General features: G+C 44.6%; 51 protein-coding genes and 1 pseudogene (2 of these 52 running past the window's edge). 8 read left to right on the forward strand and 44 right to left on the reverse strand.

The window, feature by feature from the left end:
• From MKY01_RS31330 to MKY01_RS31360, 7 genes are all read right to left on the reverse strand, one after another.
• Positions 1–527, reverse strand: partial view of an SMI1/KNR4 family protein gene (locus MKY01_RS31330; RefSeq protein WP_339284864.1) — the 5' portion only. Its footprint begins 424 nt before the window's first position; 527 of the gene's 951 nt are visible here — the first part of the coding sequence; its start codon is at positions 525–527; the stop codon falls past the left edge of the window.
• Between the two features lie 211 nt (positions 528–738).
• Complete coding sequence (locus tag MKY01_RS31335) at positions 739–1,248, reverse strand: hypothetical protein (protein ID WP_339284866.1); 510 nt, start codon at positions 1,246–1,248, stop codon at positions 739–741.
• Between the two features lie 32 nt (positions 1,249–1,280).
• Positions 1,281–2,906: a rhamnogalacturonan lyase B N-terminal domain-containing protein gene (locus tag MKY01_RS31340; RefSeq protein WP_339284867.1), complete on the reverse strand. Its 1,626-nt coding sequence runs from the start codon at positions 2,904–2,906 to the stop codon at positions 1,281–1,283.
• 352 nt (positions 2,907–3,258) lie between these two features.
• Positions 3,259–4,131, reverse strand: coding sequence for an AraC family transcriptional regulator (locus MKY01_RS31345; RefSeq protein WP_282319828.1), 873 nt, complete (start codon positions 4,129–4,131; stop codon positions 3,259–3,261).
• A gap of 179 nt (positions 4,132–4,310) precedes the next feature.
• On the reverse strand, positions 4,311–6,419 hold the full coding sequence (locus MKY01_RS31350; protein WP_339284868.1) for a TerD family protein: 2,109 nt from the start codon (positions 6,417–6,419) through the stop codon (positions 4,311–4,313).
• Positions 6,420–6,758: 339 nt separating this feature from the next.
• Positions 6,759–11,012 (reverse strand): S-layer homology domain-containing protein, encoded by a 4,254-nt coding sequence (locus MKY01_RS31355; RefSeq protein WP_339284870.1) that lies wholly within the window; start codon positions 11,010–11,012, stop codon positions 6,759–6,761.
• Between the two features lie 178 nt (positions 11,013–11,190).
• A complete protein-coding gene (locus tag MKY01_RS31360) occupies positions 11,191–12,327 on the reverse strand; it encodes a response regulator (protein ID WP_339284871.1) in 1,137 nt (378 codons plus the stop codon).
• 135 nt (positions 12,328–12,462) lie between these two features.
• Here MKY01_RS31360 and MKY01_RS31365 point away from each other — a divergent pair, with 135 nt between their 5' ends.
• Positions 12,463–15,585, forward strand: a complete 3,123-nt coding sequence (locus MKY01_RS31365; protein WP_339284873.1) for an ATP-binding protein — start codon at positions 12,463–12,465, stop codon at positions 15,583–15,585.
• 240 nt (positions 15,586–15,825) lie between these two features.
• On the opposite strand, the gene MKY01_RS31370 is transcribed toward MKY01_RS31365, so the two are convergent.
• The 18 genes from MKY01_RS31370 to MKY01_RS31455 all read right to left on the reverse strand — a co-directional run bounded on the left by MKY01_RS31370 (position 15,826) and on the right by MKY01_RS31455 (position 30,939).
• Complete coding sequence (locus MKY01_RS31370) at positions 15,826–17,331, reverse strand: malate:quinone oxidoreductase (protein WP_076252082.1); 1,506 nt, start codon at positions 17,329–17,331, stop codon at positions 15,826–15,828.
• Positions 17,332–17,710: 379 nt separating this feature from the next.
• On the reverse strand, positions 17,711–18,679 hold the full coding sequence (locus MKY01_RS31375) for a dipeptide/oligopeptide/nickel ABC transporter ATP-binding protein (RefSeq protein ID WP_339284875.1): 969 nt from the start codon (positions 18,677–18,679) through the stop codon (positions 17,711–17,713).
• Positions 18,676–19,476 (reverse strand): ABC transporter ATP-binding protein, encoded by an 801-nt coding sequence (locus MKY01_RS31380; protein WP_036671813.1) that lies wholly within the window; start codon positions 19,474–19,476, stop codon positions 18,676–18,678. The genes MKY01_RS31375 and MKY01_RS31380 overlap by 4 nt, the downstream gene beginning before the upstream one ends.
• The gene (gene nikC, locus MKY01_RS31385; RefSeq protein WP_036671814.1) at positions 19,473–20,327 is read right to left on the reverse strand and encodes a nickel transporter permease; all 855 of its coding nucleotides are present in this window, start codon (positions 20,325–20,327) and stop codon (positions 19,473–19,475) included. The genes MKY01_RS31380 and nikC overlap by 4 nt, the downstream gene beginning before the upstream one ends.
• Positions 20,324–21,271, reverse strand: a complete 948-nt coding sequence (gene nikB, locus MKY01_RS31390; protein ID WP_282319823.1) for a nickel ABC transporter permease — start codon at positions 21,269–21,271, stop codon at positions 20,324–20,326. The genes nikC and nikB overlap by 4 nt, the downstream gene beginning before the upstream one ends.
• On the reverse strand, positions 21,271–22,821 hold the full coding sequence (gene nikA, locus MKY01_RS31395; RefSeq protein WP_339284877.1) for a nickel ABC transporter substrate-binding protein: 1,551 nt from the start codon (positions 22,819–22,821) through the stop codon (positions 21,271–21,273). The genes nikB and nikA overlap by 1 nt, the downstream gene beginning before the upstream one ends.
• 235 nt (positions 22,822–23,056) lie before the next feature.
• Positions 23,057–23,578, reverse strand: coding sequence for an SUKH-4 family immunity protein (locus MKY01_RS31400; protein ID WP_282319820.1), 522 nt, complete (start codon positions 23,576–23,578; stop codon positions 23,057–23,059).
• A gap of 434 nt (positions 23,579–24,012) precedes the next feature.
• Entirely contained in the window at positions 24,013–24,489 is a 477-nt protein-coding gene (locus MKY01_RS31405) for a hypothetical protein (RefSeq protein WP_282319818.1), read from the reverse strand.
• 118 nt (positions 24,490–24,607) lie between these two features.
• Positions 24,608–25,012: a hypothetical protein gene (locus MKY01_RS31410; protein WP_282319817.1), complete on the reverse strand. Its 405-nt coding sequence runs from the start codon at positions 25,010–25,012 to the stop codon at positions 24,608–24,610.
• Between the two features lie 83 nt (positions 25,013–25,095).
• Complete coding sequence (locus MKY01_RS31415) at positions 25,096–25,506, reverse strand: hypothetical protein (protein WP_282319816.1); 411 nt, start codon at positions 25,504–25,506, stop codon at positions 25,096–25,098.
• Between the two features lie 65 nt (positions 25,507–25,571).
• The gene (locus MKY01_RS31420) at positions 25,572–25,871 is read right to left on the reverse strand and encodes a hypothetical protein (protein ID WP_282319815.1); all 300 of its coding nucleotides are present in this window, start codon (positions 25,869–25,871) and stop codon (positions 25,572–25,574) included.
• A 579-nt stretch (positions 25,872–26,450) separates the two neighbouring features.
• Positions 26,451–27,047, reverse strand: a complete 597-nt coding sequence (locus MKY01_RS31425) for a pentapeptide repeat-containing protein (RefSeq protein ID WP_282319814.1) — start codon at positions 27,045–27,047, stop codon at positions 26,451–26,453.
• The gene (locus MKY01_RS31430; protein ID WP_282319813.1) at positions 27,044–27,445 is read right to left on the reverse strand and encodes an Imm7 family immunity protein; all 402 of its coding nucleotides are present in this window, start codon (positions 27,443–27,445) and stop codon (positions 27,044–27,046) included. Before MKY01_RS31430 ends, MKY01_RS31425 begins: the two co-directional genes overlap by 4 nt.
• 60 nt (positions 27,446–27,505) lie before the next feature.
• A complete protein-coding gene (locus MKY01_RS31435) occupies positions 27,506–27,916 on the reverse strand; it encodes a hypothetical protein (protein ID WP_282322253.1) in 411 nt (136 codons plus the stop codon).
• 247 nt (positions 27,917–28,163) lie between these two features.
• A complete protein-coding gene (locus MKY01_RS31440) occupies positions 28,164–28,568 on the reverse strand; it encodes a hypothetical protein (RefSeq protein ID WP_282319812.1) in 405 nt (134 codons plus the stop codon).
• A 476-nt stretch (positions 28,569–29,044) separates the two neighbouring features.
• Entirely contained in the window at positions 29,045–29,512 is a 468-nt protein-coding gene (locus MKY01_RS31445; RefSeq protein WP_282319811.1) for a hypothetical protein, read from the reverse strand.
• Between the two features lie 22 nt (positions 29,513–29,534).
• Positions 29,535–30,023 (reverse strand): hypothetical protein, encoded by a 489-nt coding sequence (locus tag MKY01_RS31450; protein ID WP_282319810.1) that lies wholly within the window; start codon positions 30,021–30,023, stop codon positions 29,535–29,537.
• Positions 30,024–30,039: 16 nt separating this feature from the next.
• The gene (locus tag MKY01_RS31455) at positions 30,040–30,939 is read right to left on the reverse strand and encodes a hypothetical protein (protein WP_339284881.1); all 900 of its coding nucleotides are present in this window, start codon (positions 30,937–30,939) and stop codon (positions 30,040–30,042) included.
• A gap of 280 nt (positions 30,940–31,219) precedes the next feature.
• On the opposite strand from MKY01_RS31455, the gene MKY01_RS31460 reads away from it, so the two are divergent.
• Complete coding sequence (locus MKY01_RS31460; RefSeq protein WP_282319808.1) at positions 31,220–31,645, forward strand: hypothetical protein; 426 nt, start codon at positions 31,220–31,222, stop codon at positions 31,643–31,645.
• Positions 31,646–31,703: 58 nt separating this feature from the next.
• Here MKY01_RS31460 and MKY01_RS31465 read toward each other — a convergent pair whose 3' ends face one another.
• A complete protein-coding gene (locus tag MKY01_RS31465; protein ID WP_282319807.1) occupies positions 31,704–32,249 on the reverse strand; it encodes a hypothetical protein in 546 nt (181 codons plus the stop codon).
• Positions 32,250–32,703: 454 nt separating this feature from the next.
• Between MKY01_RS31465 and MKY01_RS31470 the strand changes: the two genes are divergently transcribed.
• On the forward strand, positions 32,704–33,135 hold the full coding sequence (locus MKY01_RS31470) for an SMI1/KNR4 family protein (protein WP_282319806.1): 432 nt from the start codon (positions 32,704–32,706) through the stop codon (positions 33,133–33,135).
• A gap of 143 nt (positions 33,136–33,278) precedes the next feature.
• Entirely contained in the window at positions 33,279–33,935 is a 657-nt protein-coding gene (locus MKY01_RS31475) for a DUF1871 family protein (protein ID WP_282319805.1), read from the forward strand.
• A gap of 99 nt (positions 33,936–34,034) precedes the next feature.
• Here MKY01_RS31475 and MKY01_RS31480 read toward each other — a convergent pair whose 3' ends face one another.
• The gene (locus MKY01_RS31480) at positions 34,035–34,850 is read right to left on the reverse strand and encodes a DNA-binding protein (RefSeq protein ID WP_339284883.1); all 816 of its coding nucleotides are present in this window, start codon (positions 34,848–34,850) and stop codon (positions 34,035–34,037) included.
• A gap of 164 nt (positions 34,851–35,014) precedes the next feature.
• Between MKY01_RS31480 and MKY01_RS31485 the strand changes: the two genes are divergently transcribed.
• On the forward strand, positions 35,015–35,362 hold the full coding sequence (locus MKY01_RS31485) for a helix-turn-helix transcriptional regulator (RefSeq protein WP_339284885.1): 348 nt from the start codon (positions 35,015–35,017) through the stop codon (positions 35,360–35,362).
• 77 nt (positions 35,363–35,439) lie between these two features.
• Here MKY01_RS31485 and MKY01_RS31490 read toward each other — a convergent pair whose 3' ends face one another.
• The 5 genes from MKY01_RS31490 to MKY01_RS31510 all read right to left on the reverse strand — a co-directional run bounded on the left by MKY01_RS31490 (position 35,440) and on the right by MKY01_RS31510 (position 42,404).
• Positions 35,440–37,134 carry a diguanylate cyclase gene (locus tag MKY01_RS31490; protein WP_339284887.1) on the reverse strand — a complete coding sequence of 565 codons (1,695 nt, stop codon included), beginning with the start codon at positions 37,132–37,134 and terminating at the stop codon, positions 35,440–35,442.
• Positions 37,135–37,468: 334 nt separating this feature from the next.
• On the reverse strand, positions 37,469–38,239 hold the full coding sequence (locus MKY01_RS31495; RefSeq protein ID WP_127547456.1) for an AAC(3) family N-acetyltransferase: 771 nt from the start codon (positions 38,237–38,239) through the stop codon (positions 37,469–37,471).
• A 159-nt stretch (positions 38,240–38,398) separates the two neighbouring features.
• Entirely contained in the window at positions 38,399–39,817 is a 1,419-nt protein-coding gene (gene araA, locus MKY01_RS31500) for an L-arabinose isomerase (protein ID WP_017691494.1), read from the reverse strand.
• A gap of 273 nt (positions 39,818–40,090) precedes the next feature.
• Positions 40,091–40,786 (reverse strand): L-ribulose-5-phosphate 4-epimerase, encoded by a 696-nt coding sequence (locus MKY01_RS31505; RefSeq protein WP_036611813.1) that lies wholly within the window; start codon positions 40,784–40,786, stop codon positions 40,091–40,093.
• A gap of 1 nt (position 40,787) precedes the next feature.
• Entirely contained in the window at positions 40,788–42,404 is a 1,617-nt protein-coding gene (locus tag MKY01_RS31510; RefSeq protein WP_339284889.1) for an FGGY-family carbohydrate kinase, read from the reverse strand.
• 441 nt (positions 42,405–42,845) lie between these two features.
• Here MKY01_RS31510 and MKY01_RS31515 point away from each other — a divergent pair, with 441 nt between their 5' ends.
• A complete protein-coding gene (locus MKY01_RS31515; protein ID WP_339287306.1) occupies positions 42,846–43,937 on the forward strand; it encodes a GntR family transcriptional regulator in 1,092 nt (363 codons plus the stop codon).
• 157 nt (positions 43,938–44,094) lie between these two features.
• On the opposite strand, the gene MKY01_RS31520 is transcribed toward MKY01_RS31515, so the two are convergent.
• Positions 44,095–44,865, reverse strand: coding sequence for a leucine-rich repeat domain-containing protein (locus MKY01_RS31520; protein ID WP_339284891.1), 771 nt, complete (start codon positions 44,863–44,865; stop codon positions 44,095–44,097).
• Positions 44,866–45,043: 178 nt separating this feature from the next.
• Between MKY01_RS31520 and MKY01_RS31525 the strand changes: the two are divergent.
• Positions 45,044–45,190: pseudogene (locus tag MKY01_RS31525) on the forward strand (ABC transporter ATP-binding protein); the annotation flags it as partial.
• A 278-nt stretch (positions 45,191–45,468) separates the two neighbouring features.
• On the opposite strand, the gene MKY01_RS31530 reads toward MKY01_RS31525, so the two are convergent.
• The 4 genes from MKY01_RS31530 to MKY01_RS31545 all read right to left on the reverse strand — a co-directional run bounded on the left by MKY01_RS31530 (position 45,469) and on the right by MKY01_RS31545 (position 52,051).
• Positions 45,469–46,608 carry a 5-methyltetrahydropteroyltriglutamate--homocysteine S-methyltransferase gene (locus MKY01_RS31530; protein WP_036671834.1) on the reverse strand — a complete coding sequence of 380 codons (1,140 nt, stop codon included), beginning with the start codon at positions 46,606–46,608 and terminating at the stop codon, positions 45,469–45,471.
• 192 nt (positions 46,609–46,800) lie between these two features.
• Complete coding sequence (locus tag MKY01_RS31535) at positions 46,801–48,654, reverse strand: hypothetical protein (RefSeq protein ID WP_339284892.1); 1,854 nt, start codon at positions 48,652–48,654, stop codon at positions 46,801–46,803.
• 11 nt (positions 48,655–48,665) lie between these two features.
• Complete coding sequence (locus MKY01_RS31540; RefSeq protein WP_339284893.1) at positions 48,666–50,957, reverse strand: glycosyltransferase family 2 protein; 2,292 nt, start codon at positions 50,955–50,957, stop codon at positions 48,666–48,668.
• Positions 50,957–52,051, reverse strand: a complete 1,095-nt coding sequence (locus tag MKY01_RS31545) for a bifunctional glycosyltransferase family 2/GtrA family protein (RefSeq protein WP_339284895.1) — start codon at positions 52,049–52,051, stop codon at positions 50,957–50,959. The genes MKY01_RS31540 and MKY01_RS31545 overlap by 1 nt, the downstream gene beginning before the upstream one ends.
• A 455-nt stretch (positions 52,052–52,506) precedes the next feature.
• Between MKY01_RS31545 and MKY01_RS31550 the strand changes: the two genes are divergently transcribed.
• The gene (locus tag MKY01_RS31550; RefSeq protein ID WP_127547470.1) at positions 52,507–53,229 is read left to right on the forward strand and encodes a YheC/YheD family protein; all 723 of its coding nucleotides are present in this window, start codon (positions 52,507–52,509) and stop codon (positions 53,227–53,229) included.
• Between the two features lie 85 nt (positions 53,230–53,314).
• On the opposite strand, the gene MKY01_RS31555 is transcribed toward MKY01_RS31550, so the two are convergent.
• The 7 genes from MKY01_RS31555 to MKY01_RS31585 all read right to left on the reverse strand — a co-directional run.
• A complete protein-coding gene (locus MKY01_RS31555; RefSeq protein ID WP_047841001.1) occupies positions 53,315–53,656 on the reverse strand; it encodes a hypothetical protein in 342 nt (113 codons plus the stop codon).
• A gap of 269 nt (positions 53,657–53,925) precedes the next feature.
• Positions 53,926–54,477: a DUF4303 domain-containing protein gene (locus tag MKY01_RS31560; RefSeq protein WP_255319795.1), complete on the reverse strand. Its 552-nt coding sequence runs from the start codon at positions 54,475–54,477 to the stop codon at positions 53,926–53,928.
• Between the two features lie 37 nt (positions 54,478–54,514).
• Positions 54,515–54,793: a hypothetical protein gene (locus MKY01_RS31565; RefSeq protein WP_100526859.1), complete on the reverse strand. Its 279-nt coding sequence runs from the start codon at positions 54,791–54,793 to the stop codon at positions 54,515–54,517.
• Between the two features lie 12 nt (positions 54,794–54,805).
• Positions 54,806–55,423 (reverse strand): hypothetical protein, encoded by a 618-nt coding sequence (locus MKY01_RS31570; protein ID WP_339284898.1) that lies wholly within the window; start codon positions 55,421–55,423, stop codon positions 54,806–54,808.
• A 336-nt stretch (positions 55,424–55,759) separates the two neighbouring features.
• Positions 55,760–56,305 (reverse strand): 50S ribosomal protein L25, encoded by a 546-nt coding sequence (locus MKY01_RS31575; RefSeq protein WP_127547476.1) that lies wholly within the window; start codon positions 56,303–56,305, stop codon positions 55,760–55,762.
• Positions 56,306–56,807: 502 nt separating this feature from the next.
• On the reverse strand, positions 56,808–57,584 hold the full coding sequence (srtB, locus tag MKY01_RS31580; protein ID WP_127547478.1) for a class B sortase: 777 nt from the start codon (positions 57,582–57,584) through the stop codon (positions 56,808–56,810).
• 23 nt (positions 57,585–57,607) lie between these two features.
• Positions 57,608–57,671 carry the end of a carboxypeptidase regulatory-like domain-containing protein gene (locus MKY01_RS31585; protein ID WP_339284901.1) on the reverse strand. It continues 6,035 nt past the right edge of the window, so the window shows 64 of its 6,099 coding nt (coding positions 6,036–6,099); its start codon lies beyond the right edge, outside the window — the gene reads right to left on this strand; the stop codon is at positions 57,608–57,610.

The following is a 57,671-nucleotide window of genomic DNA, read 5'->3' on the forward strand; positions in this document are numbered from 1 at the left end:
CCATCACTTGGCGGATTGGACACATAATGCTCCAGTGCCTGCTCACTATCGTTCCAGAATTTGCCTGATTCCGGTCTGGGAACCGTTGGAAGGGTCGCTGCAACGTCAACGGGTACACGGAATTCTTCACTAGCCTCTGGATCCGTTTCAACTTCAGATTCAGATTCGGATGGCTCCTCCATTTTGCTTCGAATCCATTCCAGAAACTCCAGCGTATCTTCATCCTCAGGCTCCAATTGATCCGCTCTTTCGAACGCTTGCTGGGCATGCGCATATTGCTCCAGATAATAATAAGCCAGTCCAATCCGATAATGCCAAAGTGGGTCGCCTGTGCCCTCTTTAGCAACCGTCAGGAATTGTTCAACCGCTTCTTCATACCTTTCCAGGTTATTTAGCGCTCTTCCCAAATGGTTAACCAGCTCATAATCCCTTTCTTCCACAGGAATTGCTTGAATTGCATCTACAATTTCCTGAAACTCATCTTCTTCATGCCACTCTTGCAATTGAACCAACAGATCGTCTCTCATTCTCTTTTCCTCCCCGTTCATTCACTCATGATTACGTATTGAAAATTATACCACTATCCGGATCACCATCTCCAGCAATGGACTGCCTGCAAATTTAAATCAAATAGGTGTCATCCAAGTTCATTCAGACGACTTGGATGACACCCACTATGTTTGATCATGCAACTCGGACTACTTTACCTAAGAATCATTGGCAGAAAATTAATAATATTTATGTGTCGTCCTCGTTGTTCGGGACTGAATAAGGCCTACTTTCTGGATCACCTGCTGTCTGGACGTACCATTCCGTATACTCTGCTGCACCTGTGTCGGAATCTGATTCCGTCGGTTTACACGTAAACTGATAGGCTGTCACATCATTACCACGAACGGTAATTGTAATCGCCAGTTCCGGATCGCCCCAACTCGGATTTTCGTCCTTATACTCTCCATTGACTACTTCATTTTGAAATGATGGGCTGGTCATGAAATCTCGGGTCTGAACAAACAGACGTCCTACCTCATTTTCTCCCAACTGCTTTTTCACAATGTAGGCAAATTCCACCCGTGGAGTGGAATAACGAATCTTCGTCTCTCGAATTTTCGGAAACTCCTGCTTGATGTTTTGCTTATACGCCTTAATTGAAGCAGATGAAACATTAGAATAGGAAGTACATCCCATCAAGAAAATAATCAACCCTATGAAGACCGGTACCATCCAATATGTTTTATTACGGATCATATCTTCACCTGCTCTTACATTGCATTCGCAATTTAATTCAACAACTCAACACAATCGTAGACCCAACCTGCACTTAACCAGTTACCCAAGTCACTGGAACCACTGATCGGCGTAATCGTGATAGTGTTGGAACCATTGACGAAGTAGGATGCTGGAACATTCCAGCTAAAGGTTGTGTTGTTCCCACGATACGTACCAATGGTGAAGCTACGAGATTTGGGCTGTGAAGATGCAGCAGGATTGGTTAAAGCATGTCCATTAACCGTTACACTCGGTCTGCCATTATTGTAAGCTGCCGTAATACCGATGTTGAGCGTATGAGAAGATGCCGCTTGAGATGCATTCAAATTAAACGTTATTGTGGTTGGAGAATTCTGACCACGGAACTGGATTGCCGGGAATCGATTGGTCGCGCTGCCGGTGGCATAGGTGACAGGTCCCCAGCTTGGGTTGCGACTATCGGAAGGGTGACGGATCGGAATCGTCTGTCCATTCAGCAACTCCCGTGGTGTACCATCCCAGTTGCCGATTCGCCAGATGTTAGAGGCTTTACTTGGGTCATTGTTGATCGTACGTGTATTCAGTGTCGTCGTTTGCCCTGTCGTGACATTAACCGTTTCCGTATATACGGCCAGTTCTCCCTTATAAGCTGTCATAGTGTACGTGCCCGGGATCATGCTGTATTTGGCGGCCGCCCCACTTGAAGACGTCCCCACCCAATACTGGGCATTGCTATTAGCGAACCCAATTGTGTAAGCATATCCTGTATCCATCCCGGAGAGGCCATTAAGCACTACGTTCCCCCGACTGGATACCCAACCCTGCAGATTCAGACCAGACATCCAGCTGAAATCGGGTACACTTGGCGTACCTCCGGTTGTAAAGATCAAAGCGTACGGCCCATGTAGACCCAGGCGCCAATTCTCCGTCTGTGCATGTCCCGAGTTCATATAGTTATATACTTCCGTCTCTGTTCCACTTTGGAACTGGATGTCGCGGAAGAATGGACCACCAGAGCTTTTTTCCCGATTGCCGTAGGCCATAAATACACCGACGCCATTCCCCGTAACTCCACGAACGGATAAATCTTTGGCCTGATCATTACCATAATATTTGGAGGCCGACTGTCCATTGGCAAACCCGAACACATCCTGACTTTCAATCGCTCCGGTGTTACCCCTGTTGTTTGAATTCGCCGGAACACCTGTCAAAACACTACCATTACCACGGAAAATGTATCGCAGCTCCCCGATCGAAGGTTGAGCCGTGATATGCGTGGCCATGTATATGATATTCTCCCCACCACGTGAAGCATAATAGTGAGTTAGTGTGCTTGTGGATACCGTAATTAACACGGTTGATCCTGAAGGAGAGGTATTCCACGTCACATTGGCAGAGGAGCCCAAACCTGAGCCGATATGTGATCCTTTGTTGCTGTTCAGCTCTGTACCGTTCATTTTGGCCGATATAATATCCCCATTGGTTTTGTTCACCACATAGACTAATCCTGATCCGGTGTTTACTTCAATTCTGGAGCCGTTATCGGTCACATTAATGGTTGCCGCGTGTCCAGTAGATGCAGGGTATACAACAGCTGTTGCGATCATAACGATGATTAAAAACAAACCAAGCGCCTTTCTCACTATACTTTTGGTCATGAGTAATTCCCTCCTTGGAACTCATTTAATAAAGCGCTTACATAATAATGTATAATAACTGACACTTCCGTCTCATATCGATATGTCTGCTATGTGAGCCCGTCCATAATCAATGGAATGTTTATGTCTGCGTGCGTATAGAATAGAGTCATCACTTCATGTAAACCTGATCTCGCCACCCCCTTTTTAAATCACTCTTCTACATCCAAGTATTCTTACAATTCCAATAAAATAATACCATTATATTACATATATTTGCAATGAAAACGGCTCGTACATCCGATAGCAAATTCTGAAAACAAAAACGCAGCTTCAAAAAGCTGCGCCCGCAGATACTAAGCTAGAGACAGTATCATCTCTTCCGAATAGGTATCCATATCTCACTTCTATATTGCTCTACAGTAACATCCTTGTGCTCATTCCATAACATTTCCGGGCCCTCACTCAGCTCATAGTCCGATGAAGGAAACCATTCCGCGTAGATCCGGCCCCACACCTCCTGAAGCGTACCAGGAAACGGACCCACCACGGTAAATACAGCCCACGTCGAAGCAGGAACCTCCAGGTGTTCCAGTCCTTCAGGCGTCTCTTTTGTCGTAGCTGCACCAATGTAATGATCCAGTTCTCCCTGTTCGGCCATCCGTCCCTCACTGAAATGGGCTGAAGCACTGATTAAGCCCAGAGGTTGGACGTTTGATGCCCCCTTGATCGTATCAATCAATTCCGGTGTAAGACTCTGGTACATCGCCGCAATCTCCGGATTTACTCCGTGAAATACAATCGGCACCCTTTTACGAATACCCACGATTCGAAACGCCTCTTTATCTTCAATGCGGTAGTTCATTTCGCTTCCTCCTTGAATAGTCAGTTGAAATGTCATCCGTGGGAAGGCTTTAAGAGATGGACCATGGTTTCGCGCTTCGGAGGGCGTAGTGCCATGCATGCTTTGAAAAGCACGCGAGAAAGAATCCGGCGATGTATACCCGTATTTTAGTGCAATATCAATGATTTTGCTGTCACTGTGGCTTAACTCCATGGCTGCAAGTGTCAAGCGGCGACGTCGAATATATTCCGAGAGTGTTACACCACTAAGAAAAGAGAACATGCGTGTAAAATGATACTCCGAGCAACAGGCAATCCGGGAAATCTCCTTCATGTCCACGACATCCATCAGATGCTCCTCAATATAATTCAAGGCTTCATTTAACCGCCTCAGCGTATCCATATCATCCCTCCCACGTTAATTTAAGCTTAGCAAAGTCATTCTCTTTGCATCCGACATTACCTGCACCATTCTGTAGGCTCTTTGCATCTAAACAGAAAAAAGAGCAGCATCAGCTACTCTTTTCTAACCTTGATATTCACATAGATATTCACATATCGTCAGTAGTCAAGTCAAACAATTCAAACCAGATACTCCGCCATAATCTGCTCGATATCATACGGCGTAACGCCTTGATTCACCGAATAGATTGTATCCGCCTGATCTATTGTATCCACCAGTTCTCCTCTAGCTTTGGCATGTAGCATGAACAAGTCATGCAGATCGGGTTTGCGTAAATTCGTTAGTGCTTTGCCCATCAGGACCATACCTTTTTGATTGCCTTCCACATTATTATAGTAATCCGGATGGCTTGTCAGCGCCAGGTCTGTCCAGATGACGGTACGTTCGACCAGGTCCATAATCACAGGAATCGCAATCTGCGTATCCGCGGTAATATCGATTTTGTTCGCTACGGTAGACGGTTCGAAAATCTCGCCAGACCCCGGCTTCTTCCGCATCATCCACCCTACAAAACATTCCGGCAGATCACAATACGGATGACTGGTGAACGAAAGCAGTGTTGCCACCACATATCGTCCACCATAAGCCACGATGGATGGAATATGCAGATCAATAAACTCACTTGCTCCGTTAGGTGCAGTCACGATATCTCCGCTATGGACAGCCTTATAGTTAGAGGATCGCAGATTCGTATAGGAAATATGCTCCACATAGTTCCAGTCCTTATCGTACATCACCGCAGACAAGTCAATGTCCACGCGCCCTGTAGACTTTCCATCCACGTCCCCCTCTTTCCACCAGTTGAAGAAACGAATGGTATCACCCTCTGCCATCGGCACACGGCTTCCACGAACGATAGTATGCAAAGCCTTGCTCGCCGATCTCTGGGAAAAGGGTACCAGATAATCATGAAGCTGCGGATCGACATAAGTCTTCCCGAGCGGGGCAAGGGCAGCGAAGCGCTCTACCAATGCCTGTTCGCACAATTGCACGACATTCTGACACGTGGCTTCATTGATCTCTGGCAGCTCATTCGGAACAGCAAAAGCTTTGGCTACATTGCCTTTCGGGAAAAAGACACGCAAATCCTGCGGTTCATTACGGTGGGCAAAATGCTGTCTTACCTGCAATAACACCGGGGTAGATACTTGCTCCAGTACCTCACCAAATGCCAGCAGTACATACGCTTCATCTTCGGTCATCCGCAGCAAGTGATCCAGTCTTCTCGCGAATTCACCTGGACGCTGTGACAACAGATCAATCAGACTCCATACATTCCGATATTGGAAGGCAAGCTCCACACTTCCGTTGAAGGTCGAATAAGGCTTATTATTACGCAAAATATCAAAGGCTTCTTCGCATCGTGGATACCGAAGCTTATATTCCGAAGGATGCAGAATTTCGCCAAGGCGAATCCAGCGATCCTTATATCGCAGCATATCCTCCGTCATGGAGCCACACTGCTCCAATAATCCGAGCAAAAGGCGTCTCTCTCGGCGTTTGAATTTCCGGAAGGGAGAAGCCGCAGCCAGGCTGACATCACCATCGGACCAGGCAACAGCCAGACGCAGGACATCACTTGCCGTTTTGAAATACGGACCGATCCGGTCGATGTTCGCTTTTTCATGCTTCAACAGCGAGGCGACCACAAAGCCCACATTTTCTTTGAACGGAATCTCAGTGGGTAATAGTGCATCCACGTCTTCCGGGTCTGCATGCTCCAATACCGTGTCGATATCGGCCTTGTCTGTTTCCGAGATGGAACCTTTTGCTTCAATGATCTGACGGATGAGTGTCTGGAATGCTTGCTGGTTTCCCAGTCCAATGACTTTCAAGTCCGTCTTCTCCAGCAAAGGCATTCGCTCCACAGATGGTTGATCCGGATAGACCACAGTCAGGTTGGTCAGATAATGAATAATCGCATTAAGGTATAACTCCGCTTCATCTGTTTGCATCACCTGCATCGGGAATCCTGCATACATCGGTGTGTACCTCACATGTGCGCCGACCATGACTCTCAGATCAGCCACCAGTTGATGATATACTGCTTCAAATTGTTCCTTGGACAGTTGCCGCATCGCCTGCATTAACTCATCCGAGAATGTGTATCCGAGTGCTTCAATATTTTTGAGGACAGTCGCCAGGTGTGTCTTCGGCAACTGTTGTTTCCCTTCACTTGATTCAATAATGAGTTTATTCGCTCTGCGCAAATAGATCGTATTGTTCATGATAAAAGAGTCCAGGAAAGCCACATCCCTATATAACGTGAAAGGTTAGGGTTAGAAGGAAGGAATGTGATAGCCTGGACGCCTCCTCTCTGAAATAAAATCTTCAGGAGAGCTGCGACCCTATGATCTCCAATGATTGTAGAAGGAAGGATCGCAATAGCCTGAAGGCCAGCAGTTCAAAGTTTGTCACCCGAACCTCTGGTGAACCCATCATCTCAGATTCCACGATCTGCCAACAGGGCGAAAGTATTACGACATGAATTTAAGAATTTAATAAAAATAGAAAAAAGCCTTTGCCGACCCCCAATGTCAGCAAAGGCTTTTCATTTTAGATTGTGTTTATTGATCAATCAAGTTGGTTACCTTCAACATTCTTGCAATCAATGCAGTGACCTCAGCACGGGTCATCGTGGTCTTCGGACTCAGCACTTCTGGCCCATTACCTTGGATGATCCCCGCTGTAATCAACTGGGCTACATCTTCCTTGGCCCAATTCGATACATCGGCTGCATCACTGTAACGTTCCAGTTCAGAGTTCATCTGATCCGGGCTAATTGCCGCTTCCGGCTCAATCAGACGGTAGGCACGAGCAACCATAGCAAATCCTTGCTCACGTGTGATCTCCTGATTACCGTTGAAGTTCCCATTATCGTAACCGCGAACGATACCGAATTCATTTGCAAGGGCTACCGCAGAGCGGAACCATGCGGAATCGTTAACGTCAGGGAATAGATTCTGCGGTGCATCCTGACGCATTAAGCCCAGTCCAAGCACAACAATCTCGGCAAACTCAGAACGAGTAACCTGACGGTTCGGTGAGAATGTGTTATCTCCGTTACCTTGCAGATCTAATCTCGCAGCGATGTTGTTCACATCAGTTTTGCCCCAATGGGATCTGGCATCTTCAAAATCCTGCGGGTTCCAGATAACCGAGTAACTTCCGCTGCTACGCAAGTCATTAATGAGTGCGTAGTAACGACTACTGATCTTAGTGACAACCGTTGGTACATGGAAGATGCTACCGTCCGGATTAATGATTACGCCTGTAGTAATCCGGTTCGGATCGATACCTTCCGGAAGTGCAATATACTTCGGTGCATAACCGTTCAGCTGGCCGGATCGCACGCTCTGTCCATCTTTCGTGAACGTCAGATCCAGATCAACCGGTGTGACAAGTAGCTCGTATCCTTGGGATGCGGCTCTTGTCTCGGCGCTGTCAATCAAAGCATCCGAGGAACGTGCGATATCAACATGGACATCAATATCATTCAACGCTGCATTACCAAGCTTTCTGGACACACCATTCGCGTCCATTTTACCACCAGGTACCGGATAGATTGCCAGCGGATTGCTAATGTTTAGTTTGGAACCTTGATCCACCAATTGTTTCAGTGTTTCCAGGGTTAAACCGTTCACCTTCATATCCCCATCATTCGGTGAATGAATGGCGAACTGCTGGCCTGTGCCTTGTGACATGGCAACATTCAGCTTGGCTGGATCAACTTGAACCAATGTTTCTTTGTTGTCAGATGGTTTGGATGTAGCAAATGGTTGATGGTTACCATCCCGAGTTGTTTCCAAATTATCCTTCACGGGTACCGGAGTTGGCGTTGGTACTGGCGCAGGTGTAGGTGCTGGTGCTGGTGTACTTCCGCCGTTACCTCCCGTATTTCCACCACCGCCATTGTTGCCTCCACCATTGTTACCATTGTCACTGGATGCTCTAGTCACGTTGATTTTATACGCCGTAACATTTCCAAGTGAATCGGTTACTCTAACAACGATCTTATTTCCACCGACTTGGAGCGGTAGATTCTCACTTACAGTACCACTTGAAACCTCGTTCCATTCTCCATCTCCAACAGCTATTTCAATCTTCGCAAGTGGATCAAGTGCCGTTGGCGTGAGCTGGAATTGATATACGCTATTCGGCACAGAGATGGTGTGCGTGTCTTTCGCCGGATCAAAAGCCGGAGACAATCTTCCCACGGAAGGGACCAGTGTTTGCAACGTAGACTCATCTGTACCAATTACTTTGGTAAGTCCCGTTCTTGCATCTGTCAGATCCAAAAGTGCCTTGTCTACCTGCGCTTGAGTCGCTGTCAGATCATTAAGCACTCGATTTGCTTCATTCATCGCATCTTTGAGTGCTTCCCAGCTCGCTGGTGTGTACGCTGACTCTTCCAGGCTTTCACCTGTAATTTCAGTTACTTTCGCTTGCAAAACTGATTTATCTACAACGGGTACAGATGTTGTAGGGATTAGGCCCGTTCTTGCATCTGTCAGATCCTGAAGTGCCTTATCTACCTGCGCTTGAGTCGCTGTCGGTTCATTCAACACTCGCTCTGCTTCATTCATCGCATCTTTGAGTGTTACCCAGCTCGCTGGTGTGTACGCTGACTCTTCCAGGCTTTCACCTGTAATTTCAGTTACTTTCGCTTGCAAAACTGATTTATCTACAACGGGTACAGATGTTGTAGGGATTAGGCCCGTTCTTGCATCTGTCAGATCCTGAAGTGCCTTATCTACCTGCGCTTGAGTCGCTGTCGGTTCATTCAACACTCGCTCTGCTTCATTCATTGCATCTTTGAGTGTTACCCAGCTCGCTGGCGTGTAAGCTGATTCTTCCAGGCTTTCACCTGTAATCTCAGTTACTTTCGCTTGCAAAACTGATTTATCTACAACGGGTACAGATGTTGTAGGGATTAGGCCCGTTCTTGCATCTGTCAGATCCAAAAGCGCCTTGTCTACCTGCGCTTGAGTCGCTGTCGGTTCATTCAACACTCGCTCTGCTTCATTCATCGCATTATCCAGTGCTGTCCAGCTCGCTGGTGTGTACTCCTCTTTGTCCAGTTCGCCTGATTCGATCTTACCGTTAATTTCATCGATTTTGGCTTTCAACTTCGCCTTATCAATAGCAACAACATAATTTATCGAATTCGACTCTTCTGAATCTGAATAGGCTGGATTGTTCGTCTTCGCTGTTACTGTCACTTTGTAGGTGCCAACTTCTAGCGATGGTACCAATTGCGACAGGTTAAGCGCCATTCCGGTTACTTCCACCGTTCGCTTCGTGCCGTCTTCCAGTTCAATCGTTACTTTATATTTATCTGCATGCGCAACTGCTTCCCACGTCAACTCATCGTCGGTCAGTGTGACGTCCGGTACCGTCAAAGGAGTAGCAGCAGTTGCAATGGTAAAGTATGAGTTCGGACCAAAACTAGAGGTATTCAGGGTTAATTGGCCATTCTCAATTAAATGTAATGAGTTTGGATTACCAAATTGAGTATCATCGCTGATCACAACATACCGAGGCAACGCCGGGTTACCTCCCGTTTCGTCTACCTGAAGTGTAATCTGTGATTCAGTCCAATTTGCTTTCTGTACCTTGAAGACACGCTCCATCCCAAGTAGTTTTTTCCCATCTTTCGTAATTGGTGTTTTGAATTCAGTACTTGCTCCATTGTCACCAAACGTAAAGAAAGAAGAATCCTTTAAGAATTCATTTTTATTTGCAGAATTGGTATCCTCAACACTGTTGCCCAATGCAATCGTCAACGTAGATCCCAGTTCCTGCGCTTTGGCTTGTTTCTGCATCAATCCGCTCTGATCATCTCGACCGATGCTTGTAATGCGATGGGTATAGACTGCGTTCTCCTGGGCATCCCAGATCGTAGCCATGTTTGAATCGACATATGAATTTGCTGTCGTCTGATCCATCGTGTAGCCATATTTGATCGCCAGATATGTGCTGACTTTTTGGCGTTCTGCGTCCGTAAGAGCATGGTCAAATACGATAATTTCTTCAATCGTACCCTGCCAATGTTCAATGCCCGTAGCTGCTGGGATCAGCTTACCGACTACTGCTCCGCCAGAGTTACCAGTATCCCATAGCTTAACATTATCTTTTCCCCAGTCATTTAGTTGCTGTACCTGCTTCATTTTACTGTACAATCTAGCTTGGTTTATACCAGTATCTCCGCCTGTCCAAGTAACAAATTGCTCGTTCGGGAAAGTCGTGCCCAAGAATCCTTCAGGGGTGTATAATGTTTGGTTCCTATCACTGTTAAATGTCGTCAAGCCGCCCCTTGTATTATTCTGAAGCATCCCCATACCCGTATAAACATTCGGTGTTTGTACTCCCCATGAAATAATATAATTGAGGCCTCCCGTTTTATTGGTTTTGCTAACGGTAATGATCGATCTGGGGCTCTTCCCTTGAGGAAGCTTACTTACATCCAGATTCATAAAACTACTCGTGCCGTTATATTCCAATACCGGATTGAAATTGATATTATGATTTTTATCATCCCAATAGGTCGGTTGATTAGCTTCCGTACTTTGGGTTGCGTTGTTTATTTTACTGCCTTGATCTTCCCAGATACTCACCTTTTCGCCGCTGGCAACTCCGCTTACCCGCTCTGGTCGTAGCCATAGTGAAGGGGATCCAACTCCGCCCGGACCAACAGGAGTCTGGTTAGTCGCATCCGCTTGAGCCAAACTCATGGGCAACGTTCCAATCGCCAGAATAAAGGAAAGAACTAGCATGGACATTCTTTGCCATGGTTTCTTCCGGATTTTTGCTGTGTACATAGTTTCCTCCTACTTAATATGTTATTTTTGGACTGCTTACTGACTCAAAACATCATATCTACCCTCATCTTGCTTATTCTACACATAGCCTCTTACCAAACTCTTACCAGACTCCTCGCTAACAAATACAACAAAAAAACAGCCTTGCAAATGAAGCTGCAAGGCTGTATATTTCCAATTAACTATTCGAATTTTTCCATTGTTGGTACCATAACTCAACTTCTAGGCCAGGACGTATACCTGCCTCTTGTTCTAAAGCGATAACCAACTGATTATATTGAGCGACCACAGGATCTTTATTGCCTAATCGATCGTAGGTCTTCATTAAGGCCAGTCCGACTTCCTCCAATGATGGTTCGAATTGCTGTACCCGGTAATATAGCGTTAGTGCTTCCGTATTCTGCCCTAGATCAATGTAATATTGTGCGAGTTGCATGGCATGGTTACGCCAGAGTGCATGCAAGCGCTGACGCTCCAGTTCAGCCCATACGTAATCGTCCTCACCATAATATTTGCCTTCATATTGATCTGAGGTCTGCCGATGTTCAGTTATTGTAGACGAAGATAATAGAGGCAATCGGGTAAGACGACTCTCCCATTCTTCCGCATCAATCCTAAATTCACCCGTTTCCAATAGATAACCAAACTGTTGATAACGAATGACCATCTTGTCCTCACCCATGAATTCGTTCATCATGCTGCGTAAGCGATGGATCCCACTGTGCAGATTGGATATACCTCTCCGCTCATCCAACTCTGGCCACAACAGTTCAAGTAGCGTATCCCGCTTAATCGGTTTGTTCCGATGGTGGAGCAAATAGGCGAATAACTCTCTAATCTTGGTTGTTCTGAACTTCATATGTTTTGGCGGCTCATTTGGGTGCACTTGGACTTGGAGCATCCCCAGACAACGGATCAACATGGATGGCCCTTCTGTTATATTCAGACTTGCTGACACCGTTCGGCGTTGATACATCTTCATCGTTTTTTCCAAACGGTCACGCGTTACAGGCTTCATAATATAGTCCAGCACTTCAAGCCCATAGGCTGTCAGTGCATGTTCGTTATATGCGGTTGTGAAAATAACTTCTGTTCCAGGAGAAACCTCATGGATACGTTCGGTCGCCTCGATCCCGTTCATCCCCGGCATTTGAACGTCCATGAAGACGATTTCCGGCAGATGAATTTCGATCTGATCTATGGCTTCCTGTGCCGTCAGAAAAGAGCCGATAACTTCGCAATCCTCTCTCTCTTGCAACAGTTTGTTCAACCTGCTCAGAGCGAGATATTCATCATCTACCAAAATCACTCTCATATGCACAACTCCTCTGGCTCACTGATCACCCTTTAATCTATAATTTTACCATAAATCCTGACGTGGGACCGCTATCATTTAAATATAGAATCTATGTTCCGGTATTCAAAAAAATGTTCATCTTTGGCAGAGGGCATGCAGGAATTTGAAGTAAACTGTCGAAAACTAAAGTCTGCCATGAAACCAATAACCTATAAAAAGATACCCCGATATGTAGTGCTGTCGATTCTATTCCTGACTATTTTGCTTGGCTTTCGCTGGATATGGTCCGAGACTTTCACTATACCCGCACATCCTGAACCCATTGAAGGCTTGTTAGACCTTCGAGGCTGGGACCTCGCCAACACTTCACCCATATCCCTGGATGGAGAATGGGAGTTTTATCCCCAGACGTTAATCTCTAATCGTGACGTGAAAATAGCGGATAACCCATCCACACCGATTCAAGTTCCCGGTGACTGGCGTGATGCATTACCACAATCCTCATCGTCGTTTGGATATGGGACATACCATCTTCGCATACTTTTAGATCCATCTGTGGAGGAAGTCTCTCTCTGGGCTCAGAAAATCCAGACATCATCGATTATCGAGATGAACGGGACCATTGTTGCCGAATTCGGCCAACCTGCCACTCATGCCGAAGCCTATCGACCAGAAAGGACTGCATTTACAACTTCCTATGTGCTTGACGGTTCTACCGAACTCAATCTTTTGGTGCAGACAGCCAATTTTGACGATCCTTATAGCGGAGGGATCACACGCTCTCTCTATTTTGGTTCTCCAGAAGCCATTGGAAGTGAACGAGGACTATCCATTGACTTGCAAAAGATTACATTCGCTATACTGCTTTTGCACAGCCTATACGCTTTTGTCATGTTTCTGTTTATCCGGAAGGAACGAGCTCTGCTGACGTTCTCGATGCTAACACTGGTAGCTGCCCTAACGGTCGCTTCCGACCATGACAATCTGTTATTAAGTTGGATTCCACTCAACTTCACTTGGATCGTTAAGGCCAAAGCGTTGTCCTATCCGTTGTTCGCATTCTTTCTTTTACAAATGGCTAAAAGTTTCTCCCATAGTCTACAATGGCGTAAACTGTTCCGCATCTATGCCAGCGTGCTTGGCGTTTACTGTTTATTTTTGCTAGTCGCACCAGTGACCCTGATCTATCATGTACTTGAGATTGGGCTCTCTGATTTCCTTTATCTGTTTGCCATCGGCTGGTCTGTGTACCTATTCTTCCGAATGGCAGCCGAGAAACGAAGGGACGCAAGCTTTTTGCTCTTTGCGGCTACTAGCAGCCTATCAAGCGTGTTATGGGGAATTGTGAACTCACATAGCGAAATTACCAACGTGTATTATCCGATCGATGTGATTGCGGCCATGTTTGGCTTCTCCGCCTATTGGTTCAGAAAATACTTCCGCAATTCAAGTGAGATCGAGAAGTTGTACGAACAGCTCAAAGAGGAGGATCGCCAGAAGGATCAGTTTCTTGTGAATACGGCTCATGAATTGCGTACACCGCTGCACGGGATCATCAATATCGCCGAGAGCATCGCGGTTCGTGAACGTCGTAAATCAGGTGGGCAGCAGGCAGAAGACATGAAGCTGTTAGTTACCATCGGCCGACGCATGTCCCAACTGGTGGATGACCTCCTTGATGTCATTCGTTTGAAAGAAAAACGTATTACGCTTCAGAAGAAACCTTTATCTCTTGCCTCGGTCATTCCAGGCGTGATCGGTATGTTCCGATTCATGGCAGAGGGCAAGCCCATCCATATGCAGGTGGATATTCCAGATTCACTGCCGTTGATTCAGGCCGATGAGAGAAGACTTGTTCAGGTGCTCTACAACCTGTTGCATAATGCGCTCAAATTTACCGATGAGGGTACCATTACCGTTTCCGTTCGGGAACATGGAGAGTACGTCTTGATTCAAGTTTCAGATACAGGTGTTGGTATGAGTGAGGAGATACAACAGCGAATATTCGAGGCGTATGAACAAGGGACCCCAGAGGCCCGTTTGAGCGGAGGAATCGGCCTCGGTCTCAATATCAGCAGGCAGCTCACCGAACTCCATGGCGGCCAACTCACCGTGCAATCCGTACCTGGGCAAGGATCGACCTTCCAGATCTCGCTTCCACGGGAAGACACCGCATCGTTATCGGACCAGACTGAGCAGCAATGGGATGCTCACAGCTTCGATGAAATTGCGATTGCAGAGCCACAGCAGCAGACCGTCTCTCAAGATAAGACTGCCGCAAGAATTCTTGCCGTCGATGATGATCCTGTAAACCTGCGAGTACTGATCTCCATGCTGGCGAATGAACCGTATCATATTCAACCCGCGGCCTCGGCGCTTGAGGCACTTGAATTATTGGATAAGGAGCCTTGGGACTTACTGATTGCCGATGTCATGATGCCTCATATGTCCGGTTATGAACTGACCGAGAACGTACGCAAGCGTTATTCGGTATCCGAGCTTCCCATCCTGTTGCTGACAGCCCGTAACGAGCCAGCGGATGTATACGCCGGATTCATGGCCGGTGCTACGGACTATGTCACCAAGCCCGTGGATGCCGTTGAATTAAGGCATCGCATCGGGTCTCTGATCGTACTGAAACAATCCATTGATGAGCGACTGCGCATGGAGGCTGCTTACTTACAAGCACAGATTCAGCCCCATTTTCTTTTTAATACGCTCAATTCAATCATGGTTCTTAGTGAGATGGACACGGAGCGAATGCAGAAACTGGGCGATGCTTTTATCGAGTACCTTCAGACCAGTTTTCATTTTGTTAATTCGGAGAAAATGGTTGAGGTCACTCATGAGTTGGATCTCTCCCGCGCCTATCTCTACATTGAGAAAGAACGATTCATGCATCGGTTGAACGTCATCTGGGATATTCCCGATGATCTTGATCTATCCTTGCCGCCACTCACCATTCAACCGCTCATTGAGAATGCTGTTCGACATGGTATTCTCAGCAAAGTGGAGGGTGGAACCGTGCATATCCGAATCATCAACCAAACAGCGTCCACCTTGATTGAGATCGAGGATGACGGTGTGGGGATGCAGCCCGAGCAGATCGAACGAGCACTGGCATGGCCCAAGAAAGGTCCCGGTGGAACTGGAGGCATTGGATTAACTAATACACATCGCCGGTTGACCCAGATGTACGGACAAGGTTTGACCATCGTCAGCTCGCCGGGCCAAGGTACGAAAGTTTCCTTTGTCATCCCTTTGGACCGCAGTTGAGACCTGAGCATTAAGATCGTTCTATAACTCTACAGCGGCATATTATTCGATCCATATCCGTTTGCTCTGTGTAAGGTCTACGGGGAGCGCTGTGATAGCGGATATGTTCAAGTTCAAGTTCAAGCTCAAGTTCAGGTTCTGACATACCAAATAAACCAAAAGAGAGCTAAGCACGGGTTTCGACCCGGCTTAGCTCTCTTTTCTATGACTTCATTATGATCTAACACAATAAGCTAAACGTTATACGTGCAGGACATGTTTTTCATCCGATAATCCCAGTGCCTTGGCTGTTGAAGAATGAACCTCTTTGAGAAGATCCAAGTTCTCCACAAGGGATATGCCGTAGGAAGGAATCATTTCCTTGATCTTTGGCTCCCATGCCTCCATATGCTGCGGGAAGCACCGCTGAAGAATCTCAAGCATGACCTGAACGGCAGTGGATGCACCCGGTGATGCACCTAACAGAGCCGCAATCGTTCCATCTGCAGACGTGACCACTTCCGTACCAAATTGGAGCGTACCCTTGCCACCCTGAACGGTATCCTTGATCACCTGCACACGCTGCCCCGCCAGAACCATATCCCAATCCTCGCTCTTCGCACCCGGAACAAAGTCACGCAATTCTGCCATACGTTGTTCTTTGGATAACATCAGTTGTTGGATCAGGTACTTGGTCAAAGAGATTTCTTTGACACCTGCTGCGAGCATCGTAAGCAGATTATGCATCTTAACAGACGTGATTAAGTCGGCATTGGAACCCGTCTTCAGGAACTTCGGCGAGAACCCAGCAAACGGTCCGAACAGCAGTGATTTTTTATTGTCGATAAAACGGGTATCCAGATGTGGAACCGACATCGGCGGAGCTCCTACCGAAGCTTTGCCATATACTTTGGCGTGATGCTGTTCCACGACTTTTTGATTTTTGCACACCATAAAGATCCCACTGACCGGGAATCCGCCGATATGTTTACCTTCCGGAATGCCCGTCTTCTGGAGCAAATGCAGACTTCCGCCGCCCGCGCCAATAAAGACGAATTTTGCCTTATGGCGTTCGACTGCACCACTCTTCAGGTTTTTCACGGATAATTCCCATTGTCCATCGCTGGTGCGTTTCATATTCTTCACGCTATGTTGGTAGTGGACGCCCACTTGTTGTTCCTTCAAATGTTTGATCAGCATACGCGTTAAAGCACCAAAGTTAACGTCCGTACCGGAGTCAATTTTGGTCGCTGCAACAGGTTCATTACTGGTACGATCTTTCATCATCAGCGGCATCCATTTCGCCAGCTCTTTCTTGTCATCCGAGAATTCCATGCCTGCGAACAGCGGGTGATTCGACAAGGAGTCATAACGTCTTTTCAAAAACTGGACATTGCTCTCTCCGTGTACATAACTCAAATGGGGAATCGGCATAATGAAGTCCCGCGGATTACGAATCAGACGGCTATTGACGAGATAGGACCAAAATTGCTTTGAGATCTGAAATTGTTCATTCACTTTAATCGCTTTGCTAATATCTACGGTTCCGTCTGGTCGTTCAACGGTATAGTTAAGTTCGCACAATGCAGCATGCCCGGTTCCGGCATTATTCCATTCGTTGGAGCTTTCCTCTCCTGCAGTGGCTAGCTTTTCGAAAACCTTAATATTCCAGTCTGGTGCCAATTCTTTTAGCAAAGTTCCCAAAGTTGCACTCATAATTCCGGCACCAATCAAGATAACATCTGTACTCGTTTGTCCCTGGCTCATGTCTACCGTCCTTATATCCTATATTTGCCAAAAGGATGTAAGCGTTATCGATTTGGCATTTGCAGCAAGCCCATTCTTGAACGGGATCGCACCTTCTCTGAATGATTATAACCTTGATCTAGTGTATCAATAATATAGAGCAATTTAAATATGCAATTTCAAGATATTTGCTATTCCATCAGTATACGCTAGTTTACATCGGAACGTTAGCCCGGTTATAGGCCTGAAAGATATATTTGTTCAAAACAAAGAAAGGAACCCGGTTTTAGGGGGACTTTGGATGATCAAATGGATGCACTAAAAGCCGCTCTCGAATCTCTTCGTAAGGCGGCTTCATATATAAATTAACGATTACCACCCCCGGCGTCTCCGGGAGTACTCAGAAGATTGAAATCAATTCCTTTGTATAGGGATGGCGTTCTTCAGCGAACAACGCATCTGCACCAAAGCGGTCAACGATCTGACCTTCCCGCATAACGATGATACGCTGGCTCATGCGATGTACAGCAGCCAGATCATGCGAGATGAACACGTATGAAAGACCAAGCGATGTCCGCAGATCGGTGAGCAACTGCAAAACTGCTCCTTGCGAGATCACGTCCAGGCTGGCCGTCGGTTCATCCAGAACAACAACGTCTGGTTCAATGCCAATAGCACGTGCAATCGTGACGCGCTGACGCTGTCCACCACTGAGCTCATGGGGGTAACGTCCAGCCAAATCGCTAGGAAGCTCCACCGCTTCAAGCAGCTTTTGGACGTAAGCCTCCTTCGACGTGTAGGTAAAGTGGGACAGCTCGACGTTCCGTCCAAGTTGTTCGTACGGATCAATCAGCGAATCAGCAATCTTGAGCTTCGGGTTTAGTGCAGCCATTGGATTCTGGAAAACAATCTGAATCTTCCGGCGATGAGGTCGCAACCGTCGGCCGCTCAGCCGTGCAATATCCTGTCCACCCAGTGTAATCGAGCCTGTATCTGCATCTTCAATCCGTAGCAGACAGCGGGCGAGTGTACTCTTGCCGCACCCGCTCTCGCCAACCAGGCCAAGGCATTCGCCGTGGTTCAGGGTGAAGGAAATATCGTTCACAGCCGGTCGGTCTGCACCCGCATACGTTCGGCTCAGATGTTCCACGTGAAGCACAGGATTGCCAGGGGTGCTGAGCGATGAAGCATTGTCTGAACTGGCAATATCTATATCCGCATCTGTAACTGCATGATCTGTTTCTGTAGTATTTATGACTGTATTGTCTGTGTCTGCATGGTTTAAATCTCTAGCAAAATCGTGGCTTCGCACACCAGATTCTTCGGACTGCACGAGTCCACGGCGTTCATCATCTCCGGTTGTCTTCATTCGGTTCCTGCCTCCTTCAATCCCGACTTCAGTGAGCGACTCAAAACCGGAGCCGCATCAATCAGCTGGCGCGTATATTCATGCTGGGGATGGTCAAGAATGCGATGTTTCCCGCCAGATTCGACGATCTGGCCTTCCTTCATCACAGCCAAGCGGTTGGCATAGCGACGTACATGGCGCCAATCATGCGTGATAAACAGAATGGCACATCCCGTCTCCGCTTGTTTGCGTGCCAGCAGTTCCAACACGCGATGCCCGGATACACTATCAAGCGCCGTCGTTGCCTCATCTGCAATCAGCAGACGAGGAGACAGCATTAGCGAGGTGGCGATTGATGCCCGCTGAAGCTGTCCACCGCTCAACTGGAACGGATAACGGCGCAGCAATTCAGCGCCAAGGCCAACCGATTCCAGCGCTTCCTCCGCTCGTTTCTTGCGGATAGCAGAAGACTTTTCCCCATGTACCTTCTGGTATTCATCAAAGTGCCCACCAATGCTGCGAAAGGGCGTAAATGCTCCCTGATAGTCTTGAAAAATATACGAGATGCGGCTTCCCCGCAGGGCGCGCATCTCCTTTGGCTTCCGTTCGAGCAGGTTGCTGCCCTCGAACATGACTCGCCCCGACGCATGCAGGTTGGGCGGCAGCAGACGACCAATTGCTTGCGAGAGCAAGCTTTTGCCACTACCACTCTGTCCAACCAATGCCATGAACTCACCTTCGCGAACAGCCAGAGAGACTTGATCTACAATCGTACGATCCCGACTGGAGATGCTCAGTTCTTCAATGGAGAGAATCATGGCTGCACCTCTTTCTTCACGTCAAACCGGTCTCTTAGATAGTCACCCAGCATGTTGGCGAGCAGCACTACCGAGACAATGGCAAGACCCGGATAGATCATCAGCTCCGGCCGAGACTGGAAGTACGGCCGTGAGTCGTTCAGCATCGCACCCCATTCAGGTGTTGGCGGCTGTGCGCCAAGGCCAATGTAAGACAATGATGAGATGAGTAGAATGATTTTACCCAGATCAAGACTGGCCAGCACAAGCACATGGCCTGCGATATGCGGAAGCAGATGTTTTCTCATGATACGACCGTCCGAAAGTCCGTTGGTCCGGGCGATGCGAATGTAATCCTTTTGGGACTCCGATAAAACCGTACTTCGAACAAGACGCGCATAGCTGACCCACTTTACGATCACGATCGCCAATACCAGATTACCTATTCCCGCGCCAAGCAAGCCACTTAGCACAATCGCCACGATGGTATCAGGGAAAGCAAGAAAGGCATCAGCAATCCGCATGAACAGCTTATCAACCCAGCCACGTTTGTATCCTGCAATCAGCCCAAACGGAATACCTATCAGCAATGCAGCACCAAGTGCCAGCAAGCTATAACCCAGCGTTTGGCCGCCACCAAGCAGCAGACGTGTCAGTACATCGCGACCCAGATGATCGGTGCCAAACGGATGAAGAGCACTTGCGCCCTGCAATCGTCCGCGCAGATCGGTTAAGGTATGATCATGCTTCAGAACTAAAAAGGCATACAAGGAGGCCGCGATGACCAGTAGTGCAAACAGCAGACCAATGATCGCCTGCCAGCTATGTTTTTTAGATTTTGTAGTTGGAATGGGCAGGGGTATGGTTTTCATCGGTGGGCCTCCTTTTCCTTGAGTTTCATTTCGGGATTCAAATAACGGTACGACAGATCAACCGCCGTATTCACGAGGAATACCACGATGGCCATGATCAGAATGTAACCCTGAATCAGTGGATAATCACGCTGGCGGATGGCGTCGACGACAAGCTTGCCAATACCCGGATAAGCGAACAACACTTCAATTACAACAACTCCGCCAATCAGGCTACCGAGACTGACGCCGAATACTGTAATGACAGGCGGCAGACTGTGCCGGAAGGCGTGAAGCATGAAGATCCGGCCTTCGGATAACCCTCTTGCCCGGGCGGATCGAACGAACTCCTGGCTAAGAGAATCTAGCAGGCTGGAACGCAAAAGACGCACATAAACGCTGGAGATGGCAAGTCCCAGCGTCAGAGATGGCAGAATAAGCGAGGTGAATCCATCCCGGCCCATGGTTGGCAGATTGCCGAAGCGTACGCCGAACATGTCGATCAGGATTAGACCCAGCCAGAAGCTTGGCACCGCCGCACCCACAATGGAGAGCATCCGGCTGCCGCGGTCAATCCAACTGCCACGATGGAGTGCTGATAGCGAGCCGAGCGGGATAGCTATGACGAGCATGACCAGTAGAGCGCCTATTGTCAGTTCAGCTGTGGCTGGCAGCGCACGCATCAAGGTCTGCATGACGGGCTGGCCTGTTGAATACGATACGCCGAAGTCGAGACGAACAAAATCGAGCAACCAGTTGCCGAACTGGACAGGAAGCGAATCATTGAATCCCATCTCCTCGCGTACAGCTTCGACCTGCTCCTGACTAACAGACAGTTTGTCCACATTCAGGATCGTCAGCACGGGATCACCCGGAGCCAGGCGAATGAACAGGAAGCTCACAAACATAATGAACAACAGAAAGATAAATACTTCAAGGAACTTCCGAAGCAAAATGCGAAACATTACATCACATCCAGCTTATTGGTAATCATGTAATATTCACTGCGAGTGGTAACCCAGTTCTTGATCTTCTTGCCGTTGTAGGCAACGATCGTACCTGGATGCAGCACGAATGAATTCAGTACGTTATCATGCACATAGTTGGCTGCCTTCTCGGCAAGCTCTGCGCGCTTCTCCGGTGCAACTGTGAGATTCAGTTCGTCGATGATCTTGGTCAGCTCTGGATCTTCCGATCCGCTGAAATTAAGGGCACCCTTCGGATGGTATGTTGCATTCAGGTAATAACCAGCATCTCCACGAGGGGCCGTCAAATTACTGTACGTTGCAATATCCCAGTCGCGATTAGACGCCATATAATCTTCTGGCGTGTCAATCTGACGAATCTGCACGTCGATACCGATCTTCTTCGCATCAGATTGGAATACTTGAGCAATCAGTGGCAGATCGGCACGAGCCGAATACGTCAGTAGGGTCAATTGCAATGGTTTTCCGTCCTTCGTCATCACGCCGTTTTGCTGCGTGTACCCTGCTTCGTTGAGATATTTTACAGCGACATCAGCTCCGGATTCCGTTGCTGTATCCGTATAGGTTGGTGCAAATGGCAGCGATGGCAGGAACGGTCCGATGGCCGCTTCGCCATAGCCGAGCAGGATCGTATCCACGATGCCCTGACGGTCAATCAGCGCGTCCAGCGCACGACGAACATTCAGGTCCTTCATACTCTCCCGCTGCATGTTCATCGTTAGCTGATGCACGCGGAATGTCGATGTGGACTCAACCTTCATGCCGTCCATCGCTTTGAGCGATTCCAGACTCTCGACTTCCGGACGATATACGATATCTACCTGCCCAGATTTGAGCGCTAGTGTGCGGGCATTGGCATCTTCATTGAATGAGAATGTGATGGAATCTAGAGGCGATGCTCCGTCCCAATATTCATCATAGCGATCCAGATCCAGCTTGCTGCCTGGGGTAAAAGAGGTCAGTTTAAACGGGCCCGTACCAATGGGCTTGTTCACAATGTCCGGCTCACTCACGTCGATAATCGCCGTGTTGGGGTTCACCAGTTCTGAAGCGAATTCCGGGAACGGCTGAGTTGTTGTGATCTCCAGCTTGTCGCCATCGGCTTCGATTGTATCAATCTTCAGCGCGTTCTGGATGGCTACATTCTCATCCAGTGCCCGCTCAAGGGATGCCTTAACGGATTCACCCGTCATTGGCTTGCCGTTCTGGAATGTCACATCATCTCGTAGGTCGATTGTCCAATGCTGCCCGTCTTCGCTCTCCCAGCTCTCGGCGAGCCATGGAGCAACCGTCAGATTCTCTTCATCGAGACGTACCAGCGTTTCCGTAATGCCCGCGCGCAGCGGCACATAGCTGGAATCCACATGTGGATCTAGCGAACTGGTGGAGAAGTTATATAGGAAATGAACATTTTTATTATCGGTGGATGGTTGCGCAGCGGGACTGGACTCAGATGATCCGCAGGCGCTCAACAGTCCAGCGCTCAAGGCCAAGGAGACCAGCGCTAGCAGTGGCGTCTTTTTATTCAAGGTAATGCCCCTCTCTCTTAAACGTAATCATTATGATCTAAACAATGAGTATTATCATATCGTAATGATTACGTTTTGACAAGAGTTATGTTGGTGTTAGAACGAGAAAAAATCCGACTCTCGGATGAGAGCGGATTCTTCATGTTTTTTGTTACATATGAGGGCTTTATTATGGTTATTTTCTTTACGATCCGGGATTGTTTACAGGTAGAACCATGCAGGGTTTCTCGAAGAGTTACAATCCAGTTTCGCAGTCTTCCAGCAAATGTGACCAGTAACCTTCGACATTCTTCATTGCTATCGGATCAATCTTCTCTAAATAACCACGAAGTGCTCTGGCATACTCATCTGAGATATATGTACCTTCCAGTCTCATTTTAGTTGCCAGTTCACTTCTAATTAAATGAAACAAAAAGAAGGTTTCCAAATTCTTATTGAGCATATATACGTTGGACTTATTCAATGATGATGTCGTGAAGAACATATCGCTCCCTTGTTTTAGATAGAGACCATACGAGTCACGCATACCATAACTTGCGAATTGACCAATCTGAATATATTCCTCTCCTTCAATAACTTTCACTTGGAAAGCTTCAGATTCATAAAAGGAAAAATCATCATATTGTTCTGGAACTCCTATGCCGATTAAAAATTGAGCATTCTCTTCAGTTACTCCCCAAGCTTTTAGTTTAGTATAGTCATAATTGATTATTTCCGTGTCATAGTAGTCCTTTATCTCTACGATATCAAAATCCATGATTCATTAATACCTCCTCCTCTAGAGTCAACTATTCAATTCTAATAACTTCCCACATAAAGCTACTAACTTCAGAATATATACAGAATTGTAGTTTCACTAATAAATGCACTAGGTAATATATCTTGTATATTTTCAATTCTACCCGTCATATAATCTAACTCACTCCCGTTTAAATGTTCCTTTGCCCACTCACTTAATCGTTTTAACTCAACTACAGCAGCTTCTAATTGGTGAGAATATATTTTAGATTCATCCCGAATCAGGACTATTCCTAATTCATGTATTGCTGCCTCCCAGTACTCATCTTAAAATTCCTGAGTAGCAATATTCTCACTGAGTGTAAGTTCACAATTCCGATCTTCTATATCCCCGTTATATCTATATAGACCTACGGACATTAGTATCCCCCCAGTTTGATCAACATGATCCTATTAGATGTCGCTAATATCTTGTACTGAAATATTTAAATGTCTCCAATAATTAAGAGGATAAGCTGAACTACCTACAACTATTTCGCCTTGTCTTATGGTAAAACTCTCGCCTCGTTCAAAGAGTTTTATCATTGGTTCGTAGAGGTCGATGTATTGAATTGCTTCACCCACTCCTTGATCTGCTAATTCGGAAACTTCTAAATAACCGTAGCAAATTACCTTCACATAAGGATTTCCTAGCGTGTCCAGTTTTGAACAAGCTCGATATACTTTTTCATCTATAGCTTTTCCAAGAATTTTAGCAAAACTAAATAGGGGATATTGATCTATTGAAGCATCAATCTCGTTTAATAATTGATTAACGCATCTAAGATATTCTTTAATCAGAATATGAGAAGATTCTAGTGAACTATTTTCGGTATCCTCAAATGAAATAAACGATAAACGTTCAATAGCTTTGGTTAGTAGCTGCCCCATGTGTTGCTCTCCTCTCGATTAACTATTAAACCTATTTAGCGTTACGTACAAGGTAACGACTAAATAACGCAGCCCTGGCAACTGCGTTATCGTTTGAAATTATGTTCCTTGATCGCAATCAGTCGAATTCAATATACACGCTACAACCGTTCGTTTTGGCTAATTCTAAAAATGTTGATATCTGATGTGCTACTTCTGGGAGAGTAGGGACAATGTTCTTAACATTCTCTCTTTGCCCACCAGTTACTTTACTCACATTGAAGGACTTAAATAAATGAATAGCTGAATCAAGGTCCTGTACTTCCCATGGACTTTCCTCATACCAACCTTCATGGGCATAGTATTCTTGTAGAATACCATTGTCAGTAGACTCATACTGGCACATAAGATCCAATACTGTCTCAAAATATCCATTCCACATCTTTAGGATATTTTTCTCCGCAGAGTCTCCAAATACAATTAATATTTCCGGTTGCCCCTCGTAACCAACATAATAAACGTCATTAACTTTATCTTCTTTCATAGTTCATCAACTCTCCAACGTTCATAAAGAGCATTACCCTCGCTCTAATGAACTTAGGTACTCGCTTATTATACTCATTTCACCTATTTTAACCCCTTAAGAAATTCCTCTAATATTTTTCGGCTAGCAGTTCCTGCTCCTGAAATTGCATTATGCACACGATCTAATATTATAGGATGATTTATAATTCGTTGCTTATGTTCAGTAGATGTGTAACTTCTTAATGTATCTATACTTATTTCAAATAACTCGCTGTCTTCAACAGAAAGTAGCGAAAGTAGGATTTCAAATTCTTGTGTGTGCTGTGTACTATCTAGACAGTAAGCCAGCTTTTTCTTCCAGTACAGTGGCTTATTTAACACCTCAATGGTTAATTGATCCCAATCACTTTGTCCGAATTCCTCCAATGATTCTGCTGCTATAATACAACCGTCATCATACCAGGAATCAACTGTCGTCACAGCTGATAAAAGATTATCTAATTGTTTGTACATATTAAACATTAACCTCTATCTTAGTCATCTCCCAGTTTGATCCTACTTTCTGTATACCGGTAAGATTAATCCATGTAAGAAATGGCCGTCTTGATAATATTCGTTAATTTTAATTCAGGATATTTTTTATCACATTCCTTGAGGGTGTTGATATATTCTGTACTTTGGAGATTATAAGCTATTTCTTCAAACACCTCACTAACCCAAATAAGTTCGTCCTTACTACAGTTCTTGAGGAATTGAATCGTCTCATCTTCATTTTGGCTTAGTATATTAATTAGTTCATCTCTGTATTGCTCGATTACTGGATCGTTCATATGAAGAGCCGCTCTTTTTCGTATTACTTCTCTAGACTCTTCGATCATTTATAGTGACCTCCATTTAGAAGATTCAGCCCAATCGTAATCAGACACCCAGAAATAGTCCGATCTATTAAGATTCAGGTATTCATAAACATTCGTTATTCTCTTCTTTATTAGTTTAAAGACTGTAGAACTGCTATGAACGGAGGATGCCCCGTTTCTTGGTTTTGTAACAAACTTGGTTTACGAAATCTTAGACTCGTCTGTAGTTCAATTACAGGTGCTTCAGCCCTGACTTCTTTAAGCAAAACTTTTATCCAAAGGGGGCACAAGGGTACTCTACAACCCAACATCTTTATAACAGAATCAATATCGAACTCGCGTCCATCTAAATTATTCGAATTTAACATTCCCCGGTAAAGATATTCGTCTGTAGAATTTAAAGATTTACCCCGCTCCTCAATCGTAGTAATTATGAATTTACTGTTTTCACCCAGTACTTCGTTATGATAGGTGGATAATTCATCTACAGTTTTTAGTAAGTATTCCTTAAAAGAATCTAGGTCCATATATTTTATCAACATGCCTACTCCGTTAATTTAAATTCAATTCAGCACTTGTCTTTAAGATATAATTTAAAATTTATTCTTCCACGGTAGCTTCTAACCATTTTGCTGCATCTTGACCTAGAAGGACTGTTGGGTTGTCAGGAGTGCCGACATTAATGCTATGGAAATTCGCTTCGGTTATTCCTTTCATATTTTTCAAAGTTGCTCCATAGAATGAAACTCCTTCAAACCTCGATTCGCTTATATCTATATTTATTAATGAAGCGTTACTAAAGTCAGTTAGAGAGAAGCTACTTGCCGAAAAATTACAATCTATAATCGTAGCCCTTTTAAAATCAGCCTCCCAAAAATCACCTCTAGCAAATCTTACACCATTCAAAGTTGCATTAGAAAATTCAGTATAAGATAGGTCCGACTTATAAAAATCACAATTCACTAATTCTGCGTCGTTATAAGTTGACGAACTTAAAACTGAGGCATGGAAATCCATGTTGTTCAGGCTAAGATTATCAAAATTACAGCTAGTCATATACGATTGTGCCAAACACACACCAGTTAACTCATAATGTTGAAAATCAACTTCCTGTAATCGTAGCTTCTCACCTTCTTGACCATTAGTCTCTAACCACTTTTTGTGAAGCTCAAATTTAAGATCTAACTCTTGTTTCATAGCTCTTCATCCTCTAGTTTAGGTATAAATGGGGAGAGGAACGGATCATCATTCTTCATTACTTTACCTCGAATTAAAGTGTAGACCTTAAACTGATTGGAGGATTCCGCATCATCACTATCTCTTACATAAAGAATCCCATAGGAGCCCGGAGCTATTTCACCTACTACTTTAAACACTTCGGTGGGATCATACTTCGATACAGGTTTGTGATTATCTAGGCCAGCTATCCATATTTGAAAGTCACCGTTAACTGCTCTCACGTCCAAAACACCTGTAGGCCAACTTAGCTCCTCTACATATTCTCGCAGATGTTGAATAACTAAACCATATTGATACTCATCTTCTTCAAACGACGTACGCTCTCTAATGGTTGCCCAGCCATGATATTCATACATAATCTCTTCACAGCCCCTCATCCGTATCTATGTGGCTAGTTGACTATAAAGTCATTTTCTTTAATCCGTTCTTTCAATAATCGCCTTAAAGGGGGAATGTCCCGTTTCAACATTTCTCAACAAAGTAGGTTTTCTAAACCTTAGACTGCACTGTAACTTAAAAATCGCTGTTGTTTCATCTAAACCTATAAAGATTACATTAATCCATATAGGCACCATTGGCTCTAAACCGCAAAGAACATTCACCGTATTGATTAACGGTAACTGCTTTCCTCCTATATTATCCTCACTCAAAATATTCAATCGCATCATATCATCTGCACTATTCAAAGGCTTATCCTTTTCCCTCACAGGCTCGATAATGAATCTATATTCATTAGATGTTAACCCAATTTCATTCGAGATTTCTTGAATTGTCTTTAATAAATTTTCTTTGAATATATCTTTATTCATTTGTTTTATTTGTTCCAAAGTCATCCCCATCAGTTTACTCAATATGATTTAATTCAATGTCGCTAATATCTTGTACTGAAATATTTAAATGTCTCCAATACTTAAGAGGATAAGCTGAACTACCTACAACCATTTCGCCTTGTCTTATGTTGAAACTCTCGCCTCGTTCAAAGAGTTTTATCATCGGTTCGTAGAGAAGGTAACGACTAGATAACGTAGCCCTAGCAACTGCGTTATCGTTTGAAAGTATGTTCCATGCTCCCAATCAGTCGTATTCAATATACACGCTGCAACCGTTCGTTTTGGCTAATTCTAAAAATGTTGATATCTGATGTGCTACTTCTGGGAGAGTAGGAACAATGTTCTTAACATTCTCTATTTGCTCATCAGTTACTTTACTCACATTGAAGGACTTAAATAAATGAATAGCTGAATCAAGGTCCTGTATTTCCCATGGACTTCCCTCATACCAACCTTCATGGGCATAGTATTCTTGTAGAATACCATTGTCAGTAGACTCATAATGACACATAAGATCCAATAATGTCTCCAAATATCCATTCCACATCTTTAGGATATTTTTCTCCGCAGAGTTTCCAAATACAATTAATATTTCCGGTTGCCCCTCGTAACCAACATAATAAACGTCATTAACTTTATCTTCTTTCACAGTTCATCAACTCTCCAACGCTCATAAAGAGCATTACCCTCGCTCTACTAGTGTGAACTTAGTTACTCGCTTATTATACTCATCTTCCTCTTCAAACGAGATCATATCTACACGTTCAGGGATCTTGGTCCGGGAGATATGAATCCCATGAATACAAGAATCACACCATATATCTAAAAACCCTATTCTTCACCGTGTATCTCCGACATACTGAAAGTGTATATTGGAATGGCCACAATTAGGGCAATTTAGTTCATATTTATTTTCGTCCTTACCTACTAACCTCAGCCATTTACTATGTTGTGTTTTAGCCATTAAATTACCTCGTAGTATATGACTTACTATCAATTTCTTGCGAACTTTAAAGACCATTCTCCCTAAGAAACCGGTTTAATAAAAAAATGTACTCTGACCGATTCTATACATCAGCCCGTTCGAATTGTGAAGATCTCCTTTTGAAAGTGAGCTCCAGCTTCTCAAATCAATCCTGCCATATCCTTCTCAATAAAGTTTCCATCCAGTAAATCATAAGGCCAATCATAGATATCAGGGTTCTCTCTGCAATGCGAGTTAATGACAAGTTGACCCTCAGACCGCAGAAAGATCACGCCAGTTTCACTATCTGTCAATGCAGTATCCTCATCTAATCTGTCTGTTAGAGTATTAATCGCTTGGAATATGACTTGGAATCCTTCTTCGGGTGAGCGTGAGAAAACGGAAATATTGATACAATAATTAATATTTAAATTTAACTCTTCTCTCGTAAAACTCACTAACTCATCATCGTCTTGTACGATAAGTGAGAAGTTAGGATTGGTAATTGTGTAATAACCATCCCTCGATTTCATGTGAGTCTCCTGAGAAAAATCTTGTAGTGAACTCAACAATAGTTCCGCTAAATGTTGAGTATCTTTCTTATAGAATAGGTACAATGCTAAATCCATACTTCAATCAGCCCCAGACCTATTATTCCAAACTATTCATATCTAACGGTTTCATCTCAAGAAATTTATCGTACCAACTATTTAGTGGAATATGTGCACACCCTACTACATTCAGCTCTCTTGGTTTAAGTACAACTAATCCCTGTCGTTCAAAGATTTTTATAAATGGTTCATACACGCTTAGATATTCTACATATGATTGATTCTTATCAGCAAGCTTTGCTAATTGTAAATAATATTCGAATACTTTATACACATACACATTAGTACCACATTCGCTCATTGCAGTTATATTACAATAATCAGAAATTTCTACTTCTTCATTATCTCCCAATACAGTTGCAATGTTAGCAATAAAAGGAGGTAGCGGTCGTATAGAACTCTCTTTAAAAAAATAAGCTAATCTTCTTAAGTACTCACGTGCCAAATCTGCTTCTACTTCTGAAGATCGGCTTCCTACTTGTTCCCAATTTATCTTGTTAATTCTTCCTACTGCTGCTTGCAAATTCACTATAGCCACCTCAATTTCAATATTTATCTGGATCGTCAAAAACGTATTTTCTGACATCACCTACAGGATTGTATCCTGGGAATGGGGGAGGATTAGGATCCGTTACATCTGCTTTATCATGTGCATTTTTCGTAGTATCTACATTAAATGTCTTCTTGGCAGAGTCCCATGTATTTTGATCTCTTAATGGTAAGGGTTCAGAAATAACCTCTCCTTTATCATTCTTAACTCCATTTTTCATTATATCGCTTTCTTTCAATTCGTGATTTGCAGTTTGCCGAAACCAGTCTTTTTCTGCTTTAGTCAGTTCTCTTAGCTGTGCCTGTTGCCAACCGTAAGCAATATCTTGATCTCCTTGCATGTATAACTTTTGATAAGATCTACCCTCCACAGATAGATCATGAACATTAAGAAACAAATGTTTTTTCATCGCGGCAACTTCTGCTTCCGCCAGTCCAGTGTTTTTAGAAACCGTTTGTACATCATCTAAACCGATTTTTCTTATATCAATATACTTTCTCTCAACAAAAGCTTGAAATCCGTCTTCTGGAGGTATTATGTGTGGTCTCATTTTTATTGGATCAGTTATATATTTCCCCGATTGTGCCCCTTCGGCATCTTTAGCCTGCTTTTGCCCATTCCCTTTCTTCGCCTTAGCAGCCTCAATATGCTGCTTAATCTTTGCCACAGCAGGATTAGAAGCAGGCAACCTATGAGGCCCTTTACCACCGGGCATGCTCCCACGAACCATCTGGAGCGCCATGAAAACCTGGCTAAACTTCAGAGAGGTCACCATCATCTGAGCATACTTATCTGATACAGGCTCTCCCGTCGTAGGATGAATGCCCATCTCAAATGCCTTGATCTGTAACGCAAAAATATCTTCCCCAGGCGGTTCAACGTTCACAGCTTGCATGCGATTAAAGTCCAGATTACTAAATCACTTATTACAAGAATTCTTTTGTTCGATTGATCAATCTCTTTTACATACCCTTGAATCCGTTGATCATTTGAATTAAAAATGGTACATGCACTCAATATAAATAACAGTGAACATATTAACAACACCTTCATAAATTTCATACGGACACACCTCCACCAGTAACCTCGATGTACTTTAAGGATTAAACAAAATAGAGTTTATGCGGAACATTCCAAATACAAAATTCGTTTAGGGACTAAAGAGGGGGAGTACCATGAGAAGATATTCATTTATCGTCTTAATGATTGCTATAGTTATGATCCCGATTCTTAGCGGTTGCCAAAGTTCTAATCAGCCCGATCAAGTCGGAGTAAGTAAAGTACCGAAGGAATTACACACCTTCTATCCTGGCGATATTACACAGGTTGATTCTATTGAAATGATGAGTGGCAGTGATGGTACTAAAAGAACAACTACAGATCAAGTGCTGATTCAGGAATGGATTGAAAAGGTAAGCGATTTAGAAATCGTACTTGATCCAGATCAAGAAGATTCAACAGGGGTTTTGTACCATGTCACGATGTTTGAGCAGGGAAAAGAATTGCTGTACATGACACCTACCGATATGAATCATCAGCGAATAGAGCCGCAGTTGGAATTAGCTGACCGAATGTCGGAACTTTATGGTGCCATAGAATAAGATAAAGTTCGATATGAAATTATCCATCGTAATCAACATTTTCATTAAAGTAGGTTCTCTATGAAGTCAATCGCTTTACATCAGTTAACTTTCTCTGAAGTATTTGAATACTTGTACTCTGCAGTAAGTCAGGATTCAATTCAGTCACAAAATCCAGAAACTGATGCGCATTACTCATAATTTCATCTGTAAAGGAAGCCGAACTTACATTAATATCCTTCCAAGTTGAGTATCTAAATTCCTCAAGTGGTTCAGTAATAAATAAGTCCAGAATAACTTCCCGATTAATATCTTCTACTAAACTAACTTGTAGTTCTACTCCCTGCTGTTTAAACTCCAGCCACAAATTAGCGCTATCAGGAATTCGATAAGCAACATATTGATGTATTCTAATCTTCTGGACTATAGTCAGTAAGTCCACAAACCATCTAATAATTCTTTCATTACCAAATGGACAATCGTCAAAGAACATACCGTACTTACTTCCGTTAAAGTCCAATTCAATACTTCCCTCGAAATCTTGTTTCGTTAGATCAAACTTCTTTGCAGACATTTGTTTAATTTCATCAAAGTTATCAATTGCTTTAAATGAAATAGTGAACATAATTGAACACCCTAATCTATTAAAATAATAATTATATATATATGTGTACTATACGGAATTAGGAACAAACAATACACCTCCGTTTGAGATTTTCAGGAGAATGGGTACAAGCAAATAGAACTATAGGTCCTCACAAACAGCATCTAACATGGATTAAAATATAGTACAGATCAAGAACTGAGGATTGAGACGATGACAAAGATACGATAGTTATCTAAAAGCGATACAAGAACAAAATAACGGAAAAATACAACTATCTGTTGAACAATTAGAATAATCAGATTTTGGAAGAAAGATATAATGAAATTTGTGAGTTGGGTATTGAGGATATACAGGCCAATTTTCCCCGAAGATGAATGACTCGTACTAAGAGAGCCGTTATTACTATATTCCTTGAAATTAATAGATCAAAAACTGAAGTAGCCAAAATGATTATCTCTAGGGAGTAGATCAAATGGTCGATAATAATAATGCATGGAGCACAGAGTATTCTCCTGTTGATATTCGTACCGTAAAGAAAGTGGAAAAGACTTGGGGTATACAATTCCCCTCTGAGTACATTCATTTCATAGAAAAATATCACGGTGCAGAACCTGCCCAACGGACGTTGAGCATCAGTGGAAAAAAAGTGATGTTTTCTTCCTTCTTAACCTTCATCGCATTTGATGAGCTTGATATATTGGATGTATATAATGAGCAAAAGAATAACCTTCCTCCTAATCATTTTCCTTTTGCTATAGATGAAGAGGGTAGCCTGTTTTGTTTTAATTACAGCCACAATTCTCAGCCTAATATTATCTATATTGAAACGATAAATTCTTACAACACCTTGGGTGGTCATCTGGCCGCCACAGACTTTACAGCATTTATCCAACAATTTAATTAAACAATCTGACTTCATCCAGTAAGGATGGAGTCTATACTAGAATTCTTCAAAGGATTCTCTCATCAAGCTTCTGCTATGGGAAGATGTTTATGTGACGACCAGACCCGAAGGATCAATAAAGAACTTTAAAAGAGGTGTTACATATGTTAGTTAAAAAAATAATAAACGATTGGGACCCCATTAATCTATTCCCCTACGCTCCTGAGGATGAATATGAGGAAGAGGTAACACAAATTGAAGAATATATTCGCACCGCCAGCTTGGACAAACATAACTTAGCTAAAGAAATATACACGATGTTCAGTGAGAAATTTGGGAGCGATATATTCACTGAGAGTTTAGAGTCATGTACAAATATTGCGAATAAAATTCTGGGACTGCCGCACTTCATAGGCTATACATTATCTAAGCTTCGTACCTACGAATGGGTCAGATATAATATGTTTGCAAGAGAGGATCTTTATCATCACACGCCCGGATTTTATTTCAGATTTTTCAATCCAGGGAAGATGTACAACGAATTAGCTACATGTATAGATGCTTTCCAGGGCGAGTTACAATGGAAGTTGTATCTTGGTCGTGAGACTCGCAACCATAATTACAGCTTGGAACCATATGAAGTATATCAGGCAAGATTAACGGACGAATATAAGAAAAATTATAATCTAAAAGGAATTTTAGGCGATAAGTATAACGAAATATGTGAAAAAGGGATCAACGACATTCCATCTTTAAGTGATCATATTGAAGATTGGTTTAATTTAGTAAATAAAAAGCCGATCTTTCCTGACCGTGACTAAGTATACGACTGTGACTCAGGTAAAATATAAACTGCGTATGATCAATTAAATCGTAGGCAGTCTTTTCAACGCTCAGAGTGTTTGTCTATTTTACCCAACTTAGATAAGCTCCTGTCCTATCCCTTTCATAAATGCCCGATACCGCCCAAGTTGCTCCGCCGTCGCCTCTTCCCGCAATGATTCCAATAATGCCGTGCACCTTATAAAATACCGATCCATCCCTAGTTTATCCGCTAACCAGATTGCCTGCAAAATGAACTCCACGGCCTCTTGCGGTCTTCCCATCCACTGTTCATACAAAGCCCGCTGATAACAGTAATGGTACATATCATCGTTGTTTGAAGAATTCATTTCTGTGCCATCGCCCAGCATCTGATCCTCAAACACATGTAAAAAACGATCAATCTGCCATCTATGCCGCACTGCTGCTTCCGTAATCACTTTCAGACCCGCTAACCATTCCTCCAGATGCTCAAGCAAAAAGTTCACAAACTCCTCCAGCAGTTCGACCTGCCCGGCTTCAATCTCAAGAGCATACCGATTCACCTGTGCCTTATGCCTGAACTCCTGCACCACCTGCATACCTACATCATCCAGATTCTCAATCCACCCTATTTCTGCATATTGATCGATACATGCTCGCGCCTGATCTACCTGTCCCATCTTCTGGTGAGCCATACCTCGCATTAGGTGACTGAACCCGTAATAGTAGACCAAGGGCCGCTCGATGTGTATATGTGGTGCAGGCACTCCCTTTGACCGGTACTCCTGCCGCTCTTCATGGATCGACTGAACACATAGATATAACATGTCCGCCCTCTCCATCACCTTGTTCCAATTTTCAAAAGCCACAGCCATGTCCAACATTTCAACAATGATGTCCGGTTTGAGTGATTTTAGGATAGATTTCCGCAAAGATAATCCTCCTTAATTATCGATTTTCTTATAATTGTATAGATAAACCAAAAGAAGATCAATATAAATTGTACTTATAAGTACTTTTTAATAATTATTTCCTTTGCACATATTAGTCTGTAAGGATTCTATAACCTCTTCTAACCTTAAGTGGAGGTGATCAAATGAGTTTACCAGAGGACGTAGGAAATCGAATACGTGAGTTAAGGAAGGCAAAAGGCTGGACTCAGGAACAACTGGCGGAAGCAGCAGGTCTTCATTACAGCTATATTGGTGGGGTTGAACGGGGAGATCGTAACATTTCTTTGGAGACTCTTGAGAAAATAATCAATGGATTGCAGGTCACTGCTGAAGAAATCTTTAAATTCAAAGAAGACTCTGAGTACAAAAAAGCCTTGGATGAACATATAACTTTAATAAGCGGCAAAAGTACAGATACAATCGTATCATTGACCAAAATTAGCAAAGAATTTTTAAATGCTATCGAAAAATCATATAAAAATTCCGAATAAATATATCTGTATCTACATCATTACTTTAATACCAAAAAAGAGTGGAGTACGTCTCCACTCTTCTCTTATTTCTCTTTTCAAATAACTTCCCGCTCAAACTCCGCAAACTCCACTCTGTTACGCCCGTTCTGCTTCGCCTGATACAGCGCCTTATCCACCGCAGCGAACAGTTGCGTCAAATACCCCTCCGGATTGTCCGGCACATGCACAACTTCAAAATCCTCAAAGGCCAGAATTCCAATACTAATCGTAATCGACACCTGCGTACTCTCGTGATCCACCATGATGTGGTTGGACTCCACAGCTGTCCTCACGCGCTCTGCGATTTGGTTCGCCAGATCATGCTCCGTATGCGGAAGGTAGATCATGAACTCTTCCCCGCCATAACGCGTCAGGATATCGGTACTGCGAATCGATTGTTTGACCGCCTCCGCCGTGCGAACAAGCACTTCATCCCCGATGACGTGTCCGTAGCGATCATTGATCGCTTTGAAGTAGTCGATATCGAGCAGCAGGAGAGAGAATGGTGTTTTGTATTGAATATTGGTAATAACCTCGTGATTCAGATGTTGGGTCAGATATCGACGGTTGTAACAGTTGGTTAAACTGTCCGTCAGCGCCAGTTCCTCCAGTTTGCGATTGGCCTCGGATAACTCCTGACGGATCAGGTCTAGCGCCTGATTTCGCTCTTGAAGCGTTACGTTCTGGCGATTCATCTCTTTCACGTAGAAACGCTCCTGCGAGACATCCTGGAACGTGAGAATATGACCGATCGGCACAAGAGCCGAATCCACAATCGGAGAAGATTGCAGGATATAGTGCCGGATATTGTTGTCCCGCTCCACGATCACTTCAATGTGAGAGAGGGTATTTTCTTTTTTCTTATAGTGATTCACGAACTCCCGACAGCTACCCACGACATGAACAGACTCCAGAAAGGCTTCCATATCAAAAGAATCCCCCACATGCAGATCCATAAAGGATCGAGAGGCTTTGTTCGCTTCAACAATGACTTCATTCTCATCCAGTACCAGGATGCCATATGGGATGGTATTGATTACATCCTCATGGGCGATGGAGACCAGATCGAACACATTGTATCTTTTGATCACATAGACAAAGAACAGGTCCGATAGAAAGATCCCCAGCGAAGTCATGCCAGGAATGATCGGCAACCAGCGGGCTAGAACGACATTCAGAATCGCATCAATCGTTGCAAACACAGCCAACACCAAGATGCCCCACAGGGTGATTCTCACCTGTTTTTTGATCATGGCAGACGTCTGCGAAGAATACACCGCCCGGAATAGAACCACGAGAGAAGTCAAGAAATAACTCACCAGAATAGTCATCACAACCCAGAACCAAAGGCCGTAATCCCGCTCGATGTACCCGCCCTCCAGTGGAATGACGAACTCGTTCCATGGATTAGCGACCACACCTATAGCCCCGATCACCGCAGGGACAAATAGCAAGAAGGTTCCTTTTGCACTCAGACGCTCTGAATAACCGGTAATAAAGATCGTCAGTAGAAGCCACCCGCTCCCAAGCAAGGAGACCGCAACGAAAGATAAGGTAACGTAGAACAATTGCAGACCGGAATCATCCGTGAGCGTACTCGCAAATTGACAGAAAGGCCAGAGCATCATCAACCCGTGAAATAAAAAGTACACCTTATGTAAGTTCGTAATTCTAACCGTAGCAAACACATATACACCTACACCGAACAATAGGACAAATAAAAAGAGATCATACCATACTAAAGGGTTCACGAATCTTCTCCTTCTTAGATGCTACAATGACAACGTGGTTGTTCATGATTCTATGTGATACTTATATATAACTTCAATAAACACCTATACAATTCTGCTACGCCACACTTATTGGTTAATTTAACATATCTTATCACACCACCATAAGGGTGAGTAGCCCATACACTGGAAGTCCGACCAACCTCTGATCGAAATGCTGATCTATTTCTGATTATTTATGAATGCCTTTGAAGGTTTAGAGTACAAACAGGAGAGGAGATCATCTGCTCGGGAGTTATTCAGCTATCATCAAGTGGTCGATATCGAGCCATCCGGCTACCGGACGGCCCTTGTATCATTCGGTTACTGCATGTAGAGGGAGATTGTCCGTGAATAGATCGGGGTTATGCTTGAGCATCTCCGTAATTACCTCTGCTGTCTTAGCCGCATCACACACTCTTACGACCGCATCACCGAGCATTCCTTTACGCATCGCACCTTCGCGAACCAATACCTCATCTACTTTCCAGAAATGCTCCGACCATGGCAACCCACAATGTCTGCGGGATGGTACTGAAATCTGGCTTCCATCCGGTAAAACCGTATACAACATCTCATGCTCGTCCGTCATTCTGCCAGGGATGTCCACCCACTCTTCGACCCCATGGATAAATGTATTCCGCTTCAAGTCAACGCCTACTAACAAGATCGTTGCTTTCCGATCTAGCAGTTTCCCCCATGCTGAACCTCTCGCACATGGTGTATCGAAGAGATGATCGTCTTTCGTAAACGCCTCTGCGTCCCTTCCCAGTGCCGCTACCGAATGCGTAGGGTGCCACGAACGAACTACGCCCGGACGTTTACGAAAAAGTTCAGGCAGTATGCCCACGCAACAGGTAGAATTTTCCACGTGGAACACTGGGTTATCCGCATTAATGGTAGACCACGTATGAGTGGGAAGCACCAACAATCCCTCTTTCATATAGTCGCTAAAGGCATCCAACACCGTGTCTGCTCCACCTTCAACCTCGCCTATACTTTTCATTGAAGAGTGAATAAGCAACGTACCTTGCCCATCCATACCAAGCTGCTCTAATTGCTGTATCAAGCTTTCTTTTGTGTACATGTCCTTCCTCCTTCATTTCTTATCCTTTTCGATGAAAAAGCAAATCCTTGCTCAGCTTCACATCATGCTTCTCAGCATAACAAACAAAGGGCCGAGGGTTAACCCCCGGCCACAGAGAAAAAATTTGTATGAGTTCAGGCAGTAGCTACCACTCCACTTTTACTTAATAATAACGTACTCCAGATTCACCAGCTTCGCATACGTCACGATCTGATCTGTCGTCAGGTTCAAGGATACAACCGTATGGTGACCACCACCATTTTCGATCCATGCCTTCACTCCATCTTGGAAGTTCGGCTTCACGCTCCACAGAACACGTGCTACTGGCAGATTAGGTGCTGGAACGGTTGGTTCAAAAGCAGATACTTCGTTGATCAGCAGTTTGTAATGTGTACCGAAGTCTGCCATGGATACCACGACACCTTCGCCTGCTTTACCATCGAATACAAGACGTGCCGGATCTTCACGATCGCCAATGCCCAGTGGGGACACGATGATTCTCGGTTTGGTGCTGGCAAGTGTCGGATCTACTTCAAGCATGTGAGATTGAAGAATCGCTTCCTGTCCAGCAGCCATCTCGTATGTGTAATCTTCCATGAAGCCCGTGTTCTCGTTATGGGCCATGATTTTTAGCAAGCGATCCAGCGCAGCTGTTTTCCAGTCACCCTCACCGGCAAATCCGTACCCTTGAGCCATCAGGCGTTGCACTGCCAAGCCCGGAAGTTGTTTCATGCCATGCAGATCCTCGAAGTTCGTAGTGAAGGCACTATATCCACCTTCGTCCAGGAAACGTTTGATCGCAATTTCATAGCTCGCTTGCACACGTACGCTGGCTTCCCAAGCTTCCTTGCTGTTCGTGCCATAATCGAATTCGTAGAGGTCTCCATACTGAGCAATCAAATCATCGATTTCCTGCTCTGTTACAGCGTTCACGTATTGCACGAGGTCGCCAATGCCGAAGTAATCAACCGTCCATCCGAATTGGATCTGTGCTTCCACTTTATCACCTTCGGTTACACCCACGTTGCGCATGTTATCACCGAAGCGCGCTACTTTGATGTTAAAGCTTTCATTATAAGCTACCGCTACGTCCATCCAGTCAGCAACCTGCTGTTGCACTTCTGGGCGCTCCCAGTAGCCAACAACGATTTTATTTTGTTTTCTCAGACGGGCATTAATGAAGCCATATTCACGGTCACCGTGTGCCGCTTGGTTCAGGTTCATGAAGTCCATATCGATGGTTGCCCACGGAATGCTTTCGTTGAATTGGGTTGCCAAGTGCAGCAAAGGTTTTTGCAGCAATTTTGTACCACGAATCCACATTTTCGCCGGGGAGAACGTATGCATCCACGTGATCACACCTGCTACTTCGTCACGATAGTTGACTTCCTTCATCGTGCTCGTGATTTTATCTGCGCTTACCGCCAGATCCTGCAATACGAGCGGGTACGGCAGTACGCCACTTGCATTAAGGGCATCCGTGATTTTCTGTGCGTTGGCTTTTACTTCGCCCAGTGCTTCTTCTCCGTACAAGTGCTGTGAACCGACCACAAACCAGAATTCTTTTGCTGCTGACATATAATCATCCTCATTTCATTATTTTATAGTTGAATAAATGGGTTACACTGGACCACTGCGCAGCCAGAATAATCTTCCGATCACTGTTATCCCCAGATTTTTTTGATTCCCTTTTCTAAAGGGAAAATCCGGGGATAAAGGTGAACGCTCCGCTTCTCCAGCTTTCTTCTGTCTTCTCCGTTATCGTGTAAAAGTTTTATACAACTTCGTTGGCAGTAGTAGCACAAGACCTATTCGATTGGATTAGTGTCATCCGATCGATACACAAACTAATTACTTTTGTCCGTAATACGCGTCTTTTCCGTGTTTTCGCAGATAGTGTTTATCCAAAATGCCTTGCGGCAGTTCTTTCGCGAAGTTATTTAACTGCCGCGCGTACAGGTTCATTTTGCACACTTCCTCCAGCACGACACTGTTCACCACCGCAGACTTGGCATCTTTCCCCCACGTAAACGGTGCATGACCATGGAGCAACACTGCGGGAACGGCCATAACATCAATCCCACGTTGTTCAAACGTTTCAATAATGACGCGTCCTGTCTCCGCTTCGTATCCGCGATCAACCTCGTCCTGATTCAGGAAACGTGCACAAGGCACCGCACCATAGAACGTGTCCGCATGCGTTGTTCCCATAACGGGTACGTCCAGTCCGGCTTGCGCCCAGATGGTCGCCCATGTGGAGTGTGTATGCACGATGCCACCAATCTCCGAGTAATGCTTATATAGTACGGCATGTGTTGCAGTGTCCGAGGAAGGTCTCATTTCACCCTCCACCACGTTACCGTCCAGATCAACCACAACCATGTCGCTTGCTTTCATCGTATCGTAGCTAACGCCACTTGGTTTGATCACGAACAGACCGCTTTCCCGATCAATTGCACTGACGTTACCCCATGTGAATTTCACAAGTCCGTGCTTTGGCAGTTCCAGATTCGCCTGGAATACCTCTTCTTTCAGTTGTTCTAACATGTTATTCCCTCCCGTTCTCTACCAGATGATCCACGGCTGATTGCTCAATCGCAAGTCCACTCCGATAGCGTTCGATAAATGCTTCAAACCCTTTCACATCCGATGCATCCGGTGCCACTTCGACACCCTCCACATCGTTAAAGACTTTCTGCTCCAGGAACACATCCAGGCTCTCCTCTTGATCCTTGTTGATCATGTAGGAAGCCAGAAGCGCCATGCCCCATGCGCCGCCTTCACCAGCGGTAGACATCACCGACACCGGCACGTTCATCGCAGCGGCTACAATCCGTTGTCCAACGACAGGGGTCTTGAACAGGCCACCGTGAGCCAAAATACTATCAATGGCTACATTCTCTTCCTCCGTCAAAATGTCCATACCCAGCTTGAGTGCACCGAAGGCACTGAACAGATGGGTCCGCATGAAGTTTGCCAAATTGAAGTTGCTTTCCGGGGAGCGGACGAACAATGGACGGCCTTTCTCAAGTCCCGTGATGTTCTCACCTGAGTAGTAACCGTAGCTGAGCAAGCCACCACCATCAGGGTCTGCCTCCAAAGCCTTGTTAAACAACACGCTAAACAACTTGGCGTTATCCACTTCATATCCCATTGCTTGAGAGAATTCACGGAACAGTCCAACCCATGCGTTGATATCACTGGAACAGTTGTTGGCATGCACCATCCCTACTGGACTGCCATCCGGCGTGGTGACCATATCGATCTCGGGATACACTTTGGACAATTCCTTCTCCAGTACGATCATCGCAAATACGGATGTGCCAACGGAGATGTTGCCCGTACGTTTTCTCACGCTATTTGTCGCCACCATACCCGTTCCCGCATCGCCTTCTGGCGGGCAGAGCGGAATGCCTGCTTGCAGATCTTGCGAAGGGTCGAGCAACTTGGCTCCCGCTTCCGTCAATACACCTGCATTCTCACCAGCGAGATATACCTTGGGCAGAAGGTCCTCGACTTTCCACGGATAACCTTTGCCTGCGATCTGTTCGTCGAACTGTTGGATCATGGATGGGTGATAGTTATGTGTAGACTCGTCAATTGGGAAAATGCCTGATGCATCACCGATCCCAATCGCCTTATTGCCCGTCAGCAACCAGTGGATGTATCCAGCCAAAGTTGTCAGGTGATCGATCTGTGGCACATGCACCTCTTCGTTCAAAATCGCTTGATACAAGTGGGCAATGCTCCAGCGTTCCGGAATATTGAATTGCAGAAGTTCCGTTAGCTCTCTTGCAGCTACTCCCGTCGTAGCGTTACGCCACGTGCGGAAAGGTACCAACAGTTCACCAGCGCTATCCAAAGCGATATATCCGTGCATCATGGCCGAGAATCCGATAGACCCGACCGTGCGCAGCGTGATTCCGTATTTCTGTTCCACATCTTGCTTCATCTCACGATAAGCCGTTTGCAGACCTGTGATGATATCCTCCTGGTTGTACGTCCAATATCCATCTTTCAGGAGGTTCTCCCATTCATAACTGCCTGACGCGATGGTTTCAAAACGTTCGTCAATCAACACCGCCTTAATCCGCGTTGATCCAAATTCAATTCCGAGCGAAGTAGCGCCCTTGGTAATGGCTTCTTTCAAGTCCAATTGACTCATAATCACGTGTATCCCCTCTCCGGTCGCGATTTCACATCCCAAAGGATGCATATATAAGGTGAAGCTTCTACTTATGGCAGTAGCTAATAATGAATTTTGTATAAGAGGTGGTTCAAAAAGTCTGTGTTTTCAAAGAATGCGCTTTCCTTTTCTGACAGCCTTAGTATATTTTTTGTACGTACATTTGTCAATAATATATAATAGTTATACTTACAAAGGACACATAATGTACTCTATTTGACCATTCAAAGGTCTTATATGGCTATAAAATGGCTATGCTGTAAGGTACACCTCCATCCAAAAAGGCTGAATATGTACGGTTTATTTCGAAAAATGTTCGGTTTTATTTTCATCCTATCTGAATCATGCTAAAATATGTACGTACAACTATTTGAACAACAACGTTGATATAGATGAGTAACGATGAAAGAAGTGGACTACGTGAAGCCAAAATACCAGGTCATCATTGATGATATAAAGAGTCATATCCTTTCGGGGACATATAGCATAGGCGAGCAGATCCCCACCGAGTTGGCATTACAGGAAAGCTACACTGTAAGTCGCCAGACCGTGCGGAAGGCTATTTTGGAGTTATCAAACGAAGGATTTTTACGAAGCGAAAAGGGGTCAGGCACCTACGTTAGTAATCAGTATCGATCACGGTCAGGTGGCAATACATCGAAGAAAACGATCGGTGTGATCACGACTTACATCTCGGATTACATCTTTCCGTCCATCATTCGCGGTATTGAGAGTCGTCTGAATGAGGACAACTACTCCTTACTACTGGCCAGTACTAATAATGATGTAGCGCAGGAGAAAAAAGCCCTCGAAATGATGCTCTCCTACGGCGTGGATGGCCTGATTGTCGAACCGACCAAAAGTAATCTATACAACCCAAACATTGCATACTACCTGTCCTTCAAGGAGCAGGATGTGCCGTTTACGATGATTAATGCATTTTATGAGGAGCTGGAAGTTCCGTTCTTCTGTCTGGATGACGTGCAATCCAGTTATCTTGCCACACGTGAATTGATCGCCAAAGGCCATACCCAGATCGGCATTATTGCCAAAATGGATGATCTACAAGGCAAGTACCGAATGAAGGGGTACATCAAGGCGCTGGGTGAAGCGAAGTTACGGTTCCATCCTGAGCAAGTGCTTTCCTTTGATACCGCATCGAAACCGGAGTTATCCTCTAATGTAGCAGCGTATCTGGACGAAAACAGGGATTCGCTCACCGCGATCGTCTGTTACAACGATGAGGTGGGACTGGAGGTCGTGCACGCCTGCAGGCAACTGGGCATCTTGATCCCAGATGAGTTATCCATCATTGGGCAGGACAATTCGTACATCGCCAAGAACGCCAACATCAGGCTAACAACGCTAACCCATCCCCAAGAGCAAATGGGTCGCGATGCTGCCGACTGGGTGATCAAGAATCTGCAAGGCAAAAAGGATCTGCCAACGAACACCTACTATCAGCCGGTGCTGGTTGAGGGGGAGACGGTGAAGGAGATCGTAGTGGAATAATATTGTTGTGGGACGGGCGTTAAGTTGTTACCGAGCGTTTCTGTCCAACATACTTAAAGAAGGCCGTCAGAATCTTCTGCGGCCTTCTTTGTTTTTGTTCACTATTGACGAGGGATTACTTCTTCTTACTATACATATACATCTTCTCTAATCAAAACTACTTCGCCTGATCCGCTTCTTCTTCTTCGCTTACCAGACTTACAAGGACGCCTTTCTTCTCCAACTTTTTCACAACCTGTTCTGCTCGATCATTCAGCGGATTGTTAGCCAAATATACTTCTGTTAGATGTGGGATGGTTTCGAGCACTGCAATATCCTCAATGAGGTTATTTTCTACATATAGATACTCCAAGGTTGGATGGTTCTTGAAAGGTGTCAGATCTTGAATTTTATTATCGTTCATAATGACCCATTCCAGCTTTAACTTCTGAAGAGGACTTAGATCAGTCACCTGATTACCACTGGCGAGCAAACTGGTCAGCTTATGCATATTTTTTAATGGAGCCAGGCTTTTGATTTTGTTATCGTCCATAACCAGATTTTGCAGACTAGTCAGACCTAAAAGTGGCGAGATATCTGCAAACTGATTGCCTTCAACAGCTAAGAATGTCAATTTCTTTAACTTGTTGAGTGGCTTAATATTTTTTACATTTTGACCAGGCAAAAATAAATCTGTCATATTAACGGCATGTTCAAGACCTTGCAGGTTAGAAATCTTACTTTTTAATTCCATAGCATATAGAGATTTTAATTTTTTCAAATCGGCAGCCTTTATTTCCTTCTTAGCCGACATCTTCAGATCTGCTCGAATAACTTTGGCCAAGACCGGGTCCTTAATAAGTGACGACGCAGCCAAAACGCTCGTTGCCGGTAATAATACAAAAACCAAACAAAGTACGATCAACTTTTTGATGAATTGATTATGCATGTAGAATCTCCTTACATTATTTAATAATACAAATATACCATGATCTGGAATGTAATACATGGATATTATTTTCATCCTAATTTAATAGAACCCCTCCTGCTCTCATCCTATAACTGTTCCGTTAAGAACGGATAATGGACTACTTCATCAAGGAATGTAACCCTCTGTGCTTCATACCGGGAAACTTGTGGCTGAGGGTAAGCCCGCAGAGGTGATAACCGCCCCACAGGTTAAAGACATTTTTGGATTGGAATGTACAGTCATAGAAGACCCCGTTTCGGGATCACCGATGGTGGTGCCTAAAGGGCGATATCATGCGAGATAGACAAATAGCGGCAGTTGCGACAAAGATCCCTTTGTCCTAGCTGTCGCTATTTTATTTCGGTCCACCACACCTCTTACTCAGTCATGCCGTTTGCCTAATCCGTTATTCTCATCTCTACCCATTGCTTCACTCTATTGGCTGTTATGAACTCTGATCAAACATCCACTCTACAATGAGGATTTACACCAAAAAGCCATACGGATGATGGTCCGTACGGCTTTTTAGCGATTTTTTCTTATACATAACACATGCGTAAATGATGAATGACGCTGCAAATGTTACTTCCAAAGCTCTTCAGCAATTTCCTTAATGAAGGAAAGCTTGCGCCATTGTTGTTCCTCGGTCAGATGGTTGCCTTCTTCCGTGGAAGCGAAGCCGCATTGTGGGCTCAGGCAGATTCGATCCAGATCAACATATTGTGTAGCTTCCTCAATCCGTTTAAGGATATCTTCCTTGTTCTCCAACTCTCCGAATTTGGAAGAGAAGAGGCCAAGTACAACCTGCTGATTGTCCTTCAGGAAACGAAGTGGTTTGAAGTCACCAGCCCGTTCCGTATCAAACTCCAGATAGAATCCAGAGTAGTTATCGATGCTCAGAAGTGTCTGCGCAATCGGCTCATAACCGCCACCGACTCCTGCAAATGTCGAAACATAATTACCGCGGCAGACATGAGTGGTTACCACGAGGTCTTCCGGCAGGCCAGATACCACATCTTCGTTCAGTTTTGCGAGTTCATTGGCGTACTCTTCCACATTAACACCAATCTGCTCCATCACTGTGATGAACTGTTGGTCACACAATGCACCCCATGTGCAATCATCAATCTGGATGCTACGGCAGCCGGCTTCATAAAAAGCCAGAATGGATGCTTTGTACGCTCCGACAATGTCCGAGAGAAGCTCTTGGCGGTTCGGATAGATGGCCTGTGTGCTTTCCTTATTATCTGCCCGGTCCAATTCGAATAGGAACTGGGCTGCTGCTGGAATGGACTGACGGGCAACAACGTCTTCCCCAGCCGCTTCTTTCAAGAAGGCATAATGCGCTACAAATGGATGACTGCTATAGCTGATTTTGCCGCTCAGACGAGCTGTTTCCGGTCTGGATGTCGCACCGTTGAATCGGTAGCCTTCCTCAATGATCGTCCGCTCTACACCATCCAGTCCCCAGAAAAAGTCCAGATGCCACCAAGAGCGGCGGAATTCGCCGTCCGTTACAGCCTGAAGGCCAACCTCTTTTTGCTTCTGTACAAGTTTTACAATCTCGGCATTCTCCACTTCATTCAACTGTTCCGTGGTAATTTCGCCGTTCTGGTATTTTAATCGGGCATCCTTCAACGTACTCGGGCGCAGGAAACTGCCAACAATATCATATCGAAATGGAGTGACTGTTCGTTGTTTAGGTTCTGTTTGTAGGCTCATATTTTAATCTCCCCGTTTATCATTATAGAATTAAATATAACATATCCGATCGGAATAGCTGTTCTACGAAAGAGTTATAGCCCGCTATAGGTATTAGCTATAGCGGGCTATATTTAAGGACACTCTATATACAATCATGTATTCCATCTAACCTGACCGGATACCCGGAACAGGATCTCAACATCTATGATCTCAAGTCAACGTAAGAACGATCTGATCCCCGGCACGGGTGATTTTGTAAATCCCCTCTTGCATGTCGATGCCATAATGTTTTTTCAGCAACCACTTGGCGTTGAGATCGGTCTCGACAACCACCAGATAATCGTAGCCGCTCAGAAGGTTATCCATATTATCCTCATAGAACAACACGATCCCGTCCACATGTGGAGCATATAAGAAATACTTCCCAACATATTGCATGTAATAGTTCGTGACCTGCTGGTCCCTGTCTGAGGCGTAGAAGAGATATCTATTATTATCCACTTGCCCACCTGAGTACCACCGATCACCGGTAACCGCATGAATCTTGTAAGGGAGCGTTGTATCGTAGGTTTTGGCAATCGAGACGATCCCGTTGTATTCCGATAAAAGGATGGTCGCCGCAACCGCCATACAGCCGATAATGCCTTTTTGATAATGACCTTTCGTCTTGACCGTCTTAAAGGATTGATAATCAGGCACCTCACCGATCCGATAGTGGAATGATCGCTCCAGGTCGATCGCAGCGCACAACACCAGCCCACCGGCGAACAGCACCACGATACTCGATGCATAACGCTCAAAGCCTGCCAGGACAATGGCTTCATCTAATGGCATGGAGAAGAGATACAACGCCAGAATACCCGCATAGTACAGTAACAGAACAACGTCCAAAGCAATTAATGCTTTCCATAAGTTCCACTTCTTCTTGAGCACAACGATAGCAAATACCGAAGCTCCGATCGCGATAAGTTGAAAAAGTACAATGCCGAGCACAGGCCTGGACGTGATATCTATGCTTGATTTCAAGAAGAGCGTCAGAATCTCCCATTTCTGTTCTCCCGTCTTGCCCGCTTTGATCACCGAGGCTGTTCCCTCGAACTTGTTATTAATGCCTTGGAACACCGTCGCCATTCGCCAGCTCCAGCCGAAATACGGAAGTAGTGAACCACCAATGGTACCAAGCACAGCCAGTCCGACTTTCCAGTTCGAGCGTTGCCCATTTCTCAACCATGTATACACCAGGAAGATCAGGCCGATCGCGGCGAAAATAATACCCGTGCTTTTGATGATGGTCAGCAATCCGGCAAGCGGAAGAACAACAATACATGCCTTCATGATCTCATTCCGATATTGGTAAATAACCGCCAGGATCGCGAGTGCGTAGATCGGAAGCAAGAAATCCACGAGTAGATTGGTGATCCGAATCGTCAGATTGAAAAAAGAAAGCGTCGATAACCCGAGTCCGAGAAAAGCGTACAGAAGAAAACGTTTCTTCTCCGAAATAATGCCAAACATGGAATAAAAACAGGAAAAGATAAGTAGACCCTGTGCCAAAAGCATCACGGACTGGGAATGCCCCATGAAGCGACAGACATAATAAATAAATGACGAAGTCCCGAGCGGATAGTTTTTAAAATCAATCAGATTGGAGTCTGGCGTCGGAAAGGCATTTGTACTCAACATCTGCTTCAATACAATAGCCCAGTGCGAGAAATTATCGTAGTGTGTCAATTGATTTTGGAACAGAATCAGCAAAAAGATGAACGTTCCGCCCAGAAAAGAAAACTGAAATAACGAGAACAATACATTCGGCTTGGTCCCTCGTCGGACAGCTCGAACCAGCGTATCTCTAAAAAGAAACAAGCCGAGTATCATCACGATAATACTTCCTATAAAGAGCTGACCTGCCAAGCCAGCGAAATATACGATGCAGGCAATCGAGGAAAACACAAATACAGGGATAAACTCCCACCGTAGTGCAAATGTCTTCCGAACAAACTGCATATAACCAACAAAGGAGATTATCAATAAAACTCCCATCACAAAATGAAGCACAATGAGCATCTTTATCTCTCCTAACCCTCTCTGGTGGAACGATCGGAATGTGGCTCAATCAAATCAGTCAACAATTGGTCGATCAGGCCCTTCTCCACAATATCATCGATATTCTCCACCGAGAGAAGCACTTCGCGCTCACGAGCTGTCGTTTTTCCCGTATGTTGCAAAATGACTTCAATATTACTCTTCGTATAAAAAGTAACGACCGCTCCTGCCGCAATATCACCATGGAAACCCGTCGCGGAGAAGAAACGATAATTGAAGCTGCGCAGCGTACAGCTAGCATCATTGGTGAAATGAACTGGAAGCTGAAGGGAAAGCCGCGGCATTTTTCGCTGATCCGATCTGGGTTGAACAATCCGTTTTTTCACGTTACGTAACATATCGTCATAAGCCGTATCCCACAGATTCATCTGCTCTGGCAACGAGTGTTTACGGTCGTAGATGATTTGCATGTATTGGCGGTTATCATTCTCATCAATCGGCTGAACCGTTGCGGAGTAACGCCAGCCCTCTCCATCCTGTTTCACATAAACGATGACTGCATCGAGATTGGCCTCATACCGGTCGGTTTTGACAACCAGAGAGATGATTTTCTGCTCGGCCAAATAAATGGGATATGGGACATAGAAGGCAATACCTTGCTCAGATACATCCACCGTCTTGGCCTGATAACGCAGATTGTTGGCTTGGTCGTGAATCGTGACATCTTCCTGCGCCCGAATCCGTTCTGTCTCCCGATACGCACGGCGGCCGATCATGAAGAACAGGGCGTAACACAATGCAATCATGTTATGAATCAGCCAGAAAATAATGATACTGCTGAAGAACAGCGCAATGCCGTACTTGCCATTCACATACCGAATGACAGCTGCAATGGAAAGCAACAGCAAGAAGATATGCGGAAGTGCATATAACAGAGCAGACATCCATTGTCGACCGCTTGCTCTGCTTTTGTTGGTAACTTTGAACTCTTTCTCACGAATACCCAGTGTCTCCAGGAGAACCGGCCAGATCAGATAAGGCATAAATATGGTATCGATAACCTGACTCCATCGCTGATTCCGAATATTGCTGGACAGATATCGCATGGATAGACTATAGAAGAAATAAGATGGAAGCCAGAATATTAAGATTTGCCAGAAGGTTGTATTTACAATCTGGAAGTCGAATAACGCAAATAAAATAGGTGCCAAAATGAAAATCAAGCGGTTAAAGAAGGACCACCAGTATAAGAAACTACTCAAGTAGGTTACTCTCGTCCAAAAGGGAAGCTTCCCCGATATAGGTGCACGCGTATTCTGCAGGCTCTGAATGATACCCCGTGCCCAACGAATCCGTTGTTTAATCATGCTCTTCACTGTTGTTGTTGTCTGCCCGGCAGCTTGAACCTCTTGAGTCGCATAGGTAATATAACCTTCCTGCTGCAAGCGGATGCTTGTCTCAAAGTCCTCGGTGATTGTATTGAGTGGAAAACCTCCGATGTCTTCCATGCCCTGCCGGGAAATGATCGTATTACTTCCTGTATAGGCTACCGCATTGGAGGCATTACGCAGGATGTTCACTTCTCTGGAGAAGAAATCCTGTTCATTCGGAATACCTTGCTCTGCATACAGGTTAAACTGGAATAGATCCGGATTGTAGAAGCTTTGCGGGGTCTGTACCAGACCAAGCTTGAACTTAGGGTCCATCTCGTCCTCTCGGCGAGGACGCCATACCTCATTCTCCTTAATAAACGTGGAGAGCATGAAATAGGGTACCGTTTTCATCAAAAAGGTGTGCTGCGGAATCATATCCGCATCAAACGTTGCAATGAGCGGCGAAGAGCTTTTGCTCAGTGCATTGTTCAGATTACCAGACTTGGCATCCTTGTTTCCGGGGAACCCCAGATATCCCACGCCAAACTGTCTGGCAAGTTCCTCCACCTCAGGTCTTGCTCCATCGTCACAGAGATAGATATGAACCTTCTGCTTGTCCGGGTAATCCATGAACGTACAGGCATTAACGGTTTTATATAACAGATCAACGGGCTCATTATGCGTAGCAATAAACACATCCACATCCGGATAATACTCCGGCGGAACGATTGGAAAGTCGAGCTGTGTACGTTCTTTTTGCATCTTTTGAAAGAATAATTCAAAGGTTGTCAGTACGGTGACCGTCTCAGCCACAATCAGCAGCATACCAAAAATGACGTTCAGAACGCCTTCACCCCATGGCAACGTAAAGAACGTACGCCATACCAAATAAATCGACATCAGGATCATCGTGATGACAAAAAAGATATTCTGCCTTTTTTCGTTTTGCACTACAACTGCTTCCTCCTTGCTGCAAATACCCATCTTCGCTGCAATTGGAAACTGAGCAGGAACAGCAAGGCATCACAGACGAATTTCGCCAATTTCTCATCTACGAAGAGAACGGTATGGAATATATATACACCGGTACTGGACAGCAAGATCACTACTCCGCATAACGTTAGATAGCGCCATAGACTGCCCCGGCTATCCTCCTTGCGGAATACAAAGTGTCTGTTCAGTACATAGTTGACCACAATGGAAATAACTCTCGCAATCACGGTTGCAAGCAGAATTCTTAAATAGTGCTGCTCACCCAATACGGGCCGTAACGCGTCGATCAAAAACCAGGCGATGCCCAAATCAACAACCGAACTGGCCACCGATGATGAAATGAACCGCAGGAAATTGGAGAACAACACCCCCATGACCCGAGCACTATCCTGGATCGCTTTAAAATGAGTGCCTGCATTGCCATTCTCATAAATGACTTGGATTGGCATCGTATGAATCGGTATGCCAGACTGAATGCACGAGATGAGCATCTGCAGCTCATATTCAAATCGAGTGCCGCGAACATCCTGCATAAACGCAAGTAACCCTGGACCGAAGGCACGAAGCCCAGTCTGGGTATCTGACAGTTTTTTACCATACAGCATGGCAAAAATAAAGGAGGTCATTCGATTGCCTAACAGGGACTTTGGAGGTATATTCCCCTCGCTGAAGTTCCTTACCCCGAGCACCAACGAATCCGGATGAAACCTTGCTTCTTGGGCTATGCGGTATACATCTTCAGCTGCGTGTTGTCCGTCTGAATCAGCGGTTACGACGAAGGAAGATGCGTCGAATTGCTTCCCAATATACTCAAATCCGGTCTTGAGTGCTGCACCCTTCCCCTGATTTTCCGTATGTGTCAGCAAAGCACAACCGTTCTCGCGAAGCTCCTCGAAAATCGACTGGTACGCATCACCAGATCCGTCGTCCACAATAACAATATTAGTAAATCCATACTCTCGCAATTGCCGTACATAGGCTGGAAGTCTCTCATCCGGTTCAAGCGATGGAATGAGGATGATCGTTTCGCCGTTTTGTCTACCTATAATCATCCTGATAAGCCTCAATTCGACATATTTTCACAGATTCTTTTTGAATATTGTGAGTATAACATCGAAAAGGCATACAGTAAACGAATAATTTGTATATATATTGGTAAAAAAGTCGCACTCTTTTATAAGCTAATTCATAGGCTAAAAATACTAGTTGAGGGTTACTCTAGCACTACTCAAACAATTGTACATTCGGCTCTCGTTTCAGCACATGTACCAGCATGGCATGCCGTTATCCACGGTGGTGATAGAGATGCGCCTGCGTATCCAGAAGCCACTCGAAGCGTGAATGAACTCCTCCCCAGAATGCAGTCGTTTCTCGCAAAAGTTCATCTTCGGTCTCCATCGACCGATTGGACATGCATCGACTTACAAATCTGGACGAATGGCCACTTATGCGGATCACGAATTTGAATTAAAATTACCGTAGACGATTGAAAAAGGCTGTGATTCCAATGTTATTTGAAAGAGACAAATGGTTGCAGTATGGCATTCTGCGCGATGAGCCCTCTCTCGCTGAACGTTTGCCAGAAACACAGTTGCTTGAGAAGGATACGCTAACGAAGATGCTTCTTCAGTATCCCAGCGTTGTACTGAAACCTCGTAATGGCAGTTACGGAAGGGGTATCCTGTTCATTAAACGAAGCGGTGCAAATGCTTATCGTATTCAAAATGAAAATAACACAGTCACCATGAGAGACAACGAGCAGTTACTCGAATGGTTCGAACAAACAATCAAAAGTGATGAATACATTGTCCAAAAGCGTCTGCAGCTTGCTCAAATTAAACACAGGCCGTTCGACATTCGGATCATGGTTCAGCGCAAAAAGGGTTCCTCGTCCACTTGGAACGTGACCGGTTCCTATGCTAAAGTCGCAGCACAAGGATACCAAGTCACCAATGTGAATAACCGCCCCATTCCCGTTATTAAAGCACTGAGACTGGCTCGAATTGGAGATCGGCGCTTACTTGTCAGAGCGGAACAAGTTTCACGATTAGCTGCCAAACGATTGGGAGAGCATTACCCTATGCTTAGACAAGTCGGGTTCGATATAGCCATCGACAAGAAACGGCGAATTTGGATTATCGAAGGCAATTATCAGCCAGCCATACGCCCTTTCCGACTTTTGAAAGATTCCTCGATGCACCGCAGAATATTATGGTACAAGAAACATTAAAACGAAAAAAAGACGACCTGCCTGCTAGCCCGGGCAAGTCGTCTCTTCATGTTTCGTACCTAATCTCGATATTAACCCTCTTCAGTTATTTCCGGCATTTTCTAATCGCACTTGTAACACGTGTCACTCGGAACTGATTTACCCCCACCTGTATAATGGCGAACTGGCTGTACGAAGTACCAGAAGAGGTATACGGTTCAGCCTCAATATTTCCACTTGGTGTTCTAACCGTCGCGGTGATTCTAGTTACCAGGCACACACCACGGTCGGAAGATCTCCAAGTCTCGTCACGCTGAACACTATATCTATCGTTGCTACAAAAAATGGATGCATACTCCACTACTCCACTCGCATTAAACGAAGTCGAGTTATAGATCTGAACAGGGTCATAACCACCTCTAGGTGCTCCAGGTCTTCTATTTCCCATTCTCAAAACCTCCTTTTGTATTGATAATCTATTAAATGCAATTAAATAGTTTTGGTGAGGTATAAATGTGGACAAGGCAGAAAAAGTGTGTTTGTACAGTGGTAGAGGAAAACTAGTAGCTTGATGTCATAACTCAAACACAAAAAACCACCCTTTACTGTGCAAAGGTGGTTCGCGAATTATAGATCTGCTATTAGTATCATCTTATTGGCCAATTGAGTCGAAACGGTACATCATAGACGGTCAAAACTCCCCCATTGCAGATGCTTCTATTCTGCCGCCTCCGCCAACCATGCTTGCATAGCCGGAGATTCTGCTCGATTTAAACGTAAGGCAATTTCGGTATTGATCTCATCCGGCGGCATGACTTCAACAAGGACACATACGGACTCTCGCGGTTGATTTAAGGCAAACACGCCTTCATCATCGAGCATTTTCATCGCCAGCTCCATGGCGTTCAGCCTCACATCCAACTCGCGATTCCAATCATCATTTTCCAGTTCCGCAATGAAAGGACGCTCGTTATATCGTTGTTTGACACCGTCAAAGTGATCATCCCCAAAACAACAATAGGGGGAATCCGCATACGACCATTTGATGAGATCCGCAATCGTAGATACCGGCGTATCACTTTCCTCTGCTTGCCTAGCCGACTCCAACGCCAAAGCTTCCCACGACCATGCAGAGATGCTTGGCGCATGTCCCTCGCCAGTAGTGTATAACGTACAATAATAGTAACGTTCACCATTTTCAAAAAGAGTACAAAAAGACGTTCTGGCGGCAGCGGCGATCTCTATGGCCAGCGGCTCTATTTCTTGCATTGGCTTCACGATTAGAGTTCCCCTTTCCATTCGTTGATCATTTGCCCCTTCGATATGAATTGGCTATTTGGACTAGATACCAGACACCTGCACCCACAAGGGCAGCAAACACCAGATTGATGCACCCAAACACGATGAGTGACTTTGCTTGGCCTGGACCAATCCGGAAAGCCGTAACAAGCTGGAAGACAGCCGGTAGCAGAAACGCCAGCCAAGAGATGGTTATAAGCTTTTCTGTTCTGAAACTCCACCACACTGCGGAACATGAGGCAACTAGCAGTACCCAGGTACAGATAAGCTTTAGGGCGAACATCATTTCGTCCCCCTCCTATTTGCCATGAATCACAAGTCCATATTTATTGAATATCCACGATTGGCTCAATTCGTGCATTGCATCATGGCTTATACGCACAGAGGGCTTTTGCTCCTTCATCGCATCAGCATCAAGGGCTGAGAAGCGAAGGGATTTGGTCATTTTTTTGATAGAGTCTCTTATTTCATCGAAAAATGCATAGGTCAGCGGCTTATGGTCCCGGATATCCTCATATATATAGTATTTTCCTTTTTCATCTTCCACATTAACTTGAAAACCTTTCGGAAATGAAAGCAAGATACACGGCAGTTCATCCTCTGCCCATTGTCCGTGATAAGGAAAAGAAACCCCTTCATTTCTTACAAAAAATCCTGAACTTTCTTGATCTGATGCAATAGAAATAGAGTAAACAAAGAAGGGATGGATGTCCTCTCTCTTTTCTCCTGCCACAAAATACTGATAGAACGTCTGATACTCCTCGTACACCTGATTATAATCATGCTCTGTTCGGGCAACATTGGTACGATAGAATTGCGCTTGCCGATGCTCCAAAAGCTGCAAAAGGCTTTTAAACTCTTTAGGAGTGATGAAGAATCTCAGTTTATAGAATCCGCTATTCTTTAATTTGTCCATTTCTTTTCGCTCACCGCCCTGTTTAGAAATGTTATGCCAATGACCTTAGCGGGTCAGGTTCAGCTATATATGTATCTTATTTCCATTATAGTGATTACCTTTCCTGAGTCTACCTACTTTACACCTGAATTTTGCGAATGAACTTTGAAAAGGTAGCGAAATATCAGGATCATTGCGCCTGTACGCGAGCAAAAGACATACGTGAGGTGAATTCCAGACTACCCGCCTTGTGAGGATGGGAGCACGCCAACATCTCGTAATCAGCACAAATTAGCCGTACGGATGATAACCCGTACGGCTAATTTTGACTTATTCAGCTTTGCGAATTTGGAATTGTTAAGGTTTAACTACAGAGAGAAGAGACTCATTCCCCTCAGAGATCACCGTCACATCTGGAGCAAACGTTGCATCACTTACATGTAGCGTTTCTCCAAGTTCCATAGCACTAATGTCAAATTCAATCGACGTTGGCAAGTGTCTCGGCAATGCCTCCACTTCAATAGAAGATAATTGAACTTGCACGACTCCGCCCTGTTTTGTACCAATCGGTGTGCCGTTGAACTTGACAGGAATTTTAGTACGCAGGATCTCATTGGTCTGCACCTGCTGAAAATCCACATGAAGTAAATCCCGTGTAACTGGATCACGCTGGAGATCTTCCAACAATACAGTCAATGAGTCTTTCTCTTCAAACTGCAGTTCGATAAAACCAGACGTACCCTGCTTCAACCATTTTTGAAATTGTATTGTTGGAATATGAATCATTTCATTCTCCGTATTTTTGCCAAAAACAATACCTGGCAAACGCCCGGATTTACGTAAATCCCTAAGTCGGGATGTATTTAATGGAATGCGGTTCTCCGCTTGAAAACTAGTAGTCATGCTATGTTCGCTCCTCTTTATTAAATGATATTTTCACATTTTTCATACTCATCCAACCATCCCCTGTTGGGGCTAAAGAGAGAAACATAGCATCACCACCTCCATATACGATCCAATTGATTTTAAAATACATTTAATGTAAGCACCCATAATATACATGAAGGCACTCTACTCCGAAGAGTAGAATGCCTATGGGATGCTTCAACCCTATCATAGAAACATAGATTTGTCGATTTAACCCCATAATATGATCAAAAGCGTCTCCTTCCAGTCCGCGTCGTTGATCAGCATAGAGACCACCCCAACGATGGAGTGGCCTTCATGTCCTCATCTCAAATGTATACATCCTCGATACTCGTTGGATTCGTCAGAATTTATCGATCTGCGTAATTCCTCAAGCCACATGTCCATGAGCACCTTATTTCGGGGACAAGAAAAATCGCGTCCTCTAAGGTGAGAACGCGAAATAAAGCAGATTGATTTTGTTTTTCAGCATCGTCAATTAACGCTTTCGAGCCACCACCGCTAACCTACCGTTTTCGGTTGAATACTCGCATGTGGACAGCACAATAAGCTTGTCACCATACTGTGCTGTTACACCTGTGTCATAAAGAGAGAGTTGTTTGATATTCTGAACATATGAATCGAACTCGGCGGGCGTACTTACATTCTCAATCTGGTAGTATTTAAACACGTCGTCCGATTTGCGATAAACTTTTGACAGAATAACGGCAACAATCTCATACTCTTCCTTTTCGTAAAGCGTGCTGAACTGGAACGTCGCATGTTCTTGATAGAAGCTTTCGTTCCTGTACTTCATTAAATCTTTAAACATCCAACCACTTTTCATGTGATGTCCATGAATCAGCAAAATGTCCGAACTATTAGCCCGGCTAGACTCGTCCAAAAAAGGAAGACCACCTTGGTTTCCATTTTTATCAAAATCATGATTGAGATAGTACTCCGAATCCTGTGGGCTCTGCATGACCGGGTACTCAATTCGGGTACCGTCAATCTTCAGCCAGCCGACGATGTCTGAGTTCCTCTCGTAAAGATCTCGAAATTCGGGAAGCATAACCGGCTCATTGCCTTTATTGAACAAAAGGGAGGGGATTGCATCCCCTCCACCTTGTTCTAATCCTTCTTTCCAAACCTTTGTTAACTCTTCGATTTTCTGCTTCTCGGCATAGTCTCGCAAGAAAGTCCTCGCAAGACTGACAAGTGAAAATACCAACACAAGCAAGGAAACAGCGATAAGAATTTTTTTAGTTTTGCTCATTTTTCTTACCGCCTTCCCTTCCATTACTGGATGTACTTTTTCTTCTTGTACCCGAGTAGACAGAACCCAATCGTCATTAAGGACATC

Origin of the sequence: Paenibacillus sp. FSL R5-0486 (assembly GCF_037975155.1) — a bacterium.
Taxonomy (GTDB): domain Bacteria; phylum Bacillota; class Bacilli; order Paenibacillales; family Paenibacillaceae; genus Paenibacillus; species Paenibacillus amylolyticus.

What these genes read in the sequence shown, in the direction of transcription:
- MKY01_RS31335 (WP_339284866.1), bottom strand. Translation starts at nt 1,248, where the DNA reads ATGATCCGTAATAAAACATATTGGATGGTACCGGTCTTCATAGGGTTG.
- MKY01_RS31340 (WP_339284867.1), bottom strand. Translation starts at nt 2,906, where the DNA reads ATGACCAAAAGTATAGTGAGAAAGGCGCTTGGTTTGTTTTTAATCATC.
- MKY01_RS31345 (WP_282319828.1), bottom strand. Translation starts at nt 4,131, where the DNA reads ATGGATACGCTGAGGCGGTTAAATGAAGCCTTGAATTATATTGAGGAG.
- MKY01_RS31350 (WP_339284868.1), bottom strand. Translation starts at nt 6,419, where the DNA reads ATGAACAATACGATCTATTTGCGCAGAGCGAATAAACTCATTATTGAA.
- MKY01_RS31355 (WP_339284870.1), bottom strand. Translation starts at nt 11,012, where the DNA reads ATGTACACAGCAAAAATCCGGAAGAAACCATGGCAAAGAATGTCCATG.
- MKY01_RS31360 (WP_339284871.1), bottom strand. Translation starts at nt 12,327, where the DNA reads ATGAGAGTGATTTTGGTAGATGATGAATATCTCGCTCTGAGCAGGTTG.
- MKY01_RS31365 (WP_339284873.1), top strand. Translation starts at nt 12,463, where the DNA reads ATGCAGGAATTTGAAGTAAACTGTCGAAAACTAAAGTCTGCCATGAAA.
- MKY01_RS31370 (WP_076252082.1), bottom strand. Translation starts at nt 17,331, where the DNA reads ATGAGCCAGGGACAAACGAGTACAGATGTTATCTTGATTGGTGCCGGA.
- MKY01_RS31375 (WP_339284875.1), bottom strand. Translation starts at nt 18,679, where the DNA reads ATGAAGACAACCGGAGATGATGAACGCCGTGGACTCGTGCAGTCCGAA.
- MKY01_RS31380 (WP_036671813.1), bottom strand. Translation starts at nt 19,476, where the DNA reads ATGATTCTCTCCATTGAAGAACTGAGCATCTCCAGTCGGGATCGTACG.
- nikC (WP_036671814.1), bottom strand. Translation starts at nt 20,327, where the DNA reads ATGAAAACCATACCCCTGCCCATTCCAACTACAAAATCTAAAAAACAT.
- nikB (WP_282319823.1), bottom strand. Translation starts at nt 21,271, where the DNA reads ATGTTTCGCATTTTGCTTCGGAAGTTCCTTGAAGTATTTATCTTTCTG.
- MKY01_RS31400 (WP_282319820.1), bottom strand. Translation starts at nt 23,578, where the DNA reads ATGGATTTTGATATCGTAGAGATAAAGGACTACTATGACACGGAAATA.
- MKY01_RS31405 (WP_282319818.1), bottom strand. Translation starts at nt 24,489, where the DNA reads ATGGGGCAGCTACTAACCAAAGCTATTGAACGTTTATCGTTTATTTCA.
- MKY01_RS31410 (WP_282319817.1), bottom strand. Translation starts at nt 25,012, where the DNA reads ATGAAAGAAGATAAAGTTAATGACGTTTATTATGTTGGTTACGAGGGG.
- MKY01_RS31415 (WP_282319816.1), bottom strand. Translation starts at nt 25,506, where the DNA reads ATGTACAAACAATTAGATAATCTTTTATCAGCTGTGACGACAGTTGAT.
- MKY01_RS31420 (WP_282319815.1), bottom strand. Translation starts at nt 25,871, where the DNA reads ATGATCGAAGAGTCTAGAGAAGTAATACGAAAAAGAGCGGCTCTTCAT.
- MKY01_RS31425 (WP_282319814.1), bottom strand. Translation starts at nt 27,047, where the DNA reads ATGAAACAAGAGTTAGATCTTAAATTTGAGCTTCACAAAAAGTGGTTA.
- MKY01_RS31430 (WP_282319813.1), bottom strand. Translation starts at nt 27,445, where the DNA reads ATGTATGAATATCATGGCTGGGCAACCATTAGAGAGCGTACGTCGTTT.
- MKY01_RS31445 (WP_282319811.1), bottom strand. Translation starts at nt 29,512, where the DNA reads ATGGATTTAGCATTGTACCTATTCTATAAGAAAGATACTCAACATTTA.
- MKY01_RS31455 (WP_339284881.1), bottom strand. Translation starts at nt 30,939, where the DNA reads ATGCAAGCTGTGAACGTTGAACCGCCTGGGGAAGATATTTTTGCGTTA.
- MKY01_RS31460 (WP_282319808.1), top strand. Translation starts at nt 31,220, where the DNA reads ATGAGAAGATATTCATTTATCGTCTTAATGATTGCTATAGTTATGATC.
- MKY01_RS31465 (WP_282319807.1), bottom strand. Translation starts at nt 32,249, where the DNA reads ATGTTCACTATTTCATTTAAAGCAATTGATAACTTTGATGAAATTAAA.
- MKY01_RS31470 (WP_282319806.1), top strand. Translation starts at nt 32,704, where the DNA reads ATGGTCGATAATAATAATGCATGGAGCACAGAGTATTCTCCTGTTGAT.
- MKY01_RS31475 (WP_282319805.1), top strand. Translation starts at nt 33,279, where the DNA reads ATGTTAGTTAAAAAAATAATAAACGATTGGGACCCCATTAATCTATTC.
- MKY01_RS31485 (WP_339284885.1), top strand. Translation starts at nt 35,015, where the DNA reads ATGAGTTTACCAGAGGACGTAGGAAATCGAATACGTGAGTTAAGGAAG.
- MKY01_RS31495 (WP_127547456.1), bottom strand. Translation starts at nt 38,239, where the DNA reads ATGTACACAAAAGAAAGCTTGATACAGCAATTAGAGCAGCTTGGTATG.
- araA (WP_017691494.1), bottom strand. Translation starts at nt 39,817, where the DNA reads ATGTCAGCAGCAAAAGAATTCTGGTTTGTGGTCGGTTCACAGCACTTG.
- MKY01_RS31505 (WP_036611813.1), bottom strand. Translation starts at nt 40,786, where the DNA reads ATGTTAGAACAACTGAAAGAAGAGGTATTCCAGGCGAATCTGGAACTG.
- MKY01_RS31510 (WP_339284889.1), bottom strand. Translation starts at nt 42,404, where the DNA reads ATGAGTCAATTGGACTTGAAAGAAGCCATTACCAAGGGCGCTACTTCG.
- MKY01_RS31520 (WP_339284891.1), bottom strand. Translation starts at nt 44,865, where the DNA reads ATGCATAATCAATTCATCAAAAAGTTGATCGTACTTTGTTTGGTTTTT.
- MKY01_RS31530 (WP_036671834.1), bottom strand. Translation starts at nt 46,608, where the DNA reads ATGAGCCTACAAACAGAACCTAAACAACGAACAGTCACTCCATTTCGA.
- MKY01_RS31535 (WP_339284892.1), bottom strand. Translation starts at nt 48,654, where the DNA reads ATGCTCATTGTGCTTCATTTTGTGATGGGAGTTTTATTGATAATCTCC.
- MKY01_RS31545 (WP_339284895.1), bottom strand. Translation starts at nt 52,051, where the DNA reads ATGATTATAGGTAGACAAAACGGCGAAACGATCATCCTCATTCCATCG.
- MKY01_RS31550 (WP_127547470.1), top strand. Translation starts at nt 52,507, where the DNA reads ATGTTATTTGAAAGAGACAAATGGTTGCAGTATGGCATTCTGCGCGAT.
- MKY01_RS31555 (WP_047841001.1), bottom strand. Translation starts at nt 53,656, where the DNA reads ATGGGAAATAGAAGACCTGGAGCACCTAGAGGTGGTTATGACCCTGTT.
- MKY01_RS31560 (WP_255319795.1), bottom strand. Translation starts at nt 54,477, where the DNA reads ATGCAAGAAATAGAGCCGCTGGCCATAGAGATCGCCGCTGCCGCCAGA.
- MKY01_RS31565 (WP_100526859.1), bottom strand. Translation starts at nt 54,793, where the DNA reads ATGATGTTCGCCCTAAAGCTTATCTGTACCTGGGTACTGCTAGTTGCC.
- MKY01_RS31570 (WP_339284898.1), bottom strand. Translation starts at nt 55,423, where the DNA reads ATGGACAAATTAAAGAATAGCGGATTCTATAAACTGAGATTCTTCATC.
- MKY01_RS31575 (WP_127547476.1), bottom strand. Translation starts at nt 56,305, where the DNA reads ATGACTACTAGTTTTCAAGCGGAGAACCGCATTCCATTAAATACATCC.
- srtB (WP_127547478.1), bottom strand. Translation starts at nt 57,584, where the DNA reads ATGAGCAAAACTAAAAAAATTCTTATCGCTGTTTCCTTGCTTGTGTTG.